This is a genomic window from Cryobacterium melibiosiphilum (genome assembly GCF_003602235.1).
Classification (GTDB): Bacteria; Actinomycetota; Actinomycetes; order Actinomycetales; family Microbacteriaceae; genus Cryobacterium; species Cryobacterium melibiosiphilum.
In genome coordinates this window covers 1-57671 of the sequence record NZ_QZVS01000077.1, presented here as the reverse complement: position 1 = coordinate 57671, position 57671 = coordinate 1, and the positions used below count along the sequence as shown (strand labels likewise).

General features: G+C 68.4%; 50 protein-coding genes and 1 rRNA gene (1 of these 51 running past the window's edge). 25 read left to right on the top strand and 26 right to left on the bottom strand.

What is annotated here, in order from left to right; translation table 11 throughout:
* Together D6T64_RS08250 and D6T64_RS08245 are read left to right on the top strand one after the other, a co-directional pair.
* Positions 1 to 1005, top strand: the 3' portion of a protein-coding gene (locus D6T64_RS08250) for a M23 family metallopeptidase (protein ID WP_119974069.1). The gene continues 150 nt to the left of window position 1, outside the view; only the last 1005 of its 1155 coding nucleotides appear in the window; its start codon lies off the left edge, out of view; it ends in the stop codon at positions 1003 to 1005.
* A gap of 135 nt (positions 1006 to 1140) precedes the next feature.
* Entirely contained in the window at positions 1141 to 1749 is a 609-nt protein-coding gene (locus D6T64_RS08245; RefSeq protein WP_158594845.1) for a DUF4232 domain-containing protein, read from the top strand.
* A gap of 83 nt (positions 1750 to 1832) precedes the next feature.
* Here D6T64_RS08245 and D6T64_RS08240 read toward each other — a convergent pair whose 3' ends face one another.
* Both D6T64_RS08240 and D6T64_RS08235 read right to left on the bottom strand, forming a co-directional pair.
* On the bottom strand, positions 1833 to 5279 hold the full coding sequence (locus D6T64_RS08240) for an efflux RND transporter permease subunit (RefSeq protein WP_233550951.1): 3447 nt from the start codon (positions 5277 to 5279) through the stop codon (positions 1833 to 1835).
* Between the two features lie 165 nt (positions 5280 to 5444).
* Complete coding sequence (locus tag D6T64_RS08235; RefSeq protein ID WP_233550950.1) at positions 5445 to 6005, bottom strand: aminotransferase class I/II-fold pyridoxal phosphate-dependent enzyme; 561 nt, start codon at positions 6003 to 6005, stop codon at positions 5445 to 5447.
* Between the two features lie 10 nt (positions 6006 to 6015).
* On the opposite strand from D6T64_RS08235, the gene yczE reads away from it, so the two are divergent.
* Positions 6016 to 6642, top strand: coding sequence for a membrane protein YczE (gene yczE / locus D6T64_RS08230; protein WP_199719113.1), 627 nt, complete (start codon positions 6016 to 6018; stop codon positions 6640 to 6642).
* A 273-nt stretch (positions 6643 to 6915) separates the two neighbouring features.
* Here yczE and D6T64_RS08225 read toward each other — a convergent pair whose 3' ends face one another.
* Both D6T64_RS08225 and D6T64_RS08220 read right to left on the bottom strand, forming a co-directional pair.
* Entirely contained in the window at positions 6916 to 7689 is a 774-nt protein-coding gene (locus tag D6T64_RS08225; RefSeq protein ID WP_119974064.1) for a MerR family transcriptional regulator, read from the bottom strand.
* Positions 7690 to 7741: 52 nt separating this feature from the next.
* A complete protein-coding gene (locus D6T64_RS08220) occupies positions 7742 to 8944 on the bottom strand; it encodes an ArgE/DapE family deacylase (protein ID WP_119974062.1) in 1203 nt (400 codons plus the stop codon).
* An 84-nt stretch (positions 8945 to 9028) separates the two neighbouring features.
* Between D6T64_RS08220 and D6T64_RS08215 the strand changes: the two genes are divergently transcribed.
* From D6T64_RS08215 to D6T64_RS08185, 7 genes are all read left to right on the top strand, one after another.
* A complete protein-coding gene (locus D6T64_RS08215; RefSeq protein ID WP_119974060.1) occupies positions 9029 to 9871 on the top strand; it encodes a CPBP family intramembrane glutamic endopeptidase in 843 nt (280 codons plus the stop codon).
* A 130-nt stretch (positions 9872 to 10001) separates the two neighbouring features.
* Entirely contained in the window at positions 10002 to 10868 is an 867-nt protein-coding gene (locus D6T64_RS08210; RefSeq protein ID WP_119974057.1) for a DUF4097 family beta strand repeat-containing protein, read from the top strand.
* Entirely contained in the window at positions 10865 to 11473 is a 609-nt protein-coding gene (locus D6T64_RS08205; protein WP_119974054.1) for a PadR family transcriptional regulator, read from the top strand. The genes D6T64_RS08210 and D6T64_RS08205 overlap by 4 nt, the downstream gene beginning before the upstream one ends.
* 131 nt (positions 11474 to 11604) lie before the next feature.
* Positions 11605 to 13761 carry an APC family permease gene (locus tag D6T64_RS08200; protein ID WP_377012340.1) on the top strand — a complete coding sequence of 719 codons (2157 nt, stop codon included), beginning with the start codon at positions 11605 to 11607 and terminating at the stop codon, positions 13759 to 13761.
* Positions 13762 to 13764: 3 nt separating this feature from the next.
* A complete protein-coding gene (locus D6T64_RS08195) occupies positions 13765 to 14169 on the top strand; it encodes a fluoride efflux transporter FluC (protein WP_119974052.1) in 405 nt (134 codons plus the stop codon).
* On the top strand, positions 14166 to 14549 hold the full coding sequence (locus D6T64_RS08190; RefSeq protein ID WP_119974050.1) for a fluoride efflux transporter FluC: 384 nt from the start codon (positions 14166 to 14168) through the stop codon (positions 14547 to 14549). The genes D6T64_RS08195 and D6T64_RS08190 overlap by 4 nt, the downstream gene beginning before the upstream one ends.
* 265 nt (positions 14550 to 14814) lie before the next feature.
* A complete protein-coding gene (locus tag D6T64_RS08185; protein WP_119974048.1) occupies positions 14815 to 15105 on the top strand; it encodes a DUF3073 domain-containing protein in 291 nt (96 codons plus the stop codon).
* Positions 15106 to 15222: 117 nt separating this feature from the next.
* On the opposite strand, the gene purM is transcribed toward D6T64_RS08185, so the two are convergent.
* From purM to D6T64_RS08170, 3 genes are all read right to left on the bottom strand, one after another.
* On the bottom strand, positions 15223 to 16326 hold the full coding sequence (gene purM / locus D6T64_RS08180) for a phosphoribosylformylglycinamidine cyclo-ligase (RefSeq protein ID WP_119974046.1): 1104 nt from the start codon (positions 16324 to 16326) through the stop codon (positions 15223 to 15225).
* Complete coding sequence (gene purF / locus D6T64_RS08175; RefSeq protein ID WP_119974043.1) at positions 16323 to 17954, bottom strand: amidophosphoribosyltransferase; 1632 nt, start codon at positions 17952 to 17954, stop codon at positions 16323 to 16325. The genes purM and purF overlap by 4 nt, the downstream gene beginning before the upstream one ends.
* A gap of 78 nt (positions 17955 to 18032) precedes the next feature.
* Positions 18033 to 18431, bottom strand: a complete 399-nt coding sequence (locus D6T64_RS08170) for a hypothetical protein (protein ID WP_233550944.1) — start codon at positions 18429 to 18431, stop codon at positions 18033 to 18035.
* Positions 18432 to 18564: 133 nt separating this feature from the next.
* Here D6T64_RS08170 and D6T64_RS08165 point away from each other — a divergent pair, with 133 nt between their 5' ends.
* Complete coding sequence (locus D6T64_RS08165; protein WP_119974041.1) at positions 18565 to 19485, top strand: ribokinase; 921 nt, start codon at positions 18565 to 18567, stop codon at positions 19483 to 19485.
* A 594-nt stretch (positions 19486 to 20079) separates the two neighbouring features.
* On the opposite strand, the gene D6T64_RS08160 is transcribed toward D6T64_RS08165, so the two are convergent.
* Entirely contained in the window at positions 20080 to 25329 is a 5250-nt protein-coding gene (locus tag D6T64_RS08160) for a lamin tail domain-containing protein (RefSeq protein WP_119974039.1), read from the bottom strand.
* 141 nt (positions 25330 to 25470) lie between these two features.
* Entirely contained in the window at positions 25471 to 25836 is a 366-nt protein-coding gene (locus tag D6T64_RS08155) for a sterol carrier family protein (RefSeq protein WP_119974037.1), read from the bottom strand.
* A gap of 73 nt (positions 25837 to 25909) precedes the next feature.
* Here D6T64_RS08155 and purD point away from each other — a divergent pair, with 73 nt between their 5' ends.
* The 4 genes from purD to D6T64_RS08135 all read left to right on the top strand — a co-directional run bounded on the left by purD (position 25910) and on the right by D6T64_RS08135 (position 29718).
* Complete coding sequence (gene purD / locus D6T64_RS08150; protein WP_119974034.1) at positions 25910 to 27175, top strand: phosphoribosylamine--glycine ligase; 1266 nt, start codon at positions 25910 to 25912, stop codon at positions 27173 to 27175.
* A 126-nt stretch (positions 27176 to 27301) separates the two neighbouring features.
* Complete coding sequence (locus D6T64_RS08145) at positions 27302 to 28258, top strand: phosphoribosylaminoimidazolesuccinocarboxamide synthase (RefSeq protein ID WP_119974032.1); 957 nt, start codon at positions 27302 to 27304, stop codon at positions 28256 to 28258.
* A gap of 94 nt (positions 28259 to 28352) precedes the next feature.
* Entirely contained in the window at positions 28353 to 28730 is a 378-nt protein-coding gene (locus D6T64_RS08140) for a VOC family protein (protein ID WP_119974113.1), read from the top strand.
* A 109-nt stretch (positions 28731 to 28839) separates the two neighbouring features.
* Positions 28840 to 29718 carry a VOC family protein gene (locus D6T64_RS08135; protein WP_119974030.1) on the top strand — a complete coding sequence of 293 codons (879 nt, stop codon included), beginning with the start codon at positions 28840 to 28842 and terminating at the stop codon, positions 29716 to 29718.
* Positions 29719 to 30174: 456 nt separating this feature from the next.
* Here D6T64_RS08135 and D6T64_RS08130 read toward each other — a convergent pair whose 3' ends face one another.
* Positions 30175 to 30873, bottom strand: coding sequence for a TetR/AcrR family transcriptional regulator (locus D6T64_RS08130; RefSeq protein WP_119974027.1), 699 nt, complete (start codon positions 30871 to 30873; stop codon positions 30175 to 30177).
* 234 nt (positions 30874 to 31107) lie between these two features.
* Here D6T64_RS08130 and kynA point away from each other — a divergent pair, with 234 nt between their 5' ends.
* From kynA to purQ, 5 genes are all read left to right on the top strand, one after another.
* Positions 31108 to 31962, top strand: coding sequence for a tryptophan 2,3-dioxygenase (gene kynA, locus D6T64_RS08125; protein WP_119974025.1), 855 nt, complete (start codon positions 31108 to 31110; stop codon positions 31960 to 31962).
* Positions 31959 to 32915, top strand: a complete 957-nt coding sequence (locus tag D6T64_RS08120) for an amidohydrolase family protein (protein ID WP_119974023.1) — start codon at positions 31959 to 31961, stop codon at positions 32913 to 32915. Before kynA ends, D6T64_RS08120 begins: the two co-directional genes overlap by 4 nt.
* Positions 32912 to 34210, top strand: a complete 1299-nt coding sequence (locus tag D6T64_RS08115) for a kynureninase (RefSeq protein WP_119974020.1) — start codon at positions 32912 to 32914, stop codon at positions 34208 to 34210. The genes D6T64_RS08120 and D6T64_RS08115 overlap by 4 nt, the downstream gene beginning before the upstream one ends.
* A gap of 79 nt (positions 34211 to 34289) precedes the next feature.
* Positions 34290 to 34556, top strand: coding sequence for a phosphoribosylformylglycinamidine synthase subunit PurS (purS, locus tag D6T64_RS08110; RefSeq protein WP_119974018.1), 267 nt, complete (start codon positions 34290 to 34292; stop codon positions 34554 to 34556).
* Positions 34556 to 35251 carry a phosphoribosylformylglycinamidine synthase subunit PurQ gene (gene purQ / locus D6T64_RS08105; RefSeq protein WP_119974016.1) on the top strand — a complete coding sequence of 232 codons (696 nt, stop codon included), beginning with the start codon at positions 34556 to 34558 and terminating at the stop codon, positions 35249 to 35251. Before purS ends, purQ begins: the two co-directional genes overlap by 1 nt.
* A 236-nt stretch (positions 35252 to 35487) precedes the next feature.
* Here the strand turns inward: purQ and D6T64_RS08100 are convergent, their stop codons facing one another.
* The 5 genes from D6T64_RS08100 to D6T64_RS08080 all read right to left on the bottom strand — a co-directional run bounded on the left by D6T64_RS08100 (position 35488) and on the right by D6T64_RS08080 (position 40662).
* Positions 35488 to 36768, bottom strand: coding sequence for an RNA polymerase sigma factor (locus D6T64_RS08100; protein ID WP_233550941.1), 1281 nt, complete (start codon positions 36766 to 36768; stop codon positions 35488 to 35490).
* Between the two features lies 1 nt (position 36769).
* Positions 36770 to 37192 (bottom strand): YciI family protein, encoded by a 423-nt coding sequence (locus D6T64_RS08095; protein WP_119974014.1) that lies wholly within the window; start codon positions 37190 to 37192, stop codon positions 36770 to 36772.
* A gap of 109 nt (positions 37193 to 37301) precedes the next feature.
* Positions 37302 to 38204: an EamA family transporter gene (locus tag D6T64_RS08090; RefSeq protein WP_199719112.1), complete on the bottom strand. Its 903-nt coding sequence runs from the start codon at positions 38202 to 38204 to the stop codon at positions 37302 to 37304.
* A 119-nt stretch (positions 38205 to 38323) separates the two neighbouring features.
* A complete protein-coding gene (locus D6T64_RS08085; protein WP_119974012.1) occupies positions 38324 to 40006 on the bottom strand; it encodes an MDR family MFS transporter in 1683 nt (560 codons plus the stop codon).
* Entirely contained in the window at positions 40003 to 40662 is a 660-nt protein-coding gene (locus D6T64_RS08080) for a TetR/AcrR family transcriptional regulator (RefSeq protein WP_158594844.1), read from the bottom strand. Before D6T64_RS08080 ends, D6T64_RS08085 begins: the two co-directional genes overlap by 4 nt.
* Positions 40663 to 40794: 132 nt before the next feature.
* Between D6T64_RS08080 and D6T64_RS08075 the strand changes: the two genes are divergently transcribed.
* On the top strand, positions 40795 to 41253 hold the full coding sequence (locus D6T64_RS08075; RefSeq protein WP_119974008.1) for a DUF3817 domain-containing protein: 459 nt from the start codon (positions 40795 to 40797) through the stop codon (positions 41251 to 41253).
* Here D6T64_RS08075 and D6T64_RS08070 read toward each other — a convergent pair.
* The 6 genes from D6T64_RS08070 to D6T64_RS08045 all read right to left on the bottom strand — a co-directional run bounded on the left by D6T64_RS08070 (position 41250) and on the right by D6T64_RS08045 (position 47455).
* Positions 41250 to 41705 carry an anthrone oxygenase family protein gene (locus tag D6T64_RS08070; protein ID WP_119974105.1) on the bottom strand — a complete coding sequence of 152 codons (456 nt, stop codon included), beginning with the start codon at positions 41703 to 41705 and terminating at the stop codon, positions 41250 to 41252. The two genes, D6T64_RS08075 and D6T64_RS08070, sit on opposite strands and share 4 nt — an antisense overlap.
* A gap of 159 nt (positions 41706 to 41864) precedes the next feature.
* Complete coding sequence (locus D6T64_RS08065) at positions 41865 to 42653, bottom strand: phosphonatase-like hydrolase (protein WP_119974005.1); 789 nt, start codon at positions 42651 to 42653, stop codon at positions 41865 to 41867.
* On the bottom strand, positions 42650 to 43864 hold the full coding sequence (locus tag D6T64_RS08060; protein ID WP_119974103.1) for a TIGR03364 family FAD-dependent oxidoreductase: 1215 nt from the start codon (positions 43862 to 43864) through the stop codon (positions 42650 to 42652). Before D6T64_RS08060 ends, D6T64_RS08065 begins: the two co-directional genes overlap by 4 nt.
* Positions 43861 to 45651, bottom strand: coding sequence for a PhnE/PtxC family ABC transporter permease (locus tag D6T64_RS08055; protein WP_119974003.1), 1791 nt, complete (start codon positions 45649 to 45651; stop codon positions 43861 to 43863). The genes D6T64_RS08060 and D6T64_RS08055 overlap by 4 nt, the downstream gene beginning before the upstream one ends.
* Positions 45648 to 46526 (bottom strand): phosphonate ABC transporter ATP-binding protein, encoded by an 879-nt coding sequence (gene phnC, locus D6T64_RS08050; protein WP_119974001.1) that lies wholly within the window; start codon positions 46524 to 46526, stop codon positions 45648 to 45650. The genes D6T64_RS08055 and phnC overlap by 4 nt, the downstream gene beginning before the upstream one ends.
* Positions 46514 to 47455 (bottom strand): phosphate/phosphite/phosphonate ABC transporter substrate-binding protein, encoded by a 942-nt coding sequence (locus D6T64_RS08045; RefSeq protein ID WP_119973999.1) that lies wholly within the window; start codon positions 47453 to 47455, stop codon positions 46514 to 46516. Before D6T64_RS08045 ends, phnC begins: the two co-directional genes overlap by 13 nt.
* Positions 47456 to 47636: 181 nt before the next feature.
* On the opposite strand from D6T64_RS08045, the gene D6T64_RS08040 reads away from it, so the two are divergent.
* From D6T64_RS08040 to purL, 4 genes are all read left to right on the top strand, one after another.
* Positions 47637 to 49214: an AMP-binding protein gene (locus D6T64_RS08040; protein ID WP_119973997.1), complete on the top strand. Its 1578-nt coding sequence runs from the start codon at positions 47637 to 47639 to the stop codon at positions 49212 to 49214.
* Positions 49215 to 49266: 52 nt separating this feature from the next.
* Positions 49267 to 49953: a hypothetical protein gene (locus D6T64_RS08035; RefSeq protein WP_147364508.1), complete on the top strand. Its 687-nt coding sequence runs from the start codon at positions 49267 to 49269 to the stop codon at positions 49951 to 49953.
* Between the two features lie 250 nt (positions 49954 to 50203).
* Positions 50204 to 51916, top strand: coding sequence for an ATP-binding protein (locus D6T64_RS08030; protein ID WP_199719111.1), 1713 nt, complete (start codon positions 50204 to 50206; stop codon positions 51914 to 51916).
* A 109-nt stretch (positions 51917 to 52025) separates the two neighbouring features.
* On the top strand, positions 52026 to 54332 hold the full coding sequence (purL, locus tag D6T64_RS08025; protein WP_119973993.1) for a phosphoribosylformylglycinamidine synthase subunit PurL: 2307 nt from the start codon (positions 52026 to 52028) through the stop codon (positions 54330 to 54332).
* Positions 54333 to 54377: 45 nt separating this feature from the next.
* On the opposite strand, the gene D6T64_RS08020 is transcribed toward purL, so the two are convergent.
* From D6T64_RS08020 to rrf, 5 genes are all read right to left on the bottom strand, one after another.
* Complete coding sequence (locus tag D6T64_RS08020) at positions 54378 to 55301, bottom strand: SDR family NAD(P)-dependent oxidoreductase (protein WP_119973991.1); 924 nt, start codon at positions 55299 to 55301, stop codon at positions 54378 to 54380.
* Between the two features lie 13 nt (positions 55302 to 55314).
* The gene (locus tag D6T64_RS08015) at positions 55315 to 55653 is read right to left on the bottom strand and encodes a chorismate mutase (RefSeq protein WP_119973989.1); all 339 of its coding nucleotides are present in this window, start codon (positions 55651 to 55653) and stop codon (positions 55315 to 55317) included.
* Complete coding sequence (locus D6T64_RS08010) at positions 55625 to 56593, bottom strand: DMT family transporter (protein WP_456064319.1); 969 nt, start codon at positions 56591 to 56593, stop codon at positions 55625 to 55627. The genes D6T64_RS08015 and D6T64_RS08010 overlap by 29 nt, the downstream gene beginning before the upstream one ends.
* 37 nt (positions 56594 to 56630) lie before the next feature.
* On the bottom strand, positions 56631 to 57266 hold the full coding sequence (locus D6T64_RS08005) for a GNAT family N-acetyltransferase (RefSeq protein WP_119973984.1): 636 nt from the start codon (positions 57264 to 57266) through the stop codon (positions 56631 to 56633).
* A 131-nt stretch (positions 57267 to 57397) separates the two neighbouring features.
* A 5S ribosomal RNA gene (gene rrf, locus D6T64_RS08000) occupies positions 57398 to 57514 on the bottom strand.
* Between the last annotated feature and the right edge of the window lie 157 nt (positions 57515 to 57671).

Genomic DNA, 57671 nt, shown 5'->3' with positions numbered 1-57671 from the left:
GCGCTGGCCGTGGTGGAGGTGGCGACCCGCGCCGACGCCGACGTGCGCGCGGACTACGACACGGCGGTCAGCCAGTACGGTCTCGTCCACCGACTCGCCGGCTCCGCGGCCCGCACGGCAACGGCCTCGCAGAATTCTCTGGCGACACTGGTTCGGGCGATGGCCCAGGGCAAATCCGGTACCGCCACGGTCGATGCCCTGCTCGACGGAGACGCCGACGCCAACCTGCTCTACCGGCTCGGGGCGCTGGAACGCCTGGACACCCTGACCGAAAACATCACCACCGTGCGGGCACGGGTCGTCGCCGACCGGGAACGTGCCGACGACCTCGCCGAGCAAGACGCCCGACTCACCGCCGCCCTGAACCAGGACGTGGTCAGCGCAGCGGCCGCGCGACTGGTCGACGCCACCGCCCAGGCCGATGCGAGCCGCGGCCGGCTGTTGGCGCTCGGATCCGAACTCTCCCTGAGCGCCGCACTCTTCCCGAGTGACGGTGTCTTGAACGCCGGCATCACGCTCGCCTCCTTGCTCTCGGCAGCGGATGCCGGACTGCTCAGCGATCAGGGCTGGGCGCTGCCCGCGGTCGGCCGCGTCACGAGCGGCTACGGCCCCCGACCGGACCGGCCGCTTGCCGGGGTGAGCGCCGTGCACTATGGCACCGATCTGGGAGCTGCCTGCGGCGCGGGCGTCTCTGCGGCAACCTCCGGCATTGTCGCCGCGGTCGGCGAGGTCGGTAGTTACGGAAATTGGATCCTGATCGACCACGGCGACGGCGTCGCCACCGGCTACGCCCACGTCGCGACCGGGTCGACGCGCGTGGCCGTCGGGGACCAGGTCGCGGCCGGGCAGGTGATCGCCGCGGTCGGCAGCACCGGCGCCTCCACGGGCTGCCACCTGCACTTCGAGGTGCGCCTCGGGGGGATTCGGGTCGATGCGGCGCCCTTCATGGAGTCCCGCGGCATCCGCTTGCCCGGGGCTGCACCCTCGGTCATCCCCCGCGAGTGAGCAATAAATGCACTTCCCGAGCGTGGGAAGTGCATTTATTGCTCACTCGCGAAAGTTTGCGGCCGGTGCGGCGCGGGTGTGGTTGAGTGGGGGATGGGGAAAATACGCACGATCGGGACTTCTCTTCTGGGCGCCATGACGATTGCGGTGCTGGCGGGCTGCGCGGGGCCGGCAGCGCCGGGCACGACGGCAGCGTCATCCGCGGCCCCCACCCCGGCTCCCAGCAGCACTTCGACGCCCGCGCCGGCGCCCACCTCCTCTCCGGCCGGCTCGAACACGGGGTCCACCGACACCTGGAAAATCGGCCCGAACGGCGAGTGTGACGCGGGCCAGCTCGCCTTCGCCCTCGAATCGCGGCCGATGGACAGCGGCATGAGCCAGTTTTATTGGAATTTGTCGATGACCAACACGAGCGACACCGTATGCACCCTGACCGGGTACCCTCAGGTGCAGCTCATGAGCTCGGGTCAGGGCATTGGCGCCGCGGCCGGGCGCGACACCGGGTCGGGACAGACGGAAGGGGTCGTCGAGATGCCGCCGGGGGCATCCGCTTACAGCCTGCTGCACCTCTCGCAGGCCGGCGTCTACGACTGCCCCATCGTTCCGGTCACCGAGCTCGCCGTGACCCCGCCGTACTGGGATGTGTCGCGCACCGTTGCCACGCCGAATGAGATCGACGGATGCGACGACCTCAGCACCGAGATCGTGCGGGCGGGCCCGCTCACCGCCACTCCCCGCGAGTGAGCAACGCGAGTGAGCAATAAGTGCACTTCCCGGGCGCGGGAAGTGCAAAAACTGCTCACTCGCGAAATCACACGCGAGACCGGCTACATGGCGCGGGTAGCGGATGCGGGGTGCGTGCGGCTGCGGGCAGCGGCGCGCCGTTCGCGCGGGGACTCCACCACGTAGTACAGCACCGGGAGCACCACGAGGGTGAGCAGCGTCGAGGAGACCAGGCCGCCGATCACCACGAGCGCGAGTGGCTGCGAGATGAAGCCGCCCTGCCCGGTGAGGCCGACCGCCATCGGCAGCAGGGCGAAGATCGTGGCGAGCGCCGTCATCAGGATCGGACGTAGCCGCCGGCTCGCGCCGTTGACGAGCGCGTCGTGCACCGATTGCCCGCGCCGCCGGTACTGGTTGACGAGGTCGACGAGCACGATCGCGTTCGTGACGACGATTCCAATCAGCATCAGCACGCCGATCAGCGAGGGCACCCCGAGCGGGATACCGGTGATCACCTGCAGCGCGATCGCACCGGTCGCCGCGAACGGCACCGATACGAGCAGCAGCAGCGGCTGCAACAGCGACCGGAATGTGGCGACCATCACGATGTAGACGATCAGGATCGCCACGAGCATCGCGATTCCGAGCTGCTCGAAGGCCTCGGTCTGGTCGGCGCTGACGCCGCCGAGTTCGGCGGTCGCGCCGGCCGGCAGGTCGGTGTCGTCGAGCGCCGCGGTGATCTCAGCGTTCGCGGTGCCAAGGTCGTCACTGTTCGGCGTCGCCGAGACCGTCGCGGTGCGCAGCCCCTTCGTCGTGGTGAGGTTCGATGGCCCGTCGACCTGGGCGACGGTCGCCAGGGTGTCGAGGGCGACGGTGCCGGTGCGGGTGGTGATGGGAAGGGCGGCGAGCTCGGCGGACGTGGTGGGCGGGGCATCCGTCTGCAGGTACACCGACAGCGAGCGCGCGTCGATGACGATCGACCCGATCACGCTGGGCTGCATCGCCTGCGAGACGAGGGTGCCGAGGGCGAGTTCGCTCAGGCCGGCCTCCGCGGCGGCGGCGCGATCCACGGTCACGGCGAGGTAGGGCCGCGACGCCGCGAGGTTGCTGGTGCTCTGCTCGATCGCGTCGAGGCCTGATACCGCGGCGAGGATGTCGTCGGCGGCGACCTGCAGGTCGGCATCCGTCTGCGCGGTCACGTTGATCTCGATGTCCGACGACGACCCGAAGCCGTCGGAGGCCGCGATCGTGATCTCGCCCGCGCCCTCGAGGTCGTCCAGCTCGGCGCGCGCACGGTCCTGCACGGCATCCGCGTCGGCGCTGTCGTCGGTGGTCACGGAGTAGCTGACCGTGCTCGTCGAGGGCGCCCCGCCGCGAAACGCGCTCTGCAGGTTGCTGCCACCGATCGAGACCTGCACGATACTGACGCCGTCAAGGCCGCGCAGGGTCTCGTCGACGGCGACGGATGCCGCATCCTGCGCCGCGAGGCTGGTGCCGACCGGCAGCACCTGGCTGACCCGAAAGGTATCCTGGCCGGTCGAGCCGAGAAAGTTCACCTTCATGAACGGCAGCAGGGCGACCGTGCCACCCAGGACGAGCACTGCCATCAGGAGGGTCGCGACGGAATGGCGCAGGGTCCAGCCGATGATCGGCAGGTAGCCCTTCTGCAGGCGGCCGGGGTTCTCGGCGAGTTCGGGCGCCTGGTCGGGGTTCGGGCGGGGGTTCTCGTCGACGGCGGCGGATGCCCCGTGCCGGGTTCCCTGCGTCGCCGCAGGCACCGCGGGCTGGGCGGCGAGTTCGGCCTCGACCATCGACCCGCCCGGCGCCACGGCAGCTGCGGCGATCCGAGCCGCCGACGCGGCCGAGACCGCTGCTGCTGCGGCCACGGCAGCGGCATTGGCGGCCTCGAGCGCCGCGGCGGCGACGGTCGCGGTCGCGGCATCGGCCTTGGCTGCCCTGTCCAGGGCCCGGGGAGACAGCGACTTCGCCGACCCGGCACCGGCGGCCTTCGGCGCCCGCAGAAACCAGTAGGCCAGCACCGGCACGATCGTGAGGGCCACCAGCAGTGACGCGAGCAGCGCGATCGTCACGGTCAGGGCGAAGGGGCGAAACAGCTCCCCGGTCGATCCGCCGACAAACGAGATCGGCAGGAACACCGTGACCGTCGTGATGGTCGACGCGGTGATCGCGCCGGCGACCTCGCGCACGGCCTCGACGATGGTCTGCGCCCGGTCGGAGCCGGCCACGAGGTGGCGTTTGATGTTCTCGATCACGACGATCGAGTCGTCGACGACACGGCCGATCGCAATCGTCAGCGCGCCGAGGGTGAGGATGTTGAGCGAGTAGCCCACGGCCTGCAGGCCGACGAAGGTGATCAGCACCGAGGTCGGGATGGAGATCGCCGTGACGAGCGTCGCCCGCACCGACAGCAGGAAGACCAGGATCACGAGCACGGCGAAGATGAGGCCGAGAATGCCCTCCTGGGTGAGGGCGTCGATCGATTCCTGAATGAAGGGGGCCTGGTCGAAGACGACGGTGAAGGTCGTGCCGGCGACGGCGTCCTCCAATCGGGGCAGGATATCGCGCACGGCGGTCGAGACATCGACCGTGTTCGCGGCGGGAACCTTGGTCACCGCGATGGTCAGCGCGGGTTCGCCGTTGACCCGGGACACGCTCTGCACGGGATTGTCGCCGAGGGCGACCGCGGCGACGTCACCGATTGTCGTCAGGGCGGGGGTCGCCGCGGCCGCGGCGGATGCAGCCGCGGAACCCGTCGCATCCGCCGCCTGCGCCCCGCCGGTTGCACCGCTCGAGGTGGCGATCACGGGCAGCGCCGCGATCTCGTCGACGGAGCCGAGCTTGCTGCCGGCCTGCACGGACAGGGTGGTGTCGCCCTCGGTGATCGCGCCGGCCGGAATCAGCGAGCCGTTCTGCTGCAGGGCATCCCGAATCGCCTGCGTGGACAGGCCGCGAGTGGTGAGCTCGTCGACGTTCGGGGTGATCGTGACGCGCTGGCCGACGTCGCCGACGAGGGCCGCCTCACGCACACCGTCAACGTCGCGAATGTCGCCGAGCACACTGCGCCGCAGGTCGTCGGCGAGAGTCGCGTTGTCGCCGCCGGCCACCGCGAGGCTGATCACCGGAAAGTCGTCAATGCTGCCGCTGATGACCTGGGGGTCGAGGTCCTCGGGCAGGGTTGCCTTGATGCGATTGATGGCCTGGCTCATGCGGGATTCGGCCTTGACCAGGTCGGTGCCGTAGGTGAACGTGGCGCTGACCAGTGAGGAGTTCGTGCTGCTCGTCGTGGTGGTCGTCTCGAGTCCTTCGAGGCCCTGGATCGCGGTCTCGATCGGCGTCGACACATCATCGTTGACGACCTCGGGGCTCGCGCCCGGATAACTCGTCGACACCAGCAGTTGCGGCAGCTGCAGCGAGGGAATGAGCTCCTGCTTCAGACTCGTCAGCGCGAGGCTGCCGAACACCGCGGCCACGATGGTGATAAGCGCGATGAGCGCCCGGTTTTTCATGCTCAACACGGCGAGAAAATGCACGCGCTCAGTCTGTCAGTCCGAACGCCGGGGAGTGAGGCCTGCATGCTGGGAATCCCGAGCCCGGACCCAGCCAGCGCACGGTGTCGCCATGACCCGCGACGTGATCGATGCGCCGACCCTCGACGCGCTCACCGCTTCAAAAACACGCACCAACTCGACATCCGACTAGACCACGTCGGCAAGAAAGCCGGTGTCGGGCAGCGGATGCCGCGCGAGTGATGTCCAGGCCAGGCCGAGCGCGTCGACGGCCCGGTCCAACTGCTCGGGGCTCGGGCTGAACGGCAGGCGCATGAAACGTTCGAAGGCCCCGTCGATGCCGAACCGTGGGCCGGCCGTCACGAGCAGTCCGTGGTTGCGGGCGGCGAGCGCGAGCTGCGAACTGACCGGCTCCCCGAGGTTCACCCAGGCGGTGATACCGCCGTCAACGTGTGGCACGGTCCAGTCGGGAAACCGTTCCGCGAGCAGGCGCTCGAGGTGGTCGCGCCCGGCGCGCAGCTGCTCGGAGCGGTAGGCGAGAATCTGCGGCATCTCCGGCAGCAGCCGGGCCACGAGCAACTGCTCGAGCACCGGGGTGCCCAGGTCGTTCGCGGAACGGGCCGCGACCAACCGGCGGATCAGCGTCGACTCGGCGCGGATCCAGCCGATCCGCACGCCGCCCCACACGGATTTGCCGACCGACCCGATCGAGACGACGGCCGCGGCCTCACGTGCGTACGGAATCGGCATTGCGCTGATCGTGCGCGGCGAAATCGGCGTGGCTCCGTGGGACGTGCTCACCCAGGGCATCGACAACCACACCGGCTGGGGATTCGGCGTCATCACCATCATCACGAGCGCGGTCGTGCTGCTGCTCTGGATTCCGATCAAGCAGAAGCCGGGCATCGGCACGATTCTCAATGCAATTCTCGTGGGGGTCGCGGCCGACGTGGGGTTGTGGCTGATTCCGACCGGTCAGGGTCTCACGCTGCGGATCGTGTTCTTCGCCGTCGGACTGAGTGTGCTCGCCATCGCGACCGGCCTCTACATCGGCGCGCACTTCGGCCCGGGCCCGCGCGACGGCCTGATGACCGGGCTTCACCGCCGCACGGGGTGGAAGATCTGGATCGTGCGCACCGGGCTGGAGGGCATTGTGCTGCTGATCGGCTGGGCGCTCGGCGGCAACGTGGGCGTCGGCACGGTGCTCTTCGCGGTACTCATCGGTCCTATGGTCAACGTGACGATGCCACTCTTCGCGATCAAGCGGCCGGCATCCGCTGCCCAGGCACTGCCCGCAGCCGGACCGTTGAGTACGACGGCGTCCGAGACCGCCACCAACCCCGCTGACTCTATTCCGACGCGCGAAGTGTCAGAGATGGCCCCATAGTTGAGCGTCCGTCATCGGTCGCGGGGTGGTCAAGGGGCGTTCTCTGACACCTCGTGCGCGAAGTGTCACAGAACGCCCCATCACTGCCGTCACCGCACCGTGAGGTGTCAGAGAACGCCCCTTGAAGTCGATCTATGGGGCCATCTCTGACACCTCACGAGACTTATGGGGCCATCTCTGACACCTCGTGCGCGAAGTGTCATAGATGGCCCCATGAGCTGGGGTTGAGCGCCCCGGGCGACCTGCGGCGCCGGGAGCACGGACGGGCGCGAACTACAGGGTGCGCTCGGCGAAGGCGAGCATCGTGTCGCGCACGAAGGCGGCACCGGATGCCCCGCCATAGTTTGCCGCGAACCTCTCGTCGGCAACGTACATCTCGGCCAGGCCCGTGAAGTAGAGCTTGGGTGGGCCGGCCGCCCCACCGCCGGGGGTGCCCGGGATCGCCCTCAGCCAGTCGAACTGCCGCTGGGCGAGCGCCTGGGCCGCGTCGCCAAGCGGATCGAGGCCGGCCGCGGCCGCCTGCTGCCAGTCCCGGCCGAGCGAAGCTGAGCGTTCCTTCCACTCGGCTTTCTCGGCCGCGGACATGCCGCGCCACCAGGAATCGCTGCGGGAGTAGGCATCCGCTCCCCAGCGCTGCTCGACCTCGTCCTTGTATTGGGTGTGGTCGAAGCCGTCGAACATTTTTTCTGCCATCAGCTGGTTTCCTCCATTCAGATTTTTCAGGGTGTTCTCGACCGCGCTGATCTGCCGGTCGAGACGGTGCTGTTCGCTCTGCAGCCAGGCGAGGTGGGCGGCAAGCGCCACGGCCTCGTCGGTCTCGCTCGCGAGCACCTCTGTGATCGCGGGTAAGCCGAGGCCGAGCTGCCGCAGCAGCAGGATGCGCTGCAGCCGCACGAGGGCGCGCTCGTCGTAGTGGCGATATCCATTGCTGCCGATGCGACTCGGCGGCAGCAGGCCGACGGCGTCGTAGTGCCGCAGCGTGCGGCTCGTCGTGTGCGCGAGGCGCGCGATGTCCTGGATCGACCAGTCCCTGCTCGCGTGTTCCATGACACTCACGCTAGAGGTTGACCCAGCGTCAAGGTCAAGCCTCGGGTCGAACTTACGAGCAGAAGTCGCGCAGGGTGCCCTCGAGGGTCGCTGCAAGCTGGCGCACCGACGCCACCTCGGCCCACTCCTCGTCGGCGTGGGCGCCGCCGCCGTCGACCCCGAACACCAGGCACGGGATGCCCGCCTCGAGGATAAGGCCGGCATCCGTCCAGAAGGGCTCACCGCGGTGCGCGGGCGCGCGGCCCAGCACCCGAGTCGCGCTCGACTGCAGCGCCTCGACGATCGGCCAGGCGACATCCGCTTCGAAGGCGGCGCGGGCGACGAGACGATCGAGCCGATACGCGAAGTCGGGCACGGTGGCGGCGAGGGCGTCGAGCAGCTCGCGCAGTTCGGCCTCGACGTGCTCCGGCGGCTCGCCGGGCAGCATCCGTCGTTCGAGGGTCAGCGTGCAGGCCGCCGCAACGGTGGCGGCATCGTCGCCGCCGGAGATCATCGAGACCCGCACCGTGCCGTGCCCGAGGGTGGGGTGCGGCGCGGTGGATTCGAGGCGGTCGCGCAGGCCGTCGAGGGCGGTGAACACGAGTGCCGCGTGCTGGATCGCGTCGACACCGCGCTCGGGCTGCGAACCGTGGGCGGCGACCCCCTCGAGTTCGAGCTCGAACCAGGCGAAGCCGCGGTGCGCGAGCGTGAGCTCGAGTCCGCTCGGCTCGGCGATGATGGCGGCATCCGCTCGGAAATGCCGCAGCACCTCTTCGGTGCCGAGGCTGCCGAACTCCTCGTCGGCGACGAGGGTCACGATCACGTCGCCGGCCAGCCGCGCGCCGTCCGGCCCCGAGGCGGATGCCCGCGCCGCCGCCACGAGGATCGCCGCGACTCCGCCGAGCATGTCGAAGGACCCCCGGCCGAAGATCCTGCCGTCCCGCTCTTCGGCCGTGAACGGGTCGCCGGTGTAGGTGGCGACGCCGACGGTGTCGAGGTGGCCGTTGAGCATCAGGGAGCGGCCGGCGCCGGTGCCGCGGAAGACGCCGACGATCGACGGGCGGCCCGGGCGCTCCTCGAGCCGGTGCACCTCGAAGCCGCGCTCGGCCAGCCACTCGGCGCACCAGGTGGCGATGCGCGCCTCGCCCGCAGCGCCGGGCACGAGATCGGGGTTGACCGAGTCGATTGCGATGAGGGTGCGCAGCAGGTCGATCGGGTCGAGCACGTCGAGCAGGTCGGGGGTCGCCGGTTCGGGGGAGATCAGGTCGGGGGACATGCCCCGAATGTACCTGTCGCATGTCTCGCGCAGGTTTCGGCCGCCGTCCGAAAGTCTTGTCAGACGAACTTGTTAGGCTGAAACATGGCCGCTTCCGCGACACACTCCCCCCTGCCGACCGCGACAAAGCCGCGCCTGTCCCCGGGACTGATCCCGGCGGCGATGCTCTCGGCCTCCGCGGTGTTGATCTTCGCGCTGCAGCTGCCGATTCCCGGATACGGGCTGCTGGCGGTATCCGTGGCCGTTGCCTTCTTCGTCAACCGGGCCCTGTTTCGAGACCTGCTGCTGCTCGCCGTCGGGCTGCTGATCATCAGCACGATCTCACTCGAAGCCAACATCGACTACCCGAACATCGCACTGATGGGCACGGTGCTGACGCTCTCGGTGCTCGTGCCCTACCTGCTCTCGCGCTACCTGTACCGGGACCACGCGATTCGGTTTCCGATCCGCACCGGGCAGCGCTGGACCACGCTGGAACGCTGGTACCTGCCGCTGGTGGTGCTGCTCGGCTACCTGATTCTGCCGAGCTATTTCATCGGCAGCGGCGCTTTCCTGAACTGGCCGGCGATCAGCGCGCCCGACGAACTCGCCCGTCTGTTCGTGGGGGTCGGCTTCGTCGGCATCTGGGACGAACTGTTCTTCATCTGCACGGCGTTTGCCCTGCTGAGAAGGCATTTTCCGGACTGGCAGGCGAACCTGCTGCAGGCCGTCATCTTCACCTCTTTTCTGTGGGAGCTCGGCTATCAGAGCTGGGGTCCGCTCATGACGTTCCCCTTCGCACTGCTGCAGGGGTACACCTTCGCCCGCACGCGGTCGCTGACCTACGTCGTTTGTGTTCACCTGCTCTTCGACCTGGTCGTTTTTCTCGTACTCGTGCACGCCCACAACCCGCAGTGGCTCGCGATCTTTCCGGTGTTCGGCGGCTAACGGCCGCCGAAACGAATCCCGGGAAACACTCAGGCTGAACCCTTGCCGCGCGCGGAAACGCGATATATCGTGTTATCCAGAAGACGCGATATATCGCGTATGAGTGTGATCAAACAGGGAAGGACACCCGGTGTCTCTGGAAAAATGGCTGGTCGCCCCCGGGCAGACCAAAATCATCGACATTGAGCTCGTTCGAGGGCTCAAAGTCGGCCTCATCGGCGGCAAGATCGACGTGATCGGCCACGACGAGCCCGGCGCCCGTATCGAGGTGCACAGCGTCACCGGCAAAGACCTCAAGATCTCGATGGACGGCGACGTGCTCGAGATCGATCACCCGCAGCTGCGCTGGGACAACTTCATCGAGGTCTTCGGATCGTTTCGCGGCACAGCCCAGGCCGATCTCAGCCTGATGGTGCCCCGCGACGTCGCCCTGAAATTCGGCGTCGTCTCGGCGGATGCCCTCATCTCGGGCCTCCGCAACGACGCCAAGCTCAGCACCGTCTCCGGTGACCTCGTCATCGACGACGTGACCGGTGACCTCGAGTTGAACGCCGTCAACGGCGAGATCTCGGTGCGCAACCATGTCGGTTCCATCGGCGTGCACACGGTGACCGGCGAGGTGACGGCGAGCGGCAACATCCGTCGTTTCGGTCTCGACGGCGTCTCGAGCGATGCCTTCCTCGACCTCGAGGGCACCCCAGACCAGGTCAACTCCAACACCGTCTCGGGCAACCTCACCGTACGGCTCGGCGCCGGCGTCGCCGCCCGCTACCGGCTCAACACGGTCGCCGGCACCCTGCAGCTCGACGACCAGACCGTGCGCACCACCTTCGGCCGCGGCTACCAGGGCAGCACCGGCAGCCTCGACAACTCCTTCCTCGAGCTCAACGCCAACTCCGTCTCGGGCAACATCTCGGTCGTGCGCCGGGCCGCCGCTGCAGGACCGGATGCCGCCCCCGAGTCCGCGCACAGTGCCCCCGGCGAGGCCGCATCATGACCCCGGTCTTCTCGCACGGCAGTCTGCGGCTCTACCTGCTCAGCCTGCTCGCCGAGCAGCCGCGGCACGGCTACGAGCTGATCCAGGCGCTGAGTGACCGGTTCGGTGGCACCTACAGCCCGAGCGCCGGCACCATCTACCCCCGTCTGGCCAAGCTCGAAGAAGAAGGACTCGTCACCAAATCCGCCGACGGCCGCAAGACCGTCTACGAGATCACCGACGCCGGGCGCACGGAACTGCTCGCCCGGGAGGGTGAACTCGGCCGCGTCGAGAGCGAGGTCACCGAGTCGGTGCGGCGCCTGGCCGACGAGGTACGCAGTGGCGTGAGCGCCGCGATGAAAGGCCTGCGGGCAGACCTCGCGAGCGCCGCCCGGCAGACGAAAGCGGATGCCTCCGTCGGCCCGACACCCGCCGACACCGGCACGCACGTCGCCTCGACCCGGGCCTTGCGCGAGGCCGACCTGGTGCTCAACGAGTTCCGGCACCAGCTGCGTGCCGACCTGCGCACGCAGGCCGCCGGCCCGGGCCTGCCCGGCGAGGTCGTCACGGACCTGCGGAGTCAGCTGGACGCGGTGCGCGCGAGCATCCTCGCGACCCGTCCGTAGGCATCCGCTGCCCGCACAACCCCGCGAGTGAGCACTTTTTGCACTTCCCGAGCGTGGGAACTGCACAAAGTGCTCACTCGCGAAAAATCGACTGCCGCCCGGAAAACTTGACACCGGGAGGCAACGGTGTAGTGTCATCCCTCGTGACACCAGAGGGGCTGCCCCCCACCCCAGAGAGCCGCTCCCCGAAGCGATGGATCATCGGCGATCCACTTCCGAGCGAGCACCTCGAGGGCCAGCTGCTGCCGAAACACCTCGCCCTGCCGATCTTCGCGAGCGACCCGCTCTCGAGCGTGGCCTACGCCCCGCAAGAACTGCTGATGATCCTCACCCTCGGTGGGCTCGCCTTCCTCAGCTTCGCGCCCTGGGTCGCCGCGGTCGTCGTGGTGCTGCTGGTGGTCGTGGTCGCCTCGTATCGGCAGCTGATCAAGGCCTACCCCTCCGGCGGCGGCGACTACGAGGTCGCCCACAAGAACCTCGGCGAGAAGGCCGGCCTCATCGTCGCCAGCGCCCTGCTCGTCGACTACGTCATGACCGTCGTCGTGTCCGTCGCCAGCGGCGTGGACAACATCATCTCCGCCATCCCCGGCCTCGACCCGTTCCGCGTCGAACTCGCCGTGGTCTTCATCATCCTGCTCGCCGCCGCCAACCTGCGCGGGGTGCGCGAGTCGAGCAAGGCCTTCGCCTTCCCCACCTACCTCTTCGTCGGCAGCGTCGCCCTGATGATCGTCGTCGGCCTCGCCCGCATGGCCCTCGGCGACACGCCGACCGCCGAATCGGCCGGCTTCGACGTGGAGGGCCATAGCCTCGCCCAGTCCGCGTTCATCCTGCTGTTGCTGCGATCGTTTGCGAGCGGATGCTCCGCCCTGACCGGCGTGGAAGCCATCGCCAACGGGGTCCCCGCCTTCCAGCACCCGAAGGTCAAGAACGCCCAGACCACGCTCGCCCTGATGGGCGGCATCGCGATCGTGCTGTTCGTCGGGCTGACGGCCCTGGCCCTGGCCTCCCAGGTGCACTATGCGGAGAAACCGTGTGACCTGATCGGCTGGGCGGAATGCGCCACCGACCCGCAGCGCAGCCTCATCGCCCAGGTCGCCGCCGCCACTTTCGGGGACTTCTCGATCATGTTCTATGTGCTGCAGGCGGCGACCGCGGCCGTGCTGCTGCTCGCGGCGAACACCGCGTTCAACGGGTTCCCGCTGCTCGGCTCGGTGCTCGCCCGCGACCAGTACGCGCCGAAGTCGCTCAGCACCCGCGGCGACCGCCTGATCTACTCGAACGGCGTGATCCTGCTCGCCCTCGCCGCGATCGTCATCATGGTCGTCTACCAGGCCAACCTCACCGTGCTGATCCAGCTGTACATCATCGGTGTCTTCGTGTCGTTCACGCTCGGCCAGACCGGCATGGTGAAGCACTGGCTGACCCTGCTGAAGACCAAGCCCGCCAACCGCGGTTCGATCATCGCGAGCCTGTCGATCAACGCCTTCGGCGCGATGCTCACCGGCGTCGTGCTGGTCGTCGTCACGGTCACGAAGTTCACCCACGGCGCCTGGCTCGTCTTCCTGATGATGCCGATCCTGTTCGCGCTGATGATGGGCGTCAACCGGTACTACCGTGACGTCGCCCGCGAGATCGAGGTCGACCCGATAACGACCTTCGGCTCGCAGGGCGACCACGCCATCGTGCTGGTCGGCAAGATGCAGAAGCCCGTGCTGAAGGCCCTCGACTACGCGATCGCCGCCCGCCACGTGAGCCTCGAGGCCGTGCACGTGTCCATCGATGACGTCGAAACCAAGGAGCTGAAACGGGCCTGGGTGAAGCAGAACATCCAGGTGCCGCTGCGCATCGTCGCGAGCCCGTACCGGGACATCAGCCATCCGCTGATCAGCTACATTCGTGACCGCCGCGAAGACCACGGCTCCGAGGTCGTCACCGTTTACACGCCGATCTACATCGTGGGGCACTGGTGGGAAGGCCTGCTGCACAACCACAAGGCCCGCCGGTTGCGCCAGAAGCTGATGATGGTGCACGGCGTGACGATCGCCCTCGTGCCGTGGCTGCTCGACTCTTCCGAGCTCATCTACGGGCGCCGGTCCCGCCCGATCCCCGGCCAAGACCGCCGCGGCGAGCCCGTACGCTCCCGCCCGGTTCCCCGCAAGTCCCTCGCGCCGCTCGGCACCGGGGTCATCAACGTGGTCAACAAGGTCGTCAAGAACGGCAGCCCCGTCGTAGGCGCCCCGTCGAACCGCTCGACCCCGAAGGCGTCGCGGCGCCGCAAACGCCGGTAACCCGTGCGGCTGATCCTGGCCGCCTTCCTCGGCGGAGTGCTGGGCACCAGCCTGCGTTTCGCCGCCGACGTCGCCGTGCCGCACACGACCGACCAGTTTCCGACCGGCACGCTGCTCGTCAATGTGCTCGGCGCCGCCGCGCTCGGGTGGCTGGTCGGCGGGCTGTGGACCCGGCCAGCCGTGCCGGCCTGGCTCAAGGTCGCGCTCGGCCCGGGAGTGCTTGGCTCCTTCACGACATTCTCGGCGGTGATGGTGTCGCTCGTCGCCCAGGGCGCGGCCGGGCTGTGGACGCTCGCCGTCGGCTATCTCGCCGCGTCCGTCGTGCTCGGCTTCGCCGCCGCGGCGCTCGGGCTCTGGCTCGGCCGACTTTTCGACGAGCGACTCACCCGGCGTCGGGACATCGCATGAGCGTGTGGGTCGTCCTGAGCGTGGTCGCCTGCGGGGGCGCAGCCACCGTCATCCGCTACCTGGTCTCGCGGGCCTGGCCGGTTAGGCACGTGTGGGGTGGGCGCGGACGGCTGGCCGGGGGTGTGCTGGTCGTGAACGTGGTCGGCTCGGCGCTCGGCGGCGTGGTGCTCGGCTTGGCCGAACGCGCCGCGATCTCGGCGGACCTGCAGCTGGTGCTGCTGACCGGGGTGTGCGGCGGCCTCACGACGTTCAGCACCTGGAGCGTCGAGACGATCGAACTGGTCAGCCGCGGCCGGTGGCGTTCGGCGCTGCTCAATGCGGGCCTGACGCTGGCCCTTGGCGCGGGTGTCTGCACCCTCGGTTACCTGCTCACGCGCTGAGTTGCTCCGAATTCGCACCCGACGACCAAACCGGAGCTGCGCGAATAGTAGGCTACGGGGAGGCCCGCCTGCCCTGCTCCGATGATCACTACAGGCGCACTCGCATCGCTCGGCAGCACAACCCCTCTCCCCAGGTACGCCTGAGAGGCGGGTCAGCAAGCCGTTCGTTCGGCCATGCTAAACTGGCCTCTAGTTTTTCCATTCCGTTCGGCAACTCCCGGGAGACTCTGGCTCACCCGGCCTGGCATCGTAAAGGGGGTCACGCATGGGGCGCGGCCGTCAAAAAGCAAAACACACCAAGGTGGCTCGTGAGCTGAAATACTTCAGCCCGGACACCAACTACAACGCGCTCGAACGCGAGCTCACCGGGCATCCGGCTGACCCGCGCCTCGACGAAGATTTGGCCAAGTGGCCTGAGTACGAAAAAGAGAAGGCCGAGAAGGCTGAGGCGGCGAAGAACGAGGCCGCTGACGACGAGAGCGACGAAGACGAACGCTATGTCGATCACTACGCCACCGATCAGTACGCCAGCGAAGACGAGCAGCGCCGCGCGTAGCCCAGCATCACCGCCTGAAGCACCACAGCAAGACCGCACACAGCAAAACCCCGTGGGCCCGACCAGAACCGGCGCCGCACGGGGTTTTTTGTTGCCTGCTCGCAGGCGGCCCGAGGGTCAGGCGGCGTATCCGCCGACGAGGCGCACGGCGCCGCCGTTGACGCCCTTGGCGCCCTGCTCGAAGCCGGTGAAGTCGCGCGGCGACATCGACACCCGGCCGGTGACCCAGGCGTTGATGCCGCTGCCGGCGAGGCGAGCGATCACCGATGACGCGGATGCCGCATCCACGACCGCGAACATGCCGATTCCGAGGTTCCAGGTTCCCTCCGAGCTTTCGAGTGAGGAGCCGGCCATGTCGCTGAGCACCCGGAAGACCGGGGCGGGCGACCAGGTCGAGCGGTCGACGTCGACCCAGGAGCCGAGGGGAAGCACGCGCGCGAGGTTCGCCGCGATGCCGCCGCCGGTGACGTGGCTGAGGGAGTGCACGGCCCCCGCCAGTTCGGGGTCGTTCAACACGTCGAGCAGCGGGCCCGTGTAGAGGCGAGTCGGCTCCAGCAGCACCTCGCCGACGATGCCGCCGAGGTCATCGGAGCGGTCGGTGAACTCGACGCCGTTGGTGCGCAGGATGCTGCGCACCAGGGAGTAGCCGTTGGAGTGCAGTCCCGACGAGGCGAGGGCGATGACGACGTCACCGGAGACGACCCGTTCGGCGCCGAGCACCTGGTCGGCTTCGACGACACCGGTGGCCGCGCCGGCCACGTCGTAGTCGTCGGGGCCGAGCAGCCCGGGGTGCTCGGCGGTCTCACCGCCGACGAGGGCGGTTCCGGTGGCCGAGCAGGCGCGGGCGATGCCGGCGACGATGTCCGCGATGCGCTCGGGAACGACCTTGCCGCAGGCGATGTAGTCGGTCATGAACAGCGGGCGGGCGCCGACGACGATGATGTCGTCGACCACCATGCCCACCAGGTCCTGGCCGATCGTGTCGTGCTTGTCGATGGCCTGCGCGATGGCGACCTTCGTACCCACGCCATCCGTCGACGTGGCCAGCAGGGGACGCCGGAACTTGGTGAGAAAGCTCACGTCGTACAGGCCGGCGAAGCCGCCGAAGCCGCCGAGCACCTCGGGGCCGTGGGTGTTCGAGACGGCGGCCTTCATCAGGCTTACGGCGAGGTCGCCGGCCGCGGTGTCAACACCGGCGGCGGCGTAGGAGGCGTTGCTCATTCTTGTCTTCCCGGATCTCCGAAGGGTGCCGCTGGCACCATCGGGGTGTGAATCAGCGGTGTTTGGCCGAGTGCGGCCAGGGCATTCTCACGCGTCGACGCCGGTTCGAGAACGGCTTCGAGGTCCGCGTCGGGGCCAGGGTCGCATCCGTTCGATGACGGCTGTGCGGGCTGGCGCTCGAGCAGATTCTTGCCGAGGTGCTGCGACTCGGGCAGGGCGATCGGGTAGACGCCGGTGAAGCAGGCGGTGCAGAGCCGCTCGCGCGGCTGCTCGGTCGCGGCGATCATGCCGTCTTCGCTCAGGTAGCCGAGCGAGTCGGCACCGATGGACTGGCGTACCTCGTCGACCTCGAGGCCGGTCGCGATCAGTTCAGCACGGCTGGCGAAGTCGATGCCGTAGAAGCAGGGCCAGGTGATCGGCGGGCTCGAGATGCGCACGTGCACCTCGGCGGCGCCGGCCTCCCGCAGCATGCTCACGAGGGCACGCTGGGTATTGCCGCGCACGATCGAGTCGTCGACGACGATCAGCCGTTTGCCCTTGATGACCTCTTTGAGCGGGTTGAGCTTCAGGCGGATGCCGCGCTGCCGAATCGTCTGCGACGGCGCGATGAAGGTGCGCCCCACGTACGAGTTCTTCACCAGGCCCTGTCCGAACGGAATACCGGACGCCTGGGCGTAGCCGATCGCGGCCGGTGTGCCCGACTCAGGGGTCGGAATGACGAGGTCGGCTTCGACGGGGTACTCGGCGGCGAGCTTGCGGCCCATTTCGACGCGGGCTTCATGCACGCCCCGACCGGCGATGGTGGTGTCGGGCCGGGCGAGGTAGACGTATTCGAAGACGCAGCCCTTGGGCTCGGCGGGGGCGAAGCGCTGGCTGCGCAGTCCGTCTTCGTCGATCGTGATGAGCTCGCCGGGTTCAACCTCACGCACGAAGCTCGCGCCGACGATGTCGAGGGCGGCGGTCTCAGAAGCGACGACCCAGCCTCGTTCGAGGCGGCCGAGCACGAGCGGCCGCACGCCCTGGGGGTCGCGGGCCGCGTAGAGGGTGGTTTCGTCCATGAAGGCGAGGCAGAAGGCGCCGCGCAGGCGCGGCAGCACCTCCATCGCGGTGGCTTCCAGGGTGTGGTCGAGGTCGCCGATCAGCAGCGCCGTGATCACCGCGGTGTCGGTCGTGTTGCCGCGGGCCAGCTCGCCGTCGGCCTGCGGGTAACGCTCGTGCACGAGCTGCAGCAGCTCGGCGGTGTTGGTGAGGTTGCCGTTGTGGCCGAGCGCGACGGTGCCGCTCGACGTGCGGCCGAGGGTGGGCTGGGCGTTCTGCCAGCTCGACGACCCGGTCGTGGAATAGCGGGTGTGCCCGACGGCGATGTGCCCGAGGAGCGTGCTCAGCGAGGCTTCGTTGAAGACCTGGGAGACGAGGCCCATGTCCTTGTAGATGAGGATCTTGCTGCCATCGCTCGTGGCGATGCCGGCGGATTCCTGGCCGCGGTGTTGCAGGGCGTAGAGGCCGAAGTAGCTGAGCTTCGCCACCTCTTCGCCGGGAGCCCAGACGCCGAAGACCCCACAGGCATCCTGTGGGCCTTTCTCGTTGGGAAGAAGATCGTGATTTAACAGTCCGTCGCCACCGGGCAAGCCGCAGCCCCTTTGTATCTCGTTGTTGTTGATCGTGCGGGTGTCGGATGCACTCGTCGCGGCTGCACCCGGGTCGGACTAACTGCCCGGCGCCTCATCGGCGCGTGACTCGCTGCGGCCCAGTCTATCGGCGACCACGGTGGTGGTTCGCCGACCTACCACCTTGTCGAGAATGAGCGCAATGACGCTTCCGAGGGCCACCCCGCCGGCGACACCGGCGAGCAGCAGGAAGCCGAAGACCTGGGCCCGGCTGAACTCGGCGTTCTCGGGAAAGATCACCGTGAGGACCAGCGCGGACAGCACCCCGAGGATCGCCCCGAGGATCATGAAGTTCGTGTAGCGCGGGGCGCGGTGCAGGGTGCCGGTAACCGTGCCGATGACGGTCTCGTCGCGGGGCTCGGGCTGGGCGTCGGGTTGCGTACTGTCCCGAGGATCCTGCGGGCGCTGCGGGTCTGGCTGAGGTTCGGAGAGGCTCACCCGCCCATTCTCCCACGTGCGGCCGCGTCCATCCCCGTGAAAGCGGGTGAATCGTCGTTCTGGCTGTGACTCATCGACGATTGACCCGCTTTCGCGGAATGGATGGCGGGGCGGGCGCTGGCAGACTGGAGCGATGACTACTATCGCCGTGCTCGGCAGCGCCAACATGGACCTCGTCGTGCGTCAGGCTCGTCTGCCCGAACCGGGCGAGACCATCTTCGGCCACAGTTTCACGACCGTCCCGGGCGGCAAGGGACTGAACCAGGCGGTCGCCGCGGCGCGCCAGGGTGCCACGGTTGCGTTTCTCGGCGCGGTCGGAGCGGATGCCTACGGGGCCCAGCTGCGCGCGCTCGTCGCGGGTGAGGGCATCCGCTCAGAGGGGCTGGCTGAGAGCGCGGAGCCGACCGGCACCGCGCACATCAGCGTGACGGATGCCGGCGAGAACTCGATCGTTGTGGTGTCGGGCGCGAACGCGACCGTGACGGCGCTGTCGGCGGCGCAGCGGGCGACGATCGGCGCGGCGGGGTTTCTGGTGATGCAGTGCGAGCTGCCGGTCGCCGTGCTCACGGAGGCGATCACGGTCGCCCGGGCGAACGGGGTGTTCTCGGTGCTGACCCCGGCGCCGGTGGTGGTGTTGCCGGCGGGATTCCTCGCATCCGTCGACCTTGTGGTGCCCAACCAGCTCGAGGCGGCCGCGCTGACCGGCGAAGCGGATGCCGCCCGCGCCGCCGAGCTGCTCAGCGCCGACAAGACCTGGGCGATCGTCACCCTCGGCGCGGAGGGGGCCATCGTCGCGTTCGACGGCGAGGTGCTCGGCCTCGCGCCGGCACGTCCGGCGATCGCGGTCGACACGACCGCCGCCGGGGACAGCTTCGTGGGAGCCCTCGTGGCGCGGCTGGCGGCGACGGATGCCGCGGCCTCGGGCCTGGTCTCTCCCGACGCGATGGTGGATGCCGTGCGCTGGGCGACCGTCGCGGCCTCACTGACCGTCACCCGGCCCGGAGCCACTGTGTCGCTGCCGATCCTCGCGGAGGTCGCCGCGATCCTCGCCTGATTTTTCGCGACCCCCGGCGGGCGCTCGACACGGGTTACGGGCGCAAGGACACAAGGACACAAGGACGCAAGGACGCAAGGACGCAAGGACGCAAGGACGCAAGGACCATGATGGTCGCCGTGCAGGCCGGAATTCGGGGGCAAGGGGCCATCTGTGACACTTCGTGCGCGAGGTGTCACAGATGGCCCCATCGCCGTCGCGAAGTGTCAGAGATGGCCCCATGGCGCGCACGAAGTGTCAAAGAACGCCCCTTGAATCGAATTCATGGGGCATTCTTTGACACTTCACGGGCCGATTGTCGGCCCAAGGGGCCATCTGTGACACTTCGCGGGGCGATCCCTGGCACGACGGGCCCACCGCGGCAGTTTCGCCGGCAGAGTCACGACCCCAGGGGCATTCTCTGACACTTCACGGGGCGATATTCGGCTCAAGGGGCCACCTGTGACACTTCGCGCGCGTCGGGTGCTCCCCGACGACCGCGGAGGTGGGCCGACAGCCCAACCGACCCGAGGCATCATCGTTGGCGCACTGTGCCGTTCTCCGAGCACCCCACACCCCACACCCCACACACTCTCGAACGCTGACCCGCCCCGATCAGAGTCGTCGGGCCTTGACCATCCGCACCGCGGCGACGGCGAGCGCGAGCCCGGCCAGCACCGCGAGGGTGATGAGCGCGATCGCCCAGCCACCGAGGCCGCCGACGCTGTCGACGGTGTCGAGCGCGGCATCCGTCGACTCGGAATCACCCGGGCCACTCGAATCGGTGGAGTCTTCAGAATTGGCGCTTTCTTCACCCTCCTCAGCCTCAGCGGCCTCGACAGCGGCGGTGTCGGCGAGCGCCTCAGCAGCCGCGACCGCGGCAGCGCTCAGGGCGCCGGACCCCGTGGCCGGCCCGCGGGGCGTCGCGGGGCGGTTCGAGCCGGCGGCAGCGGATGCCGCGGCTCCCGTTCCCGGAACCTCGGCCGGCACCTCGGCGGGCACCTCAACCGCGGGCACCTCGACCGGCACCTCCACCTCGGGCACCACGGCCGCCGCGACGGTGAGTCGGCGCACCTCGGAGAACGCGGTCGCGCCGTACGGGTCCTCGCTGAACGCGTACCAGCCGTGGGTGCCGACCCCCGGGTTCCAGGCCGCGGTGACCTCGGTGCCGCTCTCGACATTCTCGAAGGCGGCGATCTGGGTGGTCGTCAGGATATCGACGGTGAAGGCATCCGTCGCCAGGGTCTTGACCGTGGGCGTCAGGCCGAAAGCGGCGTACGGAACGGTGAAGTCCTGGTGCTCGTCTTCCAGCGACGGGTCCTCGGAATTGTAGGCGTCGAGGTAGGGCGAATAGGTGCGCACGCCGATCTGCTCGGTCTCATTGTCGAACTGCAGCAGCCGCAGGAACGACTGGCCGCCCTCGGGCAGGCCCTGGTAGTCGAAGAGCATCTGGTAGACCTGACGGTCATCGACCCCGTCGCCGTCGTCGTCGAAGCCATCGACCCGGGTGTAGGCGTCGTGGTAGTGGCCGGAGAAGACCATCGCGACGTTGGCGTTGGGGGTGATGACCTCGTCGTAGATCTGCTGCGGAATCTCGCCCAGGCCGCCGGTGGTCAGCATGTACTCGTGCAGGTTGAGGATCGCGGTGCGCTCGGGATACTGCTCGAGCACCTCGTTGAGCCAGTCGATGCCGTCCTGCGTGGGCGCCCAGCCCATGTAGAGCATGAGAAAGTCGTTGCCACCGGCCGTGATCAGGTCGTAATGGCCGCGGTTGTCCTCGAAGCTGCCGCCGAACCACGGGTTGGCGTCATAGCGAGCGTCCCCGAACCAGGCGCTGTATGGCGCGTAGTCGATCTCCTTGTGGCCCACGTCGTGGTTGCCGGCGAGCACCCCGTAGGGCAGGGCGACCTCGTCGAGCATCGTGTACGCGGCATCCGCGTTCTCCCACTGGCGGGTCTCGTAGTGGTTGTCGACGATATCGCCGGTGTGGAACAGGTACTGCAGGTTGATCGCCTCGCGCTGCTCGAGCAGGTAGTCGTGGATGTCGAGCTGGCGCTGGTAATACGAGTCGTTGTAGTACTGCGTGTCGGACTCCCAGCCGAGGGTGAAGTCGTAGCTCGACCGCGCGGTGTCGTTCACGTTGTTGGCCGGCAGGGTGCTGGTGCGGTCCGACAGGTTGGCGCCGGCGAAGCCCTCCGAGTGCTGGATCAGCACCGTGATGACCCCGTTGGCCACGTGGCCCGCGGCGGGCACCATCGCGTCAAGGGTCAAATCGGTGGCACCCTCGCCGATCGTCACCTGCCGGTCGAATTCCTCCCAGGCTCCGGTCGTGTGGTTCTGCACGTACAGCAGCACCTTCGCGTCGGCGTTCGCGGTGCCGTCCCAACGCACCCGGGCCGTGAAATCGTCGCCGGAGTCGGCCGGGACATCCACTTCGAACAGCTGGTACGGGAACGCCTCGTCGGAGGAGACCGTCTCGGTGACGTCGTCGAGGCGTGCCATCGACGTGACCTGCTCGGCCGAGAGCAGCTGCTTCTCGGGGCGATCCAGGCTGTTCGCGGTGCCGGTCACGCCGGAGTATTCGCGCACCGGCTCGTCGCCGGCGGTGATGCGGTCGCCCTCGTTCAGGGTCACCGTGAGAGCGTCGCCGGTCGGGTCGGTCGCTCGGGCCGTGAGCTCGGTGCCACCGTCGTCGACCGCGATCTCGGTGCCGTCGAGCGGGGTGATGAGCTCGTTGCCGGGCTCTTCGACCGGGGTCGAGAAGACCGTTGTGGTCGTCGATTCGTTGCCGATCAGGTCCCGCGCGGTGAGCACGAAGGTGTGTTCGCCGTCGGCCAGTTGGATCGAGGAGGTCGCATAGGGCAGTTCGATGGCGCGGCCGTCGAGGGTCGCGGTGAGGGAGTCGAGGCCGGCGCCGGCATCCGTCGCCTCGCCGTCGATCATGAACTCACCCTGGTAGAGGCGTTCTTCGACGTCGGTCGTGATGGTCGGTGCGAGGTTGTCGACGATGACCTGCCGGGTCACCTCGCTCGAGCCGTTGCCGGCACCGACCGTGTGGGTGCCGTCGGCGGTGAGCGTGGTGTCCCAGACGTGTTCGACGGCGGTGTAGGCATCCGCCGGAATGGTGAAGTGGGCGTCGTAGAAGTCGAGCTTGCCGGCGCTGTCGCCCATGCTGAGCGCGAGCGTCGGGTCGGAGTAGCCGACCGGGGCGAGGGTGCGGCCGTCGGGCAGAACGAGGCGCAGGTTGCGCACCTGGAAGTCGTCATTGTTCTCGTCGAGGTCGATTTCGGGGGCGACCTTGGTGCCGGCGTAGATGCTGACCACGAGGTCCTGGCCGTCGTGCACGTAGCCGAGGGGTACCGGGGTGGCGATGGTGTCCCAGCCCTCGTAGATGCCGTCGTCGAAGATCTGCAGAATGTCGTCGCCGACGAGCACGCCGTTCTTGAAGTAGGTGTCGACGGCGGTGGCCTCGAACACGAACTGCGGCTCGCTCTCCAGCCGGGGTGTCGTGGCGACGGATGTCCCATCCACGTTCAGCGTGAGGCCGGACGGATAGGCGTCGCCGGCCGCCGACAGCGTGCTGGGGCCGGCGAGGTACTGGTCATCCTCGACGTTCAGGCGCACCGGGGAGGTGTCCACGCCGGTGAGCGCGACCCGGGTCACGGGAGTCGTGGTCGGGTTGTGACCGTCGGTGGCCGAGAAGTAGTACTCGTACCAGCTTTTACCGGTGAGGTCGACGGACTGGAGGATGTGCTGGTAGCCGTCGGCGCCATCCGTCGCGATGTTCAGCTCGAGGTAATCGGTGTCGAGGTTGCTCTTCAGGTGCAGGGTCACGGTTCGGGCCTGCACGTCGTCGGTGACCGTGGCGGAGAGCACGAAGTTCTGCGTGGAATCGATCTCGTCGACGGTGTGGTCGGTGATGACCGGCTCGGTGGTGTCGTCGGCGACGATCATGAGGCCGGCGGGCACCTGCTCGGCGAAGACCAGGCCGGGGTTGGCCGCGATCGCGCCGAGCTTCACCTGGCGGGCAGGGTTGGCCGGGTCGGCGCCGTACTGGATGCCGAGGTTGGCGGTGACATCCTTGACGCCCTCGAGGTTGTAGTAGGCGGTGTTGACGCTGAATCCGGTGTTGCTGATGATCTCGATGCCGCGCGCAGCCCCGTTGGCCAGGCCTCCGACGAAGACCTCGACGAGATCGGTGCCGAGGGTGAGGTCGGAGCCGAACTGGGCGTTGAAGTCGGCGCCGGTGAGGTCGTCGTTCTGGCCGTTCTTGACCCAGAAGACGAGGGTGTCGCCGGCCGGAATGACGACGTCAGCGGGCACGGCCGGCCAACGCAGGGTCGAGCTGTTGGTGAGGTCGGCGAGCGGGTAGAGGTAGTTCAGCGTGTAGTCGCTGAAGTCCACCGGCGCGGAGGTCGCGTTGTAGACCTCGATGAACTCGAAGCCGTCGCCGGTGCCGACGTTGGTGGTGTCGGGGGTGATCTCGGTGATCTGCAGCGGCGCGGTGACCGTGGTCGGGTCGGGGGTGGCCGTGGCGGTGGGGATCGGAGTCGAGGTGGGCTCGGCGGTGGGCGTGCTGGTCGGTGCCGGGTCGGTCATGACCGGGTCGGCGTCGCCGGGAGTCGGTACGCCCTGGCTCCGGATCAGCGCGGCCGACAGCCCGTCGGTGGGAGCGCCGAAGTGGGCGCTCGCGTCGGTCGCCACCGACCCGGCCGGGTAGAACGACCAGCTGATGCTGGCAGATGCCGCGTCGACGATGCGCACGCCGCGGTCGCCGCCGTTGGCCATTCCGGGCTGGCCGGTGACGCGCACGACCGGGTAGCTGTTTGACGGTGTCTCGGCGCTGGCGAAGTGCGCGCGGAAGTCGGCTTCGGTGAAGGCCTGCGTGTCGACCGTGCCGGTGGAGTAGTCGAGCCAGAACACCGTGGAGTCGCCAGCGGCGATGACGGTGTTCGCCGGGACGGTGAAGGGCACGTCGGTCACCCGGCTGTCGGAGTCGGCGTAGATGTAGTTCAGGCCGATGCCCGCGGTGGTGAGGTCGATGTCGGCGTTCGTGGTGTTCGTGACCTCGAAGAACTCGAAGTTGTCGTAGCCGGCGTTGTCGGGCGTGATCTCGGTGACCATGAGCGACGGGGCGGTCGGCGTGGCGGTTGGGGTGGGCGACGGCGTCGCGGTCGGGGTCGACTCCGTGACCGGGCTTGCGTCGCCGGGGGTCGGGGCGCCCTGGGACTGCACCAGAGTCAGTGAGCGGGCGGACGCATCCGTCGGAGCGGCGAAGTGCGCGCTCGCGTCGACACCGACCGACCCGCTCGGGTAGTAGGCCCAGCCGATCGAAGCGTTCGTGGCGTCGGTGATTCGGATGCCGCGCCCACCGGAGTTCGCCAGGCCCGCCTGGCCGGTGACCCGCACGAGCGGGTAGTCCGCGGCGGGAGCCCCGACCTCGGCGAAGTGGGCGCGGAAGTCGTTCTCGGTGACGACCGACGTGTCCACGTTGCCGGAGGTGTAGTCGACCCAGAACACGGTGGAATCGCCGGCGGCGATGACCGTGTCCGCCGGGACGGTGAAGGGCACGTCCTTGGCACGGTCATCGGAGTCGGCGAAAATGTAGCTCAGCCCGATGCCGGCGGCGGTCAGGTCGATGTCGACATCGGTCGTGTTGGTGACCTCGAAGAACTCGAAGTTGTCGTAGCCGACGACGTCGGGGGTGATCTCCGTGACCACGAGGGGGAAGGCATCCGTCGCCGCCGGTTCCGTGGCGGCCCGCGCCGACGATATCGGGGCCGCCGCGGCGGCGGCGAGCGCCAGCAGCAGGACGAGCCCCGCGGCGAGCGGGGTGTGACGGGTGGCGTGGCGCGAAATCTGCACGGAGGCTGGCCTTCGATCGTGGGGCAGGGCGACCCCACGCTAGGGATACCGGGGGTTTACCGGGTGTCCACCACATGAACGACAGGGGTTATATCCACGAATTAGGCGCGCTGAAGCGACACGCCTGGTGGAGTGGCAGCGCTAGAGCGGCAGCACGGGCACGAGCCCGGTGAGGTCGGCGCGCTGCCCCGAGGCGTGGATCGCGCCGGTTGCGACCCCGTCGGCCCAGGTCAGGGCGCCGGTGGCCAGGGCCAGCCAGGTGTCGGCATCCGTTTCGACGACGTTCGGCGGGGTGCCGCGGGTGTGGCGGGGTCCGGCCATGCACTGGGTGGCGCCGAAGGGCGGCACGCGCACCTCGAGCGTGTTGCCCTCGGCCTGCTCGGCGAGCAGCTGCAGGGTGTACCGCACCGCCTGCGCACGGATGTCTCGGCTCGCGTTTTTCCCGTCGGCGAGCGCCGCGCGCACGGCCACCGTGCCCGCGCCGTCGTCAATTCGTGCTCGTGCCATGGATCAAGTCTGCCCGATCGCGAGCCACCGCGCGGCCTCGAAGGGGGGCCGCGGCATCCGGTAACCTGAACCGGTGAGAATTCTTGTACTCGGATCCGGTGCCCGCGAGCACGCCATCATCACCGCCCTGCTGCGCGAGAGCCCCGGGCACGCGATCACCGCGGCCCCCGGCAACGCCGGCATCGCCGGAAACGTACCCGTCGTGCCGCTCGACGCGAACGACCCGGTCGTCGTGACCGCGTACGCGATCGAGCACGCGATGGACCTCGTCGTGATCGGCCCGGAGGCGCCCCTCGTCGCCGGCGTCGCCGACGCGCTGCGGGAACGCGGCATTCCGGTGTTCGGCCCGAGCAAGGCCGCCGCCGCCCTCGAAGGAAGCAAGACCTTCGCCAAGCGCATCATGCACGAGGCCGGCGTGCCCACCGGCCGCGCCGTGCGGGCCGGCACCCTGGCCGAGGCCGAAGCGGCCCTCGACGAGTTCGGCGCCCCCTATGTCGTGAAGGCCGACGGCCTCGCCGCCGGCAAGGGCGTGCTGGTCACCGAGGACCGCGCCGCAGCGATCGATCACACGGTGTTCTGGCTCGAACACGGCAGCGTGCTGATCGAGGAGTTCCTCGACGGCCAGGAGATCTCGCTGTTTCTGCTCAGCGACGGCGAGACCGTGCGCCCGCTCTCCCCCGCCCAGGACTACAAGCGCCTCGGCAACAACGACGCCGGACCGAACACCGGCGGCATGGGCGCCTACTCCCCACTGCCCTGGCTCGACACCGAATTCGGCTCTGAGCAGGCCTTCATCACCGAGATCATCGAGACCGTCGCCACCCCGACGATCGCGCAGCTCGCGAAGGAGGGCACCCCGTTCGTCGGACTGCTCTATTGCGGGCTCATCCTGACCACCGACGGCATCCGGGTCATCGAGTTCAACGCGCGGTTCGGCGACCCGGAGACGCAGGTCGTGCTGCCGCGCCTGGTCACCCCGCTCTCGGGCCTGCTGCTCGCGGCCTCGACCGGCGCACTCGCGGCCCTGCCCTGGCCGCAGTTCTCCTCCGACGTGGCCGTGACGGTCGTTCTCGCCAGTGAGAACTACCCGGGCACCCCGCAAACCGGGCGCGAGATCACCGGGCTGGCCGAGGCATCCGCCGTTGACGGGGTCACGATCGCCCACGCGGCGACCGCCGTGCAGGGCGGCGCACTCGTGTCAACCGGCGGCCGGGTGCTGAGCGTGGTCGCCGTCGGCGCCGACTTCGGCGAGGCCCGCGACCGCGCCTACGAAGCCGTGGACCAGATCACCCTCGCCGGCTCGCAGTTTCGCACCGACATCGCGGCCCGCGTCGCCTGATTCCCGGGTTCGGGTGTTCGGGGGCGAGTCAGAACGGCATAACTCCTGCTCTCTGCTGCCGAGCGCCCGAACACGCCCGTGATTGCGTCGGCGCTCAGACTTCAGCAGGAGTTATGCCGGGTGCGGATGCGGGAGAATGAACGGGTGAGCCAATCTGAGTACGCGTCCCCCGCATCCATCGCCCTCGACGGGTGGACGCCCGTCTATTCGGGCAAGGTGCGCGACCTCTACGTGCAGGCAGCGGATGCCCCGGCCGACCTCGCGACCGCCTCCCGGGTGCTCGTGGTCGCCAGCGACCGGGTCAGCGCGTTCGACCACGTGCTCGAGCCGGGAATCCCGGGCAAAGGCGAGCTGCTCACGACCCTGAGCCTGTGGTGGTTCGACCGTCTCACCGACGTGCCCAACCACCTCATCGCCGACCACGAACTCGTCGGCGACACCGTGCGCGGCCTGATCCCGGCCGAGGTCGCCGGGCGAGCGCTGCTCTGCTCCATGCTCGACATGTTCCCGATCGAGTGCGTCGTGCGCGGGTACCTCACCGGCTCCGGCTACAAGGAGTACCTCGTCTCGCAGTCCGTCTGCGGCATTGCCCTGCCGGCCGGGCTGCAGAACGGCGACCGACTGCCCGAGCCGATCTACACGCCCGCATGGAAAGCCCCGATGGGCCAGCACGACGAGAACATCAGCTTCGAACGCACCGTCGAACTCGTCGGCCCTGCCGTCGCGGCAGAACTCCGCGACCTGTCGCTCGCGCTGTACCGCACGGCGTCGACGATCGCCGAGGCCGCCGGCGTGATTCTCGCCGACACCAAGTTCGAGTTCGGCGCGAACCGGCAGACCGGCATCACGACCCTCGCCGACGAGGTGCTCACGAGTGACTCGAGCCGCTACTGGGACCTCGCCCGCTGGCAGAACGCGGCGACCCCGGAAGAACGCATGGAAAGCTTCGACAAGCAGATCGTGCGCAACTGGCTCGCCGCCCACTGGGACGAGACCGGCACCCCGCCGCTGTTGCCGCCCGAGATCGTGGAGCAGACCGCGGCCCGGTACCGCGAGCTGCTCGAGCGTCTGACCGCCGCGTAAACGCCCCGCCGCCCCGACGGCGCGAATGTCCCCGAATGTCGGGGCAGCCCGTGCTGAATGACGGATGTCGGTGGCGCCGGGTACTGTCGGGATCATGAGAATCAAGATGTGCAGCGTTCACGTTGACGATCCTTCCGCCGCGTTCACGTTCTACACCGAGATGCTCGGCTTCGTCGAGCTCATGCGCGTGCCCGAGCACGCGCTCTACATCGTGCAGGCCCAGGGCGATCCAAACGGCCCCGGGCTGCTGCTGGAGCCCAGCGACACCAAGGTCGCCAAGACCTACCAGAGCGGCCTGCACCGCCTCGGAATCCCCGCCATCGTGTTCGGCACCCCCGACGTGCAGGCCGAATACGACCGCCTGCGCGCCCTCGGCGTGCGGTTCACGAGCGCTCCGACCACCGACTTCTCGGGCACCACAGCCGTCTTCGACGACGGATGCGGCAACCTGATCCAGTTGCACGAGGACTGATCCCGCACGACGGCTCAGGGCTGTGCCACGGCCGGGCCGCCCACCCGGTCAAACGGGGGGCAGCTCCGTGCCGGCACGGCGGAATACCGGGGGTGCGGCATCCGTTGACATGACCGTGACCACCACTCGAAAAGACCTGCTCGCCGCCGACACGAACATGGGCGCCGTGACCCTGCGCGCTGGCAACCTCGACACCCTCATCGCGTACTACCGCGACGCGGTGACCCTCGACCTCATCAGCCACATCGGCCCGGTCGCGGTGCTCGGCCGCGGCACGACACCGATCGTGATCCTGCAGCACGCTCCCGAGCTCGCGGCCGCCGAACCCCGCTCGGCCGGACTCTTTCACACGGCCATCCTGTTCGAGACGCAGACCGAGCTCGCGAAAGCCGTCTACTCGGTCGGTACGAAGCATCCGGGCACCTTCACGGGCAGCGCCGATCACCTGGTCAGCCAGGCCTTTTACTTCACAGACCCCGAGGGCAACGGCATCGAGCTGTACTGGGACCGCGACCGCACCCTGTGGAGCTGGACCCACGGCCAGGTCGAAATGGCGACCCTGGCCCTCGATCCGAACGCCTTCATCGGCGAGCACCTGACCGAGGCGAGCGCTGCAGACCCGACCCACGGCCCCGCGGTCGTCGGCCACATCCACCTCTCGGTCGGCGATGTGGCGAGCGCCCGCGAGTTCTACGTGAACCGCCTCGGCTTCGAGGCCACCGCGAACTTCGGGCCCAGCGCCCTGTTCGTCTCGGCCGGCGGGTACCACCACCACATGGCCATGAACACCTGGCAGAGCCAGGGTGCCGGTCGCCGCCGTCTGGCGCTCGGCCTCGGCGAGGTCAGCATCGTGGTGCCCGGCACCGGTGACATCGGCGCCCTCAGCGAGCGGATGTCCCACTACGGCGTCGAGACCCGTCACGACGGGCAGACCCTCGGCTTCGACGACCCGTGGGCGAACCGCATCCTCGTACGCGCCGCGCACTGACCGCCGCGCACTGACCGCCGCGCACTGACCGCCGCGCCAGCGTTTCGGTTCGGCGACGTTTCGGTGTGGCTGCCGGTGCCGGTGCGGCTAGGCCCCCAAACGTGATTGTGCGCACGACGTCAGTTCGTCGGGGCCAGCACCAGCCGCCGGCGCTCGGGCCGCTCGTGCGCCGAAAGCTGCTCGTGCAGGCAAAAGCGGCACCCCGGTACCTTCATGCGCCGAAAACTGCTCGTGCGCGTGGCCTGCCAGGCGCACGAGCAGCTTTCGGGCGCATGAGCATTCTGGAGTGCAAGTTTGCGGCGCACGAGCACCTTTGAGGCGCACGACGGCCGGCAAGTTTGAGGCGCGTCAGCAGCTTTGAGGCGCACGACGGCCGGAGCCACCGCCTGTGGGCGCATCAACGACCGGGAGCCGCGCAGCCGTGTGACGGTCGAAGCGGGCGGCCGCTGGAGCGGGTCAGGACTTGGCGGGGCCTCGGGCGGCGCGCTTGGCGCGGCGGGTCAGGCCGTAGACGGTGGCCTGGAACTCCTTGCCCTTGAGCGGGCGGCCGGGCAGTTTCGTGCGCGGCTTGTCGGCGGCGCGCAGGCCGTCGAGCACGATACTGAGCTGGCGGCGCCACTGGCCCGCGTAGCCGTTTCCGAGGCCGCCGAGCGAACCGACCATCGTGACCAACACGGCGATGTCCGCCGCGTCGACGTCGGCGCGCAGCGCGCCGTCTTTCTTCGCCTGCGCCACGAGCGCCGCGATGACGGACTCGAAGTCGGTGGCGGGCCGGGCGCCCGGGTCGAGGCTGGACATCCGCTTCACGATCGGCGGCAGCGATGGGTCGGCGACGAGCCATTCGGCAACGCGTTCGGCGTAGATGACCACGCCGTCCCACGCGGTGTCGGCTGCCGTGATTTCGTCCTGCACGGCGGCGAGTTCGGCGAGGGCGAGCTCGTAGAGGGCCCGCACGAGGTCGTCGCGGGTCGGGAAGTTGCGGTACAGCGTGGCCACGCCCACCTCGGCGCGACGGGCGATTTCCTCGAGCGAAGCGTCGACGCCATTGACGGCGATCAGGGCCCGGGCCTCGGTGAGCAGGCGCTCCCGGTTCTGCCGCGCATCGCGGCGCCGGGGTTGCGGCCGGTCCTGGGGAGCGCGTGCGGACGAAGTCATGGAGTTGATTCTAGGTGCCGTGTCTGGGTCACTCGGAGGGAAACCTCCGTGATTCGTGGTATCACGCGCCCAGATTCACGGAATAGTTTTCGGCCCCCCGCGTGTCGCCGCACACGGACACCCCGGGCGTCAGATTTGGCGGGCACCGTGTTGCGCCCGAGCGCGGCAGCCCGCAGAATTCAGAGCAGGACCCATGCCGTGACGCGCGGGCCAGCCACAGGAAACGGAGCACTCGTGCCGGTCGAGAACAACACGCGGGAGTTCGATCCAGAGATCGTGACCGATTTTCGGGAGCGGATGAGCTACGGCACCTACCTCGACCTCGACACCCTGCTCGGTGCCCAGAAACCGGTCAGGGAACCGGAGCACCATGACGAGCTGCTCTTCATCATCCAACACCAGACCACCGAGCTCTGGCTCAAACTGGTGCTGCACGAGCTACGTGCGGCGACGCAATCGCTGCGCCGCGACGACCTCGCCCCGGCTCTGAAACGCATCGCCCGGGTCAAGCACATCCAGCGCACCCTGACCGAGCAGTGGTCGGTGCTCGCGACGCTCACGCCCACCGAATACGCCCAGTTTCGCGGCTTTCTCGGCAATTCCAGCGGATTCCAGTCGTACCAGTACCGGGCCGTGGAGTTCGCGCTCGGCAACAAAAATCGGCGCATGCTCAGCGTGTTCGAGTCCGACCCGGATGCCCACGCCCTGCTCACCGAGATGCTCGAGGCCCCGAGCCTCTACGACGAGTTCCTCCGCTACCTGGACCGGGTCGGCTATACGGTACCGACCGAGGTACTCGAGCGTGACGTGACCGAGGCCTGGGTGCTGCACCCCGAACTGGTGCAGACGTTCCGGGGCATCTACGAGCACGCCGACACGAACTGGGCCGCCTACGAGGCCTGCGAGGAGCTCGTCGACCTCGAGGACAACTTTCAGCTCTGGCGTTTTCGGCACCTGAAAACCGTGCAGCGCATCATCGGCATGAAGCACGGCACCGGCGGATCCAGTGGCGCTGCTTTTCTGCAGAAGGCCCTCGAACTCACCTTCTTTCCCGAATTGTTCGCGGTGCGCACCGAAATCGGGTCATGACCGACACCGCGCTGCCGGGGTTCCTCGACGCCCACGTTCACCTGGCCCTGACGGATGCGGCCGGTCCGGCCGCGCTGCTGGCCGGCGGCATCAGCCGGGTGCTCGACCTCGGCGGCTGGCCGCTCGGCGCGGGCGTGGGGCCTTCACCCGTGATCCGCGGTGCCGGGCAACTGCTCACCGCCCCGGGTGGTTACCCGAGCCGGGCGCCCTGGGCACCGCCCGGCAGCGTCTTCCAGGTCACCAGCACTGCCGGAGCGACGGATGCGACAGCCGCGGTCGATCTGCAGCTCGCGGGCGGCGCATCCGTGGTGAAAATCACCCTGAATTCGGATGCCGGACCGGTCTTCTCCGACACGGTGCTCGCCGCGATCGTCGCCCACGCCCATACTCAGGGGGTCGCCGTGGTCGTGCACGCGCAGGGCCACGGCCAGGCCCAGCGCGCGTTCGAGGCCGGCGTCGACGCGTTCGCACACACGCCGTTCAGCGAGCGGCTGGGCGACGATCTGATCGGCGCGATGGCAGCCCGCCTGACCTGGATCAGCACCCTCGACATCCACGGCTGGGGCCGCCCGGCCCGTGAGTTCGACGCGGCGGTCGACAACCTGCGCCGCTTTCATGCCCGGGGCGGTCGGGTGCTCTACGGCACCGACCTCGGCAACGGGCCGTTGCCCGTCGGGGTCAATCCGCGGGAGATCCGTGCGCTGCTGACCGCCGGTTTGTCACCGGATGCCGTGATCGCGGCCCTCACCGACGGCGCCGGGGGCGCAGAACCAGCGCTCGGCATCGACTGGGGCCCGGCCGTGCGCCACACTCGACTCATCGGCCCACAGCCTGCCGAGCCGCAGGCTTTCACCGACTGGCTCGGCACCGCCCGCAGCGTTGCCGGCCCCCTGCCCATCCCCACAACACTGTCCAGCCCTGCCACCCCCGCCGCCCGAGAGGCTCTCCGATGACCCCGACCGCCCCGCTCACCGACAGTCACCTCGCGTTCGCCCGTCGACAGGACCGCATCGACGGGCTCGGGCACTACCGCGCGCGCTTCATCGGCACCAGGGCCGAGAGCGACGACCCGTCAGCACCGCTTCCCAACCCAATCGCCTACCTCGATGGCAACTCCCTCGGCCGCCCGACCACGGCGGCCGCCGAGCGCATCGCCGCGTTCATCACCGGGGCGTGGGGCACCCGGCTGATCCGCGGCTGGGACGACGAATGGATGGAGCTGCCGCTGCGCATCGGTGACGACCTCGGCCGGGCGGCGCTCGGCGCCGGGCCCGGGCAGGTCTTCGTCGGCGATTCCACGACCGTGCTGCTCTACAAGCTCGCCCGCGCCGCCGTGGATGCCCGCCCCGGACGCACCGAGATCGTGCTCGACAGCGACAATTTCCCCACCGACCGGTACATCCTCGAGGGCATCGCCGCCGAACGCGGCCTCACCCTGCGCTGGATTACCAGCGATCCCGCGGCGGGCGTCACGCCGGAGCAGGTGCGCGCGGTCGTAGGCCCGAACACCGCCCTCGTGCTGCTCAGCCACGTCGCCTATCGCTCCGGTTTTCTCGCCGACATGAAGACGATCACCCGGGTCGCCCACACCCAGGACGCCCTCGTGCTCTGGGACCTCAGCCACTCCGTCGGTTCGGTTCCAGTCGAGCTCGACCTCTGCGACGTGGACCTCGCCGTCGGCTGCTCCTACAAGTACCTCAGCGGCGGGCCGGGCGCTCCGGCCTTCGGGTATGTGCACCGCGACCTGCAGGACGTGCTGGCGCAGCCGATCCAGGGCTGGATGGGAACCAAGGATATTTTCCTGATGGGGCCGGGATACGTGCCGGCCACGGGCATCCGTCGCTTCATGAGCGGCACGCCCGCGGTGGTGGGCATGCTCGCGATGCAGGACACGATTGCCATGATCGAGCAGGCGACGATCGCCGAGGTGCGCGCCAAGTCGGTCGCGCTGACCGAATTCGCCCTCACCCTGGTCGACGACTGGCTCGCGCCGATGGGCGTCACCGTCGCCTCACCCCGGGAAAGCACCCACCGCGGCGGGCACGTCACGATCAACCACCCGGCGATGCGGCAGGTGACCACGATTCTGTGGGCGAACGACGTGATCCCCGACTTTCGGGCGCCCGACGGCCTGCGCATCGGGATGGCTCCGCTCAGCACGAGCTTCGTGGAGACCTACGAAGGAGTCGCCGCGATTCGGGACGTGCTGCGCGGCATCCTGATCGGGCAGAGCGGCGGAGCGGCCTGAACAGACAGCGAACGCAGACCTGGAGAAACGCAGACCTGTAGAATCAGGGAATCCACCTCGAGCCTTTCTGGAGTGCACCGTGTCTGTAATCGTCGTTGAAGTTATGCCCAAGGCCGAGCTGCTGGACCCGCAGGGCAAGGCTGTCGCCCGCGCCCTCGGCCGCCTGGGCCAGACCCAGTTCAGTGCCGTGCGCGTCGGCAAGCGTTTCGAAATCACCGTCGACGGTCCGGCGGATGCCGCGGCCCTCGCCGCCGTCGCCGAGCTCGCCGACAGCGTGCTCTCCAACTCCGTGATCGAAGACGTCGTGGGAATCCACGTCGTCGAGACTGCCGCGGCGGTCAACTAGTGCGCATCGGCGTCGTCACCTTTCCCGGATCGCTCGACGACCGGGATGCCCAGCGCGCGATCCGCCTCGCCGGCGCCGAGCCCGTCGCCCTCTGGCACGGCGAGCACGACCTGCACGGCGTCGACGCCCTCGTGCTGCCGGGCGGATTCAGCTACGGCGACTACCTGCGCGCCGGTGCGATCGCGAGCCTCTCGCCGATCATGGCCGAGGTCATCGACGCAGCCAACGGCGGCATGCCCGTGCTCGGAATCTGCAACGGCTTCCAGATGCTGACCGAGGCGCACCTGCTCGAGGGCGGCCTGATCCGCAACGAACAGGGCCGGTTCATCTGCCGCGACCAGAGTCTGCGCATCGAGAACGTGACGAGCGACTGGACGACCGGTTTCACGTCCAACCAGGAGATCACCATCCCGCTGAAGAACGGCGAAGGCTCCTTCATGGCCTCCGCCGAGACCCTCGCACGCCTCGAGGGTGAGGGCCGCATCATCGCCCGTTACCTCGGCAACCCGAACGGGTCCCAGAACGACATCGCCGGCGTCACCAACGCTCGCGGCAACGTCGTGGGCCTCATGCCGCACCCCGAGCACGCCGTCGAGGCCGGGTTCGGCCCCGACACCGCCGAGGCCATGTCGAGCGGGGTCGACGGCCTCACGTTCTTCACCTCGGTCATCGCCCGCACCCTCGTCACCGCGTAGCGCCCCTCGCAGGACGCTCGCGGCGCGAGTGGGCGCATATCGATCGCCCCATGAGGTCCACGCTAGCTTCGCGAGTGGGCGCATATCGCCCCTTGAAGGCGACCCATGGGGCCATTTGCGCCCACTCGCGTCAGCCATGGGGCCATGTGCGCCCACTCGCGCCGGGCACTCCGGCGGCCAGGTAGGACATCCCGAAAGCCACCGACCCTCGTCCCTGGCGCCCCTGACTTATCCCGCTAGGGGTAGCGGCGGGCCAGCAGGCGGCGCTGGGCGGCGCTCTCGGTGAGGCCCGCGGCGACGACCGCGGCAGCGGATGCCTCCTCCCGCCGCCCGAGCCGCCGCAACAGTTCCGCGCGGCTCGCGTGCCACCAGAAGTACCCCTCCAGCCCCGTCAGCGCCTCCACCTCGGCGAGCGCGAGCGCCGCCTCCCCGCTCTCGGCGACGGCCGCGGCCCGGTTGAGTCGCACGACGGGACTCGGATCCAGCACAACCAGCACGTCGTACCAGGCGACGATGGAGCGCCAGTCGGTGGCGGCGGCATCCGCTGCGAGGGCGTGGCAGGCGGCGATCGCCGCGACGACCGCGAACCGTTCGGGCACGACGCTGCTCAGGCGAATGGCCTCGGCCGCCCGGGTCACGCCCTCGGCGGCGAGCGCCCGATCCCACCGGGCACGGTCTTGGTCGGCGAGCAGCACGATGTCCCCGGCGGCGTCGAAACGGGCCTCCCGGCGGGAGTGCTGCAGCAGCATCGTCGCGAGCAGCCCCTCGAGCACGGCCTCTCCCGGCAGCAGCGCCACGAGCAACCGGCCGAGCCGCACGGCCTCCTCGGCGAGCTGGCGCCGTTCGTGCAGGCCGGCGGAGCGCGAGGCGTACCCCTCGGTGAACAGCAGAAACACGGTCGTGGCGACCTGGCGCATCCGCTCGGGCAGCTCGGCCGCATCGGGCACCCGGTAGCGGATGCCCGCGGCCGCGATCTTGCCGCGCGCCCGCGTCAGGCGTTTGGACATGGTCGCCTCCGGCACCAGCAGCAGCCCGGCGACCTCGGCGACGCTGAGGCCGCAGAGCACACGCAGGCTCAGCGCGACCTGGGCCTCGGGCGCGAGCGCGGGGTGGCAGCAGGTGAAGATCAGGCGCAACTGGTCGTCGCGCAGCACCCCGACCGGAAAGTCGTCGGGGGCTTGGTGCAGGGCCAGGGTGATCGCCTCCTTTTCCTTGCCGGGCCGGGCGGCCTCGCGGCGCAGCTCGTCGATCGCCCGGTGTTTGGCGGCGACGATCAGCCACGCGCGCGGGTTCGGCGGCAGGCCGGTGCGCGGCCAGGTCGCGAGGGCGATGATCGATGCCTCCTGCACGGCGTCTTCGGCGAGGTCGAGGTTGCCGGTGAGCCGGGTGAGCGAGGCGAGCACCTGCCGCCGCTCGCGCCGCAGCACCTCGGCGAGCCCCCGCACCTCGACCGGAGCCGTGGGCTCGCCGAGGTGCGGGGCGGGCGGGACTGCCGGGTCGCCGCCGGGGTCATTCACCTCAGGTGGTGACCGACGTCGGGCGTGCGTCCGAGGAGTGCGCGGGCGCCTCCGCGGCCGTTGCTGATTCCGGCGGCGCGGTCATCGGCAGCGCCGGGCGCACCTCGACGGCGCCGCTCCAGGCCCCGGGGATCATGGCCGCGACCCTGATCGCCTCGTCGAGGTCGGTGCACTCGAGCAGGTAGAACCCGGTCAGCGCCTCCTTGGTCTCGGCGTAGGGGCCGTCACTGAGCACGACATCGCCGCCCTTGCCGCCGGTGACTCGCACGGTCGTCGCGGTGGGGGTGTGGTACAGCGCCGCGCCGCCACGAATGACGCTCGCGGCCGCTTCGCCAAAGGCGCCGTATTCGGCCATTTCGCCGGCGTACTCGGGGGCACTCCAATCGACGTCGGGCGTGTAGATCAGTGCGACATAGCTGGGCATGATTGCTCCTTCACGGTTTTTCGTGGGGATCCATCGAATGATGGATCTACTTTAGGAACGAACGGGCCCCGCCCGATAGGACACCGGCGACACATTTTTTTTCTGAGTTTCAGCCGTTGATGGCGATCGCCGCGATCGCCGCCAGAGCGAGGCCCATCCCGGCGACCTGCAGACGGCCGACGCGCTCCTTCAGGACGAGCACCGCGAGCAGCACGGTCACCGCCGGGTACAGCGCGATCAGCACGCTGACCAGAGAGAGCAGGCCGCCCTGGAAGGCGTAGAGCATCGTCACGTTCGCGGTCACATCGAGCAGCGCAATGATCACGGCAATGCCCACAATGCCGCGCGGCAGCAGGCCATGCTGTCGGGTCGCGACGGCCACGGCAATCACGATGACGGATGCGACGCCCCGCGACGCGACCAGCGGCCACAGCCCGGTGCCGGCCTCGATCTGGTGCACGAAGATGAACGCGAGCGCGAAGAAGGTGCCGGAGCCGATCGTGAACCAGGCCACGCGCCGGGTGAAGCGCGGGGCTGGAGCGAGAGCGACGTGGCCCGGCGCCAGCATGCCGGGGATCGCGGGGTCAGTGCCGGGCGCGGCATCCGTCGGCTCACGACTGACCAGCAGCACGGCGACGATCGCGAGGCCCACCCCGACGAACGAGATGACCGACGGCCGCTCCCCCAGGGCCACGCCGACGATGACCGGGATGCCGGCCACGAGCACCGCCGTCATCGGCGACACGACGCTCATCGGGCCCTCGGCGAGCGCGATGTAGAACCACCACATCGCCAGCGCCAGGGCGAGCCCCGAGGCCGCCCCGAACAGCATCGCGTGCCAGGAGGGCGTGCCGCCGACGACCACCGCGAGCACGGTGACGATCACCGCAGACAGCGGATACGAGACCAGGATGACCCGCAGGGCGGCCACCCGCCGCGAGGCGAGCCCGCCGAGAAAGTCGCTGACGCCGTAGGCCGCGGCCGAGGTCAGCGCGAGGATGACGCCGATCACCGGGCACCGCCGGATCGGGCCTGTGAACGGGATGCACGCATGGTGTCACGCTAGCAGCGCCGTCAGGTGCTCGTGCGCCTGCGGTGGCAGGCACACGAGCAGCTGTCGACGCTGGGTACCTAGCCCGCGGTCGTGTGAGCCGGGGCAGCGGATGCTGTGGGGCCTGCGGCCGAAGAGGCGGCGGCATCCGCTTTCTCGGCACCGGCCAGGTGCACGCTGCTGTTGCCGTCGACCGCACGGGTTTCGGGCACGCCGTCGCGCTCGATGGTGGTGGCGAGCGGCTTCTCCGTCACGAAGCAGAGCAGGATGACGGCCACGATCACGAGCGGCACCATGTAGAGGAACACCGGCGTGAGGGCGTCGTTGTACCCGCTGATCACGATCTGGCGGGCGGCATCCGGAAGGCCCTGCACGATGGCCGGGGTGAAGGAGTTCGCGTCGCCGCCACCGGCGGCACCGGCGGGCATCCGCTCGGTGAGCAGTTCGGTGAGGCGGGCGGCGAACAGGCTGCCGACCACGGCGGATCCGATCGAGGCACCGATCTGGCGGAAGTAGTTGTTCGACGCGGTCGCCGTTCCGACCTCGGAGTTCGGGAAGCTGTTCTGCACGATCAGGATCAGAATCTGCATGCTGAGGCCGAGTCCGAGACCCATCAGGGCGAGATAGCTGCAGAGAACCCAGGTCTCGAGGGTGGGCGTCATGGTCGAGAGCAGCACCAGGGCGACGGCCACGATGACCGTGCCGAGGATGGGCATCCACTTGTACCGGCCGAATTTGGACACCAGCCAGCCGGAGCCGATGGAGCTGATGAGCAGCGCGGCCATCATCGGGATCATCAGGAACCCGGCCTCGGTGGCGTTCGCGCCGGTGACCATCTGCAGGTAGGTCGGCAGGTAGGCGAGGGCGCCGAACATCGCGATGCCGGTGATGAGCCCGGCGATCGTGGTGAGGGTGAAGTTGCGGTCGCGGAACAGGTGCAGCGGCATGATCGGCTCGGCGGCGCGACGCTCGACCATGATGAAGGCCACGGCGGTGACGATCGTGCCGATGATCAGGGAGATGATGAGCAGGGAATCCCAGGCGTAGGTGGTGCCGCCCCAGGTCGTGGTGAGCACGAGGCCGGTCGAGGCGAGGGCGAGCAGGCCCATGCCGGCAACGTCGAGCGTGGGCTTGGCGTGGTCGACCTTGGGCAGCCGGAGGAAGAAGACCGCCGTGATGATGGCGAGCGCGCCGAGGGGGATGTTCATCCAGAACGCCCAGCGCCAGCCGATGCCCTCGGTGAACCAGCCGCCGAGCAGCGGACCGGCCACGGACGACAGCGCGAACACGCCGCCCATGATGCCCATGTACTTGCCACGTTCCCGGGCGGGAACGACGTCGGCGATGATTGCCTGCGAGAGGATCATCAGGCCACCGCCGCCGAGGCCCTGCACGGCCCGGCCGATGATCAGCCAGGTCATGTCGGGCGCGAGGCCGCCGATGACGGAGCCGAGAATGAAGATGCTGATCGCGCCGATGAACAGGCCCTTGCGGCCGATCAGGTCGCCGAGCTTGCCGTAGACCGGCAGCATGATCGTGGAGGCGAGGATGTACGCCGTGGTGACCCAGAGCATGTGGTCGACGCCGTTGAGCTCGCCGACGATTGTGGGCAGGGCGGTGCTGAAAATGGTCTGGTCGAGCGAGGCGAGCAGCATGGTGACCATGAGGCCGGCGAAGACGAGCAGGATGCCGCGCTTGGCACCCGGGTCGGCGGCCGCGGGGGCCGACGCGGGGGCGGCATCCCGGTTGAGTGTGGTGGTCATTTGAGTTTTTCTAGTACCTCTCTGGTGAGCGAAATTGCTCGAAGTTCAAGTCTTGTGCTGGTGCTCTCGGTGTCGAAGCGGGCTCTGACGGCGGCGGCATCCGCCGCCCATTCCTTCACCGCGGCGCGCACGGCCCCACCGCAGAGCGACAGCACCAGGTCAGCGGACGCCGCCCGATCGGCGTCGCCCTGGCCCGCGTAACGCGGGTCCCGGGCGAGCAGAACCTGCACGGCCTCGGTGAGTTGCGCCGCGATCTGGGTGAACTGCGCGAGCTGGCCGGCGAGGAGGTGCGGGTGACGCCGCACGATTTCCATCCGGTCTTCCTTGATGGTCGACCGGGTGAGCGGGGCGCCCATGACCTCGAGGATCAGGTGCACAACCGCGTCGACGAGCCCGTCGGCCGCAGCGCGGTCGATGGTCTCCGCGAGCATGGCAACGGTGATCTCGATCTCGCGCAGCCCGAGGATCGCGCTGTCTTTACTGTCGAAATAGTTGAAGAACGTGCGCGGCGAGACGTCAGCGAGATCGCTGATGGCGTCGACGGTGGTCTGCTCGAGGCCGTCGCGCAGCACCAGCGTGACGGCGGCCTCTTCGAGCCGGGCGCGCGTTTCGAGGCGCTTTCGGTCGCGCAGGCCGAGCGTGGGATCCGTGATCATCTCCCAATTCTTGCAATCACTGCGTAATTGCACAACTGCAAACTTACAGTCGTGCAAGATTATCGGCGAACGTCCAGACTCGCGCCGCGTGCAGACGGGGACTTGCCCAGATTCGGCTGCGAGCATGGGTCAATGTCCCCCCGCCTGCTGTTTCGATCCGTAGCCATCGCCGAGGCCATCACCTGGGCGCTGCTGATCGCCGGAATGCTCGGCAAATACGTGCTGCAGGTCGGCGAGCTCGGCGTGCAGGTCGGCGGATTTCTGCACGGGCTCGTCTTCATCGCGTTCGCCATGACGGCGCTGCTGGTCGGTGTGAACCAGCACTGGGGGCCGAAGCTCACGGCTATCGCCGTGGCCACCTCGATCGTGCCGTTCGGCACGATTCCCCTCGACCGGGGACTCGAGAAGAACGGCCACCTCGACGGCGACTGGCGCCGAACGCGCACCGACGACCCCCGCGACCACACCCGTGTGAGCGCGCTGCTCCGCTGGATGCTCGTGCGCCCGGTGCTCTTTGCGGCCGTGCTGGTGATCGGACTCGGCGCCGTGATGGCCGTGCTGCTGACTCTGGGGCCGCCCGGCGGCGCCTAAAGCAGTAGCGTCACCGCCGCCGCGACCCCGAGCAACGCCCGAACGTGGTTGCCGGCGGTCCACTGGGCCGCGAATGTCGTCCAGGCCGCGTCTGATTCCGCGGCGTTCGGGTCCAGCCGTGCCAGCGCGTTGTTGCGCGGCACGTGGAAACCGATCGTCACCGCCACGCTGGCCAGGTAGAGGGCGGAGCCGACCAGCCGCTGGGCGGCATCCGCTGCCGGATCGAGAATCTGGCCCACAATCAGGGCGACGGATGCCGCGGCCGTTCCAAAGAGCACGGCCAGGAACAGCGGGCGCACCGCCGCGACATTGATCTGCTGCATCACGCCGATCGCGTCGGCCGCGGGCCTGCGCCGCAGCGCCGGCATCACCATCACCGAGAAAGCGAGGAAGACCCCGCCCATGACGGCGGCGCCGACCGCGGTGATCGTGGTCAGGATTTCAGCGAGCATGCTCACCATGCAACCGCAGATTGAGCCGCGGGGCCAGCCCGGTCAACCGCGGCCTGGCGGTCGCGGCACTCGTTCGGTCTGGCGGCACTCGATGGAACGAGTGCCGCCAGACGTAATAAGTGCCGCGAGCCCACCTGCCGCCCCGGCCCGACTCCGGGGCTACTCCTCGTCGTCGCGCAGGCCGAGCAGTTCGGCGAGGTCGGCGATGCTGTCGATGATCACGTCGGCGCCCGCGTCTTCGAGGGTCTCCTCGTCGTGGGTGCCGCTCAGCACGCCGACCACGAGGCCGGCTCCGGCGTTGACCCCGGCGAGCATATCGCTCGCCGTGTCGCCGACGACGACCATGCCGCTGACACTCGTGGCGCCGGTGCGCAGCAGCGCCGTGAGGTTGAGGTCAGGGAACGGGCGGCCGCGGCCGGCGTCGCCGGGGCACAGGGTGAGGTCGATCAGATCGGCCCAGCCGAGGGCGTCGAGCAGGGCATCCTGGGTGGCACGGGAGAACCCGGTCGTCAGCGCGATCTTCACGCCGTAGTCGCGCAGCTCCCGAAAGAGGTCTTCGGCGCCGTCGATCGCGGTCACCCCGGCCTCGATCACGAGCTCGAGGTAAGCCGCCTCGAAAGCCACGTTCGCGGCGTTGGCGACGTCTTCGTTCTCGGTCAGGGCCCGGAAGACCTGGATCTTGGACTGGCCCATGGTCTCGCGCACATAGTCGAGCGCGGCCTCGAGGGCGTCATCGGTCGTCGCGAGGCCCACGGCGCGGGCGGCGACCACGAAAGCCCGCTCGACGAGTCCGTCATCGCGCACGGTCGTGCCGGCCATGTCGAGCACGACGAGTTCGACGTCGAGCTCTTCGAACTCTTCGTCGTAGTCTTCGAGCTCGGCCTGGCCGTCGAAGACTGCCTCGGCCGCGGCGTCGTCGGCGATGAAGGTTCCGTCACTAATGGTCATGATGTGCCTTTCGTGGGGTGTGCGAGTGGTGCGGATTGAGCGGAAGCATAAAACCCGGCGACGACACTCTCGGCGAGCCCGAGTCCGGTCGTCATGCCGATGCCGGTGGTCGCGGCGACGAGGTGCACGCCCGGTTCCGGCTCTTCGATGAGAAAATCGTTGGGCCCGGAGGCATAGACGCCCTGCCAGCGTTCGATCACCCGCGGCCGCGGCACCGCGAACAGCTCCGCCGTCAGGTCGAGCAGGGTTTCGGAGGCACCCTCGGCCTGGAACGGCGACACGGCATCACCGCGATAGTGGGTGTCCCCCACGATCAGGCTGCCGCCCGGCAGCTGCGTGTACATCTGGTTCAGATCCAGGGCGGCGAGCTGCGGATGCTCCCGGTGCAGCCGTTCCCGCAGGCCCGCGGCCGACGGCGTCCCGGCAAAGGCGGCATAACGCAGCAGCGACCAGCCGGTGAGCAGCGGCGCCACCAGCGGCGCCCGCAGGCTCGCGTCGACGCGCAGCATGTCGAGCCCGCAACGAAGGATGCCGACGCGCTCGGCGACCTCGGGATAGAGCTGGTCGATGTCGTGGTTGACGGCCACGATCACCGTGCCCGCGTCGATGCGGCCGCGGGTCGTCTCGACGACTCCTGCGCGCACACCGGTGACGGCGGTGCGGTAGCGAAACTCCACGCCACGCCCGGCCAGGTACCCGGCGAGCGCCGCGCCGGCCTGCCGCGGGTTGACCTGCAGGTCGGCCGGCAGAAAGGCGCCGCCCACGGCGGTTCCGGGGCCGACCGGCGCCCGGGACTCCAGCTCGGCACGGTCCAGTAATTCGATTTCGGGGCGCCCGGCCACGTCGCGGCCGAGGTCGCCCGTGAAGGCTGAGTCGCCACCGCGTTCGGCGGCGACCTCTTCGAGCACGCGCAACTCGTCGGCGTGGCGGGCGACGACCAGGGTGCCGGATTCGCGCAGCCAGAGTCCGGCATCCGTCGCCAGGCGCAGCCAGAGCGGCCGCGAGAGAGCCGCGAACTCGCGGGCAAGTCCGGCTTGCGGGGTGAAGCACAGGTGGCCGAAATTGCGTACGGATGCCCCGGCGAGCGTCGCCGCGCGGTCCACCACCACGACGCTCAGCCCGCGATCACTCGCGGCGAGCGCGTGGCCGAGGCCCACGATGCCCGAACCGACCACCACGACGTCGAACGCGCTGGCAGCCACAGCACTCATCGGAACACCCGGCGCATCCACATCGCGAGCGCTTCGACCACGAGAACCGTGACGAGGATCATCACGACGATCGTCGTCACGAGGTCATAACGTGACCCCTGGCCGGCGTTGAGCAGAAAGTACCCGACTCCGCCGCCGCCCACGAGCCCGAGGATCGTCGCCGCCCTAATGTTGGTGTCAAGCATGTAGAAGCTGTGCCCGATCAGGGCTTTCATGCCCTGCGGTGCAGTGGCTCCGGCGTAGACCTGCAGCCGGCTCGCGCCGGCGGCGGTCAGCGCCTGCTCTGGTCCGGGCTTCACCTCTTCAAGCGAATCGGCCAGCAGCTTGCCGAGCAGGCCGATGCCGCCGATCGCCAGGGCGATCGTGCCGGCCTGGGTTCCGAGGCCGGTCACGACGATCAGCACGATCGCGAGGATGATCTCCGGAATGCCGCGGATCGACACCAGGACCAGGCGCATTCCGCTGCGCACCCGCGGGCTCGGCGCCACGTTGCGGGCGGCGAGCGAGCCGATCACGATCGACGCGATGATCGTGAGGATCGTCGCGGCGAGCGCGATCGCGATCGTCTCCCCCATCGCCGCGATCATGGTCGGCGCGTCGTAGCTGCCGAAGCTCGGTGGCCAGAATTTTGCGGCGGTTTCGGGCAGGTAGCCCCAGAAGGTCACGAAGTCGCCCCACTGGATATCGGAGATGAGCACACTGCCGATGATGACGAGGCCGGCGGCCCAGCCCCACACCGTATTGCGGCGGCGGGCGGCGTCCCAGGGGCGGCGGAGGGCGGCGGTGCGGGCATCCGCTCGGCTCATCTTGCGGGCCAGCGCGGCCGACGCGGCCGAGGTGTCAGCCGGGTCGACGCGGCGCCCGCGCATTCCGAGGCGACGGAGCAGTCGATCGCCGAGGCTGCGACGCGTCGGTGCGAAGCCGAGCATGGCGGTGCGCACGACGCTCGAGACGATCTCCATGACCACGCACAGCGCGAAGATGATGAGCGCGATGCCGAGGCCGAGCGAGTAATCGAGCGATTTGAACGCGTACGACATCTCGAGCCCGAGGCCGACCACGCCGACATAGCCGAGAATCACCGAGCCGCGCAGGTTGATGTCGTTACGGTGCAGAACGGTCGCCACCCACGAGGGCAGCACCTGCGGCAGAATCCCCGAGGTGAACTCCTGCAAGGTGGTGCCGCCGGCCGCGCGAATGGCCAGGCGAGGGCCCTCGTCGATCTGCTCGATCGCGTCGGCGAACATCTTGCTGATCATGCCGATCGAGTGGATGCCGATGGCGAGGATTCCCGGCAGCGACCCGAGCGAGAACATCAGCACGAAGACCATGGCGAGCACCACGTCGGGCACTGCGCGAAAGAACACCCCGGCAAAGCGGCCGGCGACCATCCAGCCGCGGCCGGGCGTCGTGTTGGCGGCGGCGAGGAAGGCGATCGGCACCGAGAAAAACGCGGCGAAGAGGGTGCCGCAGAGCACGAGGCCCACGGTAAGGGCGGTCAGGTAGAGCAGGTCGCCGGGTTCAGGAAAGCTGATCACCCCGACCCGCTCGAAGAAGTTCTGGGCGTTGCCCCAGCTCTCGATCATCTGCGGAATCGAGATGTCGATGCTGACGAGCGAGACGACGGATGCCACCACGAGCGCGACGAGGGTCAGCCCGGCGGCGATCTTCTCGGGCGAGAGGCGACGCCGCGGCGCCCGCGCCTCGAGGGTGCCGCGGTCACCGGCGCCGCCAGACGGACGGCCCGACCGCGCGGCCGCGCGGGGTCGCGCTGCGGTGAGGGTCATCGAGCGGACTCCGCGGTGGCGCCGATGAGATCGGTGGCGCGCGCGGATTCGAGTTCGGTCGCGATGGCATCCAGCTCGGCCGTCGTCGTGGCGACGCGGCCGTAGATCTCCATGACCGCGGCCTTGCTGAGGCCCGCGGCGGGGGTGTCGAGCACGACTTCGCCGTGCCGCAGGCCCACGATGCGGTCGCCCCAGGACAGGGCGAGGTCGACCTGGTGCAGGCTGCACACCACGGTCAGGCCCTGGTCCATCGCGATCTCGCGGATGAGGGCCATGACCTGGTCGCTCGATTCCGGGTCGAGGGAGGCGACCGGTTCGTCGGCGAGCAGAATCTCGGGATTCTGCATCAACGCCCGGGCGATGCCCACGCGCTGCTGCTGCCCGCCCGACAGGGTGTCGGCGCGTTGGTAAGCCTGCGCGAGCAGGCCGACCCGGTCGAGGTGGCCGAGCGCGGCGAGCCGCAGCGCTCGGTTGTAGCCCCAGAGCCCGAGCCGGGGGCCGCTCACCCGGGCGAGCGCCCCGGTCAGCACGTTTTCGAGCACGGTCAGCGAGGGCACGAGCTCGAACTGCTGAAAGATGAAGCCGACCCGACCGCGCAGTGCCCGCAGGCGTTTTCCGGCCAGGGTCGAGACTGGCTCGCCGAGCACGGTGACCGTGCCGCTGTCGGGTTCTTCGAGGCCGTCGAGGTGGCGCAGCAGGGTGCTCTTGCCTGAACCGGACAGCCCGAGCAGCACCACGATCTCGCCGCGCCGCACGCTCAGCGAGGCACCGTTCAGGGCGACGGTGTCACCGAAGGTCTTCGTGACGTTCGCGACCTCGATGACGGATGCCGCAGCATCCGTCGCCGTGTTCGTTTCGGAGCTTAGCTCTCGCACTGTGCGGCTTCGGTCTTCACGCAGATGTCCCGGATGGTGTCGTAGTACGCGTCGTCGACGGGCTCGGTGGCCAGGAAGACCATGCGGAACGACTCGGAGTCGGCGCCCTCGATGCCGGCGGCGATGATGTCGTCGACGGTCACCTCACCGAGCAGCTCGGTGAGCTGGGTTTTCAGCTCGGCGGGCAAAGCGTCGCTCATCACGATGGGGGCGCCGGGAACCATGGTCTCGGCGATGACCTTCACGCCCGGGTTCTTGGTCACTTCGCTGTCCTCGGCAAAGCCCACCTCGCACTCACGGTTTTCGGAGACCTTCTGCACGCTCACGTCGTGCTTGCCGGCGAAGACCGGGGTCACGTCTTCGACCGGGTCGACGCCGGCCTCGAGCAGGTTGTACGACGGGAACAGGTAACCCGACGTCGACGAGGGGTCGACGAAGCAGACCTTCTTGCCGGCGAACTCGTCGAGCGAGGTGATGTCGCTGTCCGCGGGCACGATGGCCTGCGAGTAGTACCCGGCGGCCTCGCCCTCGACCGTGACGATGGAGGAGATCGGGGTGATCTCGGCACCGTTGTTGAGTGCGGTGAGGTACGTGAAACCGGAGAACGATCCCACGTCGACCTTGCCGGCGATGGCCGCTTCGATGAGCGCCGCGTAGTCGGTGGACTCGTGGTATTCCACGGTCTTGCCGGTCTCCTGGGAGAGGTAGTCCATGAGCGGCTGGTAGTTGGTCTGGGTGTCCACCGCGTCGGGCACGACGCCGAACACGAGGGTGTTCTCGTCGACGGCGTAGCTCACGTCGCTCGCGCCGTCCAGCTCTGTTGCGGCGTCGTCGGTCGTCGCGGCGCACGAGGCGAGGCCCGCGGTGAGGAGCACAGCGGCGCCGGCGGCGAACGCCGTACGGAATCGAGCGGAGGGGCTGAATACCACGTGACAACCTTTCGTTCCACGCCCGGTCCGGGCGCGGTCGAAATTCAGGCTAGGGATCCGACCTCAACGGCAGCCCCCGTTCGGGTGTCCGGGAGGTAAACGACGGTCGATCAACTGTCGGGGGCGTGGGCTAGTGTGTGGACACGCCCCGAAGCGTGACCGAAATCAAAGGAGATTTTGCGTGTTCACCAGCCCGTATTCCCCCGTCGAGATTCCCGACGCCAGCATTTACGACTACCTGTTCGGCGACCTCAGCCCGGCGGACGTCGACCGGGTCGCGGTCGTCGACGGCGCGACTGGCGCGGCCATGACCTACCGCACCTTGCTCGACCAGATCAACCGCGTCGCCGGCGCGTTCGCCGCCCGCGGCGCCGGGCCCGGAACCGTCGTGGCCCTGCTCTGCCCGAACATTCCGGCGTTCACGAGCGTCTTCCACGGGCTGCTGCGCGCGGGCATCACTGTCACGACCATCAACTCCCTCTATACGGCCGGCGAGATCCAGCGCCAGCTCGACGACGCCGGCGCGACCTGGCTGGTCACCGTGTCACCGTTGCTCGGCGGGGCCCGCGAGGCCGCCCAGACGGTGGGTTTCGACGACAGCCACCTCATCGTGCTCGACGGGGCCGTGGGGCATCCGTCGATGGCCGACCTGCTGCTCGCCGAACCGCTCGTCGACGCGCCCGCGATCGACCCGGCAACCCACGTGGCCGTGCTGCCGTATTCCTCGGGCACCACCGGGCGGCCCAAGGGCGTCATGCTCAGCCACCGCAACCTGGTCGCCAACGTGCAGCAGGCCCGCGGGCTGATCAACGTCGTGCCCGACGACCGGGTGCTCGCGCTGCTGCCGTTCTTCCACATCTACGGCATGACCGTGCTGCTGAACCTCGCGTTCAAGCAGCGGGCTCGCCTCGTGACCATGCCGAAGTTCGACCTCGCCGAGTTTCTGCGCATCATCCAGGACGAACGCTGCTCGTATGTGTTCATTGCGCCGCCGGTTGCGGTCGCCCTCGCGAAGCATCCGCTCGTCGCCGATTATGACCTCTCCAGCGTGCACACGATTCTCTCGGGGGCGGCGCCGCTCGACGGCGCCCTCGCGACGGCCGTCGCCGAACGGCTGGGCTGCCGCATGCTGCAGGGCTACGGCATGACCGAAGCCAGCCCGGTGTCCCACCTGATTCCGCAGGACGCCCCCGAAATCTCGCGCGACTCCGTGGGCGTGACCATTCCGAATATGGAGTGCAAGCTCGTGTCGCTCGAGACCGGCGACGAGATCACCGTGCCGGCGTCCGGTGTCAGCGACCCCGGCGAGCTGCTCGTGCGCGGCCCGAACGTGATGCTCGGCTACCTGAACAACGACGAGGCCACCCGGGAGACCATCGATTCCGACGGTTTTCTGCACACCGGCGACGTCGCCACGGTCAGCGCGGAGGGCGTCGTGAAGATCGTCGATCGCAGCAAGGAGCTCATCAAGTACAAGGGCTACCAGATCGCGCCGGCTGAGCTCGAGGCGCTGCTGCTCACCCACCCGCACGTGAACGATGCCGCCGTGATCGGCATCAACGACGACGACGGCCAGGAGATCCCGAAGGCCTACATCGTGGCGGTAGCGGATGCCGGCATCACCGGCGAGATCGTCATCGCCTGGGTCGCCGAACGGGTCGCTCCGCACAAGAAGGTGCGTGTGGTCGAGTTCATCGACGTCATCCCGAAGTCGGCGTCGGGCAAGATCCTGCGCAAGGACCTGCGCGCCCGTCTCTGAATGGGGTGGCTATCCCGAGACCGAGACCGAGACCGCCACGCTACTCTCGAGTGTGATTCCTCCCCCGAAGGGCGCTGCCGACCCACAAAATCGCGTGTGGCTGCCCGCCGACACGGCGCTCTGGACCACCTGCCACATCGTCTTCGACACGGTGAACGGCCATGTTCCTCAGCACCGCATCGACACGCTATTCCCGCTGACCGACGGCGAAGTTGCCGTTACGGCAGGCAACCTGTTTGTCGACTCATTCCATGCCGCCGGCGACGGCTCCTATAACCGGTCGTCAACATTCGTCTGGGGCACCGGCGCATTCGGACTCGCGCTGGCGGCGGGAACGCTCGCGGCCAGCGCGGCCGGCAACGCCTCCCGCCGCAATCAGGCCGCGGCAGACGCGCAGGAGGCCTGGCGATCGCTGTTCGGTGGCACACTCTTCGTCACCACCGGAGGCTTCTACATCCACACCAGGCAGGGGCTGTTTCGCTGGCGCTGGGAGGCGGTCGACCTTATGCAGGTCGTCGCCTTCAACGTGGTGATCATGCAGGCCAGATCCACCGAGGGTCCGGTCACTTGGCGGCTCACGTCAGAATGGGCCGAACTGGTCTTCGCACTCTGGGCGCTTCACCGTCACCCCAACCACCCGCAGCTGCGTGATGGCACCTGGCCGCCAACGAACTGGCTGCCGTGGGCGACCGAACAGGGCTACCGCCCGCACCTCGACCGGCCGCAGCTCGCTCCTTGAGAGCGCGCAACGTGCCGCAACCTGCTGTCGCCTGGCCCTACGCAGCTCCGACACCGACACTGTCAATCACGGCTTCGCGTCGTTCGAGTCATCACTTTGGCCTCACTTGTCACCTCACTGACAACCACAGTGAAGCTATAGTGAAGCTATAGTGACAGCAAGTGAGGATCAAGTGAAGACAAGTCAGGGATCCCTGAGCGAGGTCATCCGGGGTGTCCGCCGCGCTGGGACCGACCTGAGACAAATTGAGGTGAAGGCCGCGGTTCGCGAGCTCCCGAAGAGCTTGTGGCCGACGGTGAGCGCCTTCAGTAACCACGGCGGCGGACTGATCATTCTCGGGCTCGCAGAAGATGAGGGATTCGAGCCCGCTGAGGGATTCGACGCGACTCGTATTCGTGATGCAATCTCTGACGCTTTCCGACCTCGAGGCCCGCAAGAACCCGCTGGCCCGGTAACACCCCGTCCCATCGGCACGATCGATATAGCCGAGGTTGATGGCGCACAGGTCGTCATCGTGGATGTTGCTGAGCTCCCCGCCGACAGAAAACCGTCGTACGTCACCACCCAGGGAGTAGAAGCCGGCACCTACGAGCGGGTCGGTGACGGGGACCGCCGAATGAGCACCTACGCGATCTTCCTCCTCACCTCGGACCGCGGCCAACCGCGCGAAGACAGTGCACTCGTCGACGGCACCACGATCGCCGATCTGGATTCTGCACTGGTCGAGCGGTACATCGCCCGACTCCGCAGGACCCGGCCCCGTTCGTTCGCGGGGCTCACGAGCACCGCCGATATTCTGCAGCGGCACAACGTGGTCGCATCCGACGGCGTCACTCTGACACTCGCTGGCCTGCTCACTCTGGGGACCTACCCGCAACAGTTCTTTCCCCAACTCATGATCACCTTTGCGGCCTACCCCGGCCGCAGCAAAGCGGACATCGTCGGGCAGGTTCGCATGTTGGACCGTCAGGTGATCGAAGGCTCGATCCCGGTGATGGTCGACGATGCCGTGCGCGCAGTTCTGAGCAACCTCAAGGTACGGCGCGTTTCTCGGGGCGCCGGCGCATCCGACGAACCCGAAATCCCGGTGGACGCCGTGCGTGAAGCGATCGCCAACGCTCTGACTCACCGTGACTACAGCGGTTTCGCGGTCGGCGACCAGGTACGGGTGGAAATCTATCCAGACCGGTTGGAGGTGTGGAGCCCGGGCGGCATCTGGGGCGGCCGCCGTGTTGTCGATCTATTCGACGGCAACTCTCGGTCCCGCAACCAAATCCTCGCGAGCCTGCTCACCGAGGTCCCTTTCCCCGACCGCGACGAGACGGTGTGCGAGAACGCTGGTTCCGGAATTCTGCGCATGGCCGGGGCTCTGGGCGGGATGGGACTCCCCGCACCGCGCTTCACCGCCACGTCAACGAGCATGACCGTCACGCTCGATCGACATGGCCTGCTCAATCCAGAGATGTCAACGTGGCTGTCCGCAATTGGGGCGGGCTCGCTTGATCCCGACGCACAGCGAACTTTGGCTCTGGTACATCGAGGATACGACGTCGAAGATCAGCTCCTCCGTGCCCAATTCGGAATGGATTCTGCGGACGCCCGAGTGGTCTTGCGAACGCTAGTTGCCGATGACTGGCTTCGCTTTCCCGCGCAACCCGGCGGCCCGTATCGGCCGGGGCCACGACTAGTCGCCGCCGAGGTGAACGAAAACACATTGTTCGCGGATGAAATGTCCCCACCGGGCAGCTTTCCCGATCGCAGCCTCGATGAACGAATTCTTGCTGCCCTCGGTCAGGAAAACGAGCTCAACATCCATGAGTTGGTCGACGCAACCCACAGCAGCACCAATTCGCTCCGTCCGCGCCTGCGTGTACTCATTGAGCAAGGCGCCATCACCCCGACGGCGCCGCCGCAGAGCCGCAATCGACGTTATCGCCGACCAGTGGACCCTAAATACTCGTGAAACGGTAGCCAGGTGCAGTCTGCACCCGGCACCCACCGGCCGAACCGTGCGGAGGGGCTACAGGTAGACTGGGCGGGTCAAGCATCCGCTATATCTGGGAGAACGCCACGTGACCGCTGTTTCCACCACACCCTCCCGCGGCATCGCGGACACCGTCTCGAATGCCGCGGCGACGCCCGAGAAAGAGCAGCCCTACGGCGCGCTCGGGCTCAAGGCCGACGAGTACGCACAGATTCGCGAGATTCTGGGCCGCCGCCCCACAAGTGGCGAGCTCGCCATGTACTCGGTGATGTGGAGCGAGCACTGCTCCTATAAGAGCTCGAAGATGTACCTGCGCCAGTTCGGCGACAAGGTCACCCCCGCCATGAAGAAGAACCTGATGGTCGGCATGGGCGAGAATGCCGGCGTGCTCGACGTCGGTGAGGGCTGGGCCGTCACCTTCAAGATCGAGTCGCACAACCACCCCTCCTACATTGAGCCGTTCCAGGGTGCCGCGACCGGCGTCGGCGGCATCGTGCGCGACATCATCTCGATGGGCGCCCGCCCGGTCGCCGTCATGGATGCCCTGCGCTTCGGTGACATCAACGACCCCGACACCGCCCGGGTCGTGCACGGCGCCGTGAGCGGCATCAGCTTCTACGGCAACTGCCTGGGCCTGCCCAACATCGGCGGCGAGACCTATTTCGACGCCGTCTACCAGGGCAACCCGCTCGTCAACGCCCTCTCGGTCGGCGTCATGCGCCACGAAGACCTGCACCTGGCCAACGCCCGCGGCGTGGGCAACAAGGTCGTGCTCTTCGGTGCCCGCACCGGCGGCGACGGCATCGGCGGCGCGTCGATCCTCGCCTCCGACACCTTCAGCGCCGGCGGCCCGACCAAGCGCCCCGCCGTGCAGGTCGGCGACCCCTTCGCCGAGAAGGTACTCATCGAGTGCTGCCTTGAACTGTTCCAGGGCAAGCTCGTCGAAGGAATCCAGGACCTCGGCGCCGCCGGCATCAGCTGCGCGACGAGCGAGCTGGCGTCGAACGGCGACGGCGGCATGTACATCCAGCTCGAAAACGTACTTCTGCGCGACCCGACCCTCACCGCCGAAGAAATCCTGATGAGCGAAAGCCAGGAGCGGATGATGGCGGTCGTCACCCCCGAGAAGCTCGCCGGTTTCCTCGCGGTCACCGACAAGTGGGACGTGGAGACCAGTGTGCTCGGCGAGGTCACCGACTCCGGCCGCCTGATCATCGACTGGAACGGCGAAGAGATCGTCAACGTCGACCCGCGCACCGTCGCGATCGACGGCCCGGTCTACGAGCGCCCGGTCGCCTACCCGACCTGGATCGACGCCCTGCAGGCCGACACCGCGTCCGTTCTGCCCCGCGCGCTCGACGGTGAGACCCTGCGCAGCCAGTTCCTCGACCTGCTCGGCTCGCCGAACCTCGCCGACCCGAGCTGGATCACAGACCAGTACGACCACTACGTCGGCGGCAACACCGCCCTCGCCTTCCCCGACGACGGTGGCATGATCCGTGTCGACGAAGAAAGTGGGCTCGGTTTCGCCATCGCGACCGACGCGAACGGGCGCTACTGCCAGCTCGACCCGTACGTGGGCGCCCAGCTCGCCCTCGCCGAGGCCTACCGCAACGTCGCCGCGACCGGTGCGGTTCCGGTCGGCATCAGCGACTGCCTCAACTTCGGCTCTCCCGAGAACCCCGAGGTCATGTGGCAGTTCCGTGAGGCCGTCACGGCCCTCGCCGACGGATGCCTCGAAATGGAGATCCCGGTCACGGGCGGCAATGTGTCGTTCTACAACCAGACCGGCACCCAGCCGATCCACCCGACCCCGGTCGTGGCCGTGCTCGGCGTGATCGACGACGTCGGACGCCGCACCCCGAGTGGCTGGCAGGACGACGGACACAACATCTACCTACTCGGCACCACCGCCGAAGAGCTCGACGGATCGGCCTGGGCCGGCGTCGTGCACAACCACCTCGGCGGACGCCCGCCGGCCGTGGACCTGAAGCGTGAGGTCGCCCTTGGCGGCCTGCTGCACGCCGCATCGAAGGAAGCCCTCGTCGACAGCGCCCACGACCTCAGCGAGGGCGGGCTCGCCCAGGCCCTCGCCGAAGCCGTCATGCGCTTCGGTGTCGGCGCGCGGGTCTGGCTGAGCGAGATCTGCGAGCGGGACGGCGTGGACGCATCCGTCGCCCTGTTCAGTGAATCGGCCGGCCGCGTCATCGTGAGCGTTCCCCGCGAAGACGACGTGAAGTTCCTCGGCCTCTGCAAGGGCCGCGAGTACCCGGTGCTGCGCATCGGCGTGACGGATGCCACCCTGCACGCCCTGGACATTCAGGACGTGTTCTCGGTCGACCTGGCCGACCTGCAGGCGCGCCACCGCTCAACCCTGCCGGCCGCCTTCGCCTGATCGGCTGGCGGGGCCACCGGCCCCGCCAGCCGGTTCTGCTGCCGCTTAGAGAAAGGGTTCGCCGATCAGCGTCTCGGCGCGCTCCCACAGGCGTGTGGCGACGCCGCGGTCACGTGAGGTGGCCGTGGCCGGTTGGCGGGTCGGCGCCCCGCGGGTGAGAAAGCGCGGGCCGAAATAGTCCCCGCCGCGGGCATCCGCATCGAGCGCCGCGCGCACCGTCGGCCACGCGCCGCGCTCCTTACTCTGAGCGCCCACCAGAAGCTGCACTCCGTCGATCACACGCTTGACCGGTGTGATCTCGTTGATCCCGTCAACGGTGGGGGTGAGCCCGGAAATAGAGTATCCCGGGTGCGCGACGACCGACTGCACCATGCCGGCGCCGTTGGCGCGCAAACGTCGGTCGAGTTCGAATCCGAACACCTGCATGGCGATCTTCGACTGGGCGTAGGCCTTCCACCCGTTGTACGTCGTGGCCAACTGCAGATCGTCCAGGGACGAATCCATGATTCGGGAGATCACCGACCCGAGTGACACCACCCGACTACCGGGAGTGCGGCGCAGGGCCATGAGCGTGCCCGCGGTGAGAGCGAAATGTCCGAGGAAGTTCGTGGCCAGGATCAGCTCATTGCCGTCGAGGCTCACCTGACGGTCCGCCGACGGGTGCACGATTCCGGCGTTGAGGATCAGCCCATCGAGCCGGGGCAGTGCGCGAAGAGTCTCACTCGCGGTGCGCACGGACTGCAGGTCAGACACGTCCAACAGCATCGTCGAGACGGATGCCCCGGGCACCCGTTCCCGAATGCGGGTCGCCGCGTTCTGCGCCCGCGCGTCATTGCGGCAGGCGAGGATGACCTGCGCTCCGGTGGACGCCAGTTGCTCGCTCGTGAAATACCCAAGGCCCGCGTTGGCGCCGGTGACGACGAAGGTTCTGCCGGGTTGCGCGGGCAGGTGTCGCGGGTTCCAGCCCATGCGCGAGCCGGGCCTACGCGCCGGAAGCGGTCTGACCGCCGGCGATCTGCACGTGGTGGTGGATGACCTCCGCGATGACGAAGTTCAGGAACTTCTCCGCGAAGGCGGGGTCGAGGTGGGCCTCAATGGCCAGTGCCCGCAGGCGTTCGATCTGCATCAGTTCCCGGGCGGGATCGGCGGGCGGCAGGCCGTGCGCCGCCTTCAGCCGGCCGACGCCCTGGGTGAATTTGAACCGTTCCGCAAGGAGGTGGATCAGCGCCGCATCGATATTGTCGATGCTCTCGCGGATGCTGTGCAGCTGGTCAATCGCGTCCTGCCCCGCGTCAGCGGGCAATTCTTCCTGTACGGCCATGCTTCGACGATAATGCATGCCCGCTGGGTGCAATATCCGCCGGGTCTCGGCGCAGTCGGGTGCGAAGCCTCCGCTGGGTCAGGAGGATGCCCCCGAGCACCAGCAGTGCCCCGGTCGGTTCATGCCAGGAGAACGTCTCGGCGAGCACCAGCACCCCGAGGGTCACGCCGACCACCGGGGTGACGTAGGTGACGGTCGACGTCGTCGTGGGGCCCCAGGCCCGCAGCACGTTGATGTGCCAGATGTACGCGAGCCCCGTGCCGAGGGCCCCCAGTGTTACGAGGCACAGCACGATGGGCAGAGTGAGCTCGACCGGCGTCCAGGCCAGCACCGGCGTCAGCGCCAGCATGATCGCCCCGCCGATGCCGATGTTCATGAAGGCGAAGGTGGCGCCGGCGATCGGGCGTCCGCTCAAGAACCGGCGCGTGTAGCCGAAAGTGAAGCCGTAGCTGACGGCGGCGCCGAGGCAGGCCAGCTGGCCCCATAAATCACCGGTGAGCTCGGAGTATTGCCACGGCGCGATGATGACGACGACCCCGATGATGCCTACGAGCACCCCCAGCACCTGCACCCGGGCGAGGCGCTCCACCCGAAAGGCCAGCGTGGCCATCAGCGCGGTCATGATGGGCGTCACTGCGTTGTAGATGCTGGCGAGCCCCGACGACACGTACTGCTCGGCCCAGGCGAAGAGCAGGTGTGGCAGCACACATCCGGTCACCGCAATGACCAGAAAGTGCAGCCAGACGAATGCTTCGCGCGGCAACACGGGCCCGCTGGCCACGCGCGGGCGCGAGACCGCGACAATGATCCCAAGCGTCAGGCCGCCCAGCACCAGCCGCGACCAAGCCACCTGGCCGAAACTCACTCCGTCGAGCGCGATCTTCATGAACAGGAAGCTGGCGCCCCAGACGAGGCCCATGCCGAGGAACTGGAGCGCGATGAGCGGCCGCGGGGCTCGCGTGACGTCTGCCCCCGCGTCAGCGAGAGCGATAGGACACCGAACGCCCCTGGAACGCGTCGAGTCGGGTCTGCAGTCCGGCCTGCACGGTCGGCCATTCCTCGCGCAGGATTGAGTAGACAGCGGTGTCACGCCAGGTGCCGTCGGCGCGCGGACGGTCACGGCGCAGAACGCCCTCGAAGGTCGCCCCGATGCCGAGGATCGCCGCACGCGAGCGCTCGTTCATGGCATCCGCTTGAATCTTGACCCGGCCGAAGCCGCTGTCGAAAGCGGCCCCGAGCAGCAGGAGCTTGGTCTCGGCGTTGACGGCCGTTCCCCAGACGCGGGGGTCATAGGCGGTCCAGCCGAGGTGCGCGGACTCGTTGACGAGGTCGATGTCACCCAGAGTGGTTGTTCCCACGAGGTCGCCGTCGTTCGGCCCGCCCAGCAGCCGTACGGCGTAGGGCATGCCCTCCCACTGAAAATACGTGTCCGCCCAGGTCGTGAAGCGGTCGACGTCGGTGCGCAGGGCCGCCGGCCCACCGCCGTAGCCGTGAGCAAAGACGGCGGGCTTGCCGATGGCCTTGTAGAGCTCAGGCATGGCGTCGGAGCCGAGTCGTTGGAGTTGCACGAAGCGTCCACGCAGGGTGGCAGAAGAGGGGCGTTGGGCGTTCACCGGAAAAGTCTATCCCCTCTGACGGGCCGCACGCGGGTCGGCCTTAAACCAGAAAAGGCCACCCGTGCGGGTGGCCTTAACGCAGGAAAGCCACCCCGTGAGGGGTGGCTTTCCTGATTATTCTAAGTTAAGTCCGGCGGTGTCCTACTCTCCCACAGGGTCCCCCCTGCAGTACCATCGGCGCAAAGAGTCTTAGCTTCCGGGTTCGGAATGTGACCGGGCGTTTCCCTCTTGCTATAGCCGCCGAAACAATTGTTGATGCTTGTTTCGAACCTATATTTTTTAGTTATAGAGCTCACCTGAGGTGAGCGTTGTTCTCGACCGTACATCGAGAACCACATAGTGGACGCATGCAGCTTATTCAAACTGTAGTGTTATCAAATTATCGGCTTATTAGTACCGGTC

Excerpts from the sequence above, each read along its gene's own strand:
- D6T64_RS08245 (WP_158594845.1), top strand. The coding sequence starts at position 1,141 with ATGACGATTGCGGTGCTGGCGGGCTGCGCGGGGCCGGCAGCGCCGGGC.
- D6T64_RS08235 (WP_233550950.1), bottom strand. The coding sequence starts at position 6,005 with ATGCCGATTCCGTACGCACGTGAGGCCGCGGCCGTCGTCTCGATCGGG.
- D6T64_RS08225 (WP_119974064.1), bottom strand. The coding sequence starts at position 7,689 with ATGGAACACGCGAGCAGGGACTGGTCGATCCAGGACATCGCGCGCCTC.
- D6T64_RS08220 (WP_119974062.1), bottom strand. The coding sequence starts at position 8,944 with ATGTCCCCCGACCTGATCTCCCCCGAACCGGCGACCCCCGACCTGCTC.
- D6T64_RS08215 (WP_119974060.1), top strand. The coding sequence starts at position 9,029 with ATGGCCGCTTCCGCGACACACTCCCCCCTGCCGACCGCGACAAAGCCG.
- D6T64_RS08205 (WP_119974054.1), top strand. The coding sequence starts at position 10,865 with ATGACCCCGGTCTTCTCGCACGGCAGTCTGCGGCTCTACCTGCTCAGC.
- D6T64_RS08190 (WP_119974050.1), top strand. The coding sequence starts at position 14,166 with ATGAGCGTGTGGGTCGTCCTGAGCGTGGTCGCCTGCGGGGGCGCAGCC.
- D6T64_RS08185 (WP_119974048.1), top strand. The coding sequence starts at position 14,815 with ATGGGGCGCGGCCGTCAAAAAGCAAAACACACCAAGGTGGCTCGTGAG.
- purM (WP_119974046.1), bottom strand. The coding sequence starts at position 16,326 with ATGAGCAACGCCTCCTACGCCGCCGCCGGTGTTGACACCGCGGCCGGC.
- D6T64_RS08165 (WP_119974041.1), top strand. The coding sequence starts at position 18,565 with ATGACTACTATCGCCGTGCTCGGCAGCGCCAACATGGACCTCGTCGTG.
- D6T64_RS08155 (WP_119974037.1), bottom strand. The coding sequence starts at position 25,836 with ATGGCACGAGCACGAATTGACGACGGCGCGGGCACGGTGGCCGTGCGC.
- D6T64_RS08145 (WP_119974032.1), top strand. The coding sequence starts at position 27,302 with ATGCGGGAGAATGAACGGGTGAGCCAATCTGAGTACGCGTCCCCCGCA.
- D6T64_RS08140 (WP_119974113.1), top strand. The coding sequence starts at position 28,353 with ATGAGAATCAAGATGTGCAGCGTTCACGTTGACGATCCTTCCGCCGCG.
- D6T64_RS08135 (WP_119974030.1), top strand. The coding sequence starts at position 28,840 with ATGACCGTGACCACCACTCGAAAAGACCTGCTCGCCGCCGACACGAAC.
- D6T64_RS08130 (WP_119974027.1), bottom strand. The coding sequence starts at position 30,873 with ATGACTTCGTCCGCACGCGCTCCCCAGGACCGGCCGCAACCCCGGCGC.
- D6T64_RS08120 (WP_119974023.1), top strand. The coding sequence starts at position 31,959 with ATGACCGACACCGCGCTGCCGGGGTTCCTCGACGCCCACGTTCACCTG.
- D6T64_RS08115 (WP_119974020.1), top strand. The coding sequence starts at position 32,912 with ATGACCCCGACCGCCCCGCTCACCGACAGTCACCTCGCGTTCGCCCGT.
- D6T64_RS08095 (WP_119974014.1), bottom strand. The coding sequence starts at position 37,192 with ATGCCCAGCTATGTCGCACTGATCTACACGCCCGACGTCGATTGGAGT.
- D6T64_RS08085 (WP_119974012.1), bottom strand. The coding sequence starts at position 40,006 with ATGACCACCACACTCAACCGGGATGCCGCCCCCGCGTCGGCCCCCGCG.
- D6T64_RS08080 (WP_158594844.1), bottom strand. The coding sequence starts at position 40,662 with ATGATCACGGATCCCACGCTCGGCCTGCGCGACCGAAAGCGCCTCGAA.
- D6T64_RS08075 (WP_119974008.1), top strand. The coding sequence starts at position 40,795 with ATGTCCCCCCGCCTGCTGTTTCGATCCGTAGCCATCGCCGAGGCCATC.
- D6T64_RS08070 (WP_119974105.1), bottom strand. The coding sequence starts at position 41,705 with ATGCTCGCTGAAATCCTGACCACGATCACCGCGGTCGGCGCCGCCGTC.
- D6T64_RS08065 (WP_119974005.1), bottom strand. The coding sequence starts at position 42,653 with ATGACCATTAGTGACGGAACCTTCATCGCCGACGACGCCGCGGCCGAG.
- D6T64_RS08060 (WP_119974103.1), bottom strand. The coding sequence starts at position 43,864 with ATGAGTGCTGTGGCTGCCAGCGCGTTCGACGTCGTGGTGGTCGGTTCG.
- D6T64_RS08055 (WP_119974003.1), bottom strand. The coding sequence starts at position 45,651 with ATGACCCTCACCGCAGCGCGACCCCGCGCGGCCGCGCGGTCGGGCCGT.
- D6T64_RS08020 (WP_119973991.1), bottom strand. The coding sequence starts at position 55,301 with ATGGGCTGGAACCCGCGACACCTGCCCGCGCAACCCGGCAGAACCTTC.
- D6T64_RS08015 (WP_119973989.1), bottom strand. The coding sequence starts at position 55,653 with ATGGCCGTACAGGAAGAATTGCCCGCTGACGCGGGGCAGGACGCGATT.